Annotated in this window: 54 protein-coding genes and 1 pseudogene; 27 read left to right on the forward strand and 28 right to left on the reverse strand. The window is 48.9% G+C overall.

Annotated features, from left to right (window positions below; genetic code table 11):
* Positions 1–173 precede the first annotated feature (173 nt).
* The 3 genes from HUN05_00575 to HUN05_00585 form a co-directional block, all read right to left on the reverse strand.
* On the reverse strand, positions 174–1,028 hold the full coding sequence (locus HUN05_00575; protein WDP83848.1) for an AAA family ATPase: 855 nt from the start codon (positions 1,026–1,028) through the stop codon (positions 174–176).
* 258 nt (positions 1,029–1,286) lie between these two features.
* Entirely contained in the window at positions 1,287–2,498 is a 1,212-nt protein-coding gene (locus HUN05_00580) for an IS256 family transposase (protein WDP83849.1), read from the reverse strand.
* A 188-nt stretch (positions 2,499–2,686) separates the two neighbouring features.
* Positions 2,687–3,805, reverse strand: a complete 1,119-nt coding sequence (locus HUN05_00585; protein ID WDP83850.1) for an ISAs1 family transposase — start codon at positions 3,803–3,805, stop codon at positions 2,687–2,689.
* 526 nt (positions 3,806–4,331) lie between these two features.
* On the opposite strand from HUN05_00585, the gene HUN05_00590 reads away from it, so the two are divergent.
* From HUN05_00590 to HUN05_00600, 3 genes are read left to right on the forward strand one after another with little or no spacing between them, the layout of a single operon-like run.
* Positions 4,332–5,399 carry an alpha/beta hydrolase gene (locus tag HUN05_00590; GenBank protein ID WDP83851.1) on the forward strand — a complete coding sequence of 356 codons (1,068 nt, stop codon included), beginning with the start codon at positions 4,332–4,334 and terminating at the stop codon, positions 5,397–5,399.
* Between the two features lie 45 nt (positions 5,400–5,444).
* The gene (locus HUN05_00595; GenBank protein WDP83852.1) at positions 5,445–6,224 is read left to right on the forward strand and encodes a hypothetical protein; all 780 of its coding nucleotides are present in this window, start codon (positions 5,445–5,447) and stop codon (positions 6,222–6,224) included.
* A complete protein-coding gene (locus tag HUN05_00600) occupies positions 6,221–6,757 on the forward strand; it encodes a hypothetical protein (GenBank protein WDP83853.1) in 537 nt (178 codons plus the stop codon). The genes HUN05_00595 and HUN05_00600 overlap by 4 nt, the downstream gene beginning before the upstream one ends.
* On the opposite strand, the gene sixA is transcribed toward HUN05_00600, so the two are convergent.
* Positions 6,705–7,220 (reverse strand): phosphohistidine phosphatase SixA, encoded by a 516-nt coding sequence (sixA, locus tag HUN05_00605; GenBank protein WDP83854.1) that lies wholly within the window; start codon positions 7,218–7,220, stop codon positions 6,705–6,707. The genes HUN05_00600 and sixA overlap by 53 nt on opposite strands.
* Before the next feature lie 189 nt (positions 7,221–7,409).
* On the opposite strand from sixA, the gene tsaA reads away from it, so the two are divergent.
* Together tsaA and HUN05_00615 are read left to right on the forward strand one after the other, a co-directional pair.
* Entirely contained in the window at positions 7,410–7,892 is a 483-nt protein-coding gene (gene tsaA / locus HUN05_00610; protein ID WDP87854.1) for a tRNA (N6-threonylcarbamoyladenosine(37)-N6)-methyltransferase TrmO, read from the forward strand.
* Positions 7,889–9,082 carry a sulfate permease gene (locus HUN05_00615; protein ID WDP83855.1) on the forward strand — a complete coding sequence of 398 codons (1,194 nt, stop codon included), beginning with the start codon at positions 7,889–7,891 and terminating at the stop codon, positions 9,080–9,082. The genes tsaA and HUN05_00615 overlap by 4 nt, the downstream gene beginning before the upstream one ends.
* A gap of 55 nt (positions 9,083–9,137) precedes the next feature.
* Here the strand turns inward: HUN05_00615 and HUN05_00620 are convergent, their stop codons facing one another.
* Together HUN05_00620 and HUN05_00625 are read right to left on the reverse strand one after the other, a co-directional pair.
* Positions 9,138–9,560, reverse strand: coding sequence for a chemotaxis protein (locus tag HUN05_00620; protein WDP83856.1), 423 nt, complete (start codon positions 9,558–9,560; stop codon positions 9,138–9,140).
* A gap of 21 nt (positions 9,561–9,581) precedes the next feature.
* Positions 9,582–10,859 carry a methyl-accepting chemotaxis protein gene (locus tag HUN05_00625; protein WDP83857.1) on the reverse strand — a complete coding sequence of 426 codons (1,278 nt, stop codon included), beginning with the start codon at positions 10,857–10,859 and terminating at the stop codon, positions 9,582–9,584.
* 296 nt (positions 10,860–11,155) lie between these two features.
* On the opposite strand from HUN05_00625, the gene HUN05_00630 reads away from it, so the two are divergent.
* Together HUN05_00630 and HUN05_00635 are read left to right on the forward strand one after the other, a co-directional pair.
* Entirely contained in the window at positions 11,156–11,938 is a 783-nt protein-coding gene (locus HUN05_00630; GenBank protein WDP83858.1) for an FAD binding domain-containing protein, read from the forward strand.
* Positions 11,929–12,177 carry a 2Fe-2S iron-sulfur cluster binding domain-containing protein gene (locus tag HUN05_00635; protein ID WDP83859.1) on the forward strand — a complete coding sequence of 83 codons (249 nt, stop codon included), beginning with the start codon at positions 11,929–11,931 and terminating at the stop codon, positions 12,175–12,177. The genes HUN05_00630 and HUN05_00635 overlap by 10 nt, the downstream gene beginning before the upstream one ends.
* A gap of 105 nt (positions 12,178–12,282) precedes the next feature.
* Here the strand turns inward: HUN05_00635 and HUN05_00640 are convergent, their stop codons facing one another.
* Positions 12,283–13,494, reverse strand: coding sequence for an IS256 family transposase (locus HUN05_00640; GenBank protein ID WDP83860.1), 1,212 nt, complete (start codon positions 13,492–13,494; stop codon positions 12,283–12,285).
* Positions 13,495–13,513: 19 nt separating this feature from the next.
* Here HUN05_00640 and HUN05_00645 point away from each other — a divergent pair, with 19 nt between their 5' ends.
* Genes HUN05_00645 through HUN05_00660 form a run of 4 tightly spaced genes read left to right on the forward strand, consistent with a single transcriptional unit; the run spans position 13,514 to position 17,631 of the window.
* Positions 13,514–13,870, forward strand: coding sequence for a hypothetical protein (locus HUN05_00645; GenBank protein WDP87855.1), 357 nt, complete (start codon positions 13,514–13,516; stop codon positions 13,868–13,870).
* Positions 13,867–16,176 (forward strand): molybdopterin-dependent oxidoreductase, encoded by a 2,310-nt coding sequence (locus tag HUN05_00650; protein WDP83861.1) that lies wholly within the window; start codon positions 13,867–13,869, stop codon positions 16,174–16,176. Before HUN05_00645 ends, HUN05_00650 begins: the two co-directional genes overlap by 4 nt.
* Positions 16,173–16,991 (forward strand): EF2563 family selenium-dependent molybdenum hydroxylase system protein, encoded by an 819-nt coding sequence (locus HUN05_00655; protein ID WDP87856.1) that lies wholly within the window; start codon positions 16,173–16,175, stop codon positions 16,989–16,991. The genes HUN05_00650 and HUN05_00655 overlap by 4 nt, the downstream gene beginning before the upstream one ends.
* Complete coding sequence (locus HUN05_00660) at positions 16,969–17,631, forward strand: nucleotidyltransferase family protein (protein ID WDP83862.1); 663 nt, start codon at positions 16,969–16,971, stop codon at positions 17,629–17,631. Before HUN05_00655 ends, HUN05_00660 begins: the two co-directional genes overlap by 23 nt.
* Before the next feature lie 2 nt (positions 17,632–17,633).
* On the opposite strand, the gene HUN05_00665 is transcribed toward HUN05_00660, so the two are convergent.
* The 7 genes from HUN05_00665 to HUN05_00695 all read right to left on the reverse strand — a co-directional run bounded on the left by HUN05_00665 (position 17,634) and on the right by HUN05_00695 (position 23,926).
* Positions 17,634–18,464, reverse strand: coding sequence for an RnfABCDGE type electron transport complex subunit B (locus HUN05_00665; GenBank protein ID WDP87857.1), 831 nt, complete (start codon positions 18,462–18,464; stop codon positions 17,634–17,636).
* Positions 18,464–19,246: an RnfA-Nqr electron transport subunit gene (locus HUN05_00670; GenBank protein WDP83863.1), complete on the reverse strand. Its 783-nt coding sequence runs from the start codon at positions 19,244–19,246 to the stop codon at positions 18,464–18,466. The genes HUN05_00665 and HUN05_00670 overlap by 1 nt, the downstream gene beginning before the upstream one ends.
* A 63-nt stretch (positions 19,247–19,309) precedes the next feature.
* Complete coding sequence (gene rsxE / locus HUN05_00675; protein ID WDP83864.1) at positions 19,310–19,933, reverse strand: electron transport complex subunit RsxE; 624 nt, start codon at positions 19,931–19,933, stop codon at positions 19,310–19,312.
* Positions 19,933–20,586: an FMN-binding protein gene (locus HUN05_00680; GenBank protein WDP83865.1), complete on the reverse strand. Its 654-nt coding sequence runs from the start codon at positions 20,584–20,586 to the stop codon at positions 19,933–19,935. The genes rsxE and HUN05_00680 overlap by 1 nt, the downstream gene beginning before the upstream one ends.
* 1 nt (position 20,587) lies before the next feature.
* Complete coding sequence (locus HUN05_00685; GenBank protein ID WDP87858.1) at positions 20,588–21,553, reverse strand: RnfABCDGE type electron transport complex subunit D; 966 nt, start codon at positions 21,551–21,553, stop codon at positions 20,588–20,590.
* Positions 21,554–21,618: 65 nt separating this feature from the next.
* Positions 21,619–22,983 carry an electron transport complex subunit RsxC gene (gene rsxC / locus HUN05_00690; protein ID WDP83866.1) on the reverse strand — a complete coding sequence of 455 codons (1,365 nt, stop codon included), beginning with the start codon at positions 22,981–22,983 and terminating at the stop codon, positions 21,619–21,621.
* Between the two features lie 46 nt (positions 22,984–23,029).
* The gene (locus HUN05_00695; protein WDP83867.1) at positions 23,030–23,926 is read right to left on the reverse strand and encodes a universal stress protein; all 897 of its coding nucleotides are present in this window, start codon (positions 23,924–23,926) and stop codon (positions 23,030–23,032) included.
* 232 nt (positions 23,927–24,158) lie between these two features.
* On the opposite strand from HUN05_00695, the gene HUN05_00700 reads away from it, so the two are divergent.
* Positions 24,159–24,590: an FprA family A-type flavoprotein gene (locus HUN05_00700; GenBank protein WDP83868.1), complete on the forward strand. Its 432-nt coding sequence runs from the start codon at positions 24,159–24,161 to the stop codon at positions 24,588–24,590.
* An 18-nt stretch (positions 24,591–24,608) separates the two neighbouring features.
* On the opposite strand, the gene HUN05_00705 is transcribed toward HUN05_00700, so the two are convergent.
* The gene (locus HUN05_00705) at positions 24,609–25,409 is read right to left on the reverse strand and encodes an aldehyde dehydrogenase family protein (protein WDP83869.1); all 801 of its coding nucleotides are present in this window, start codon (positions 25,407–25,409) and stop codon (positions 24,609–24,611) included.
* Positions 25,406–25,699: a hypothetical protein gene (locus tag HUN05_00710; protein WDP83870.1), complete on the reverse strand. Its 294-nt coding sequence runs from the start codon at positions 25,697–25,699 to the stop codon at positions 25,406–25,408. The genes HUN05_00705 and HUN05_00710 overlap by 4 nt, the downstream gene beginning before the upstream one ends.
* A gap of 302 nt (positions 25,700–26,001) precedes the next feature.
* Between HUN05_00710 and yqeC the strand changes: the two genes are divergently transcribed.
* The 3 genes from yqeC to HUN05_00725 all read left to right on the forward strand — a co-directional run bounded on the left by yqeC (position 26,002) and on the right by HUN05_00725 (position 28,856).
* Entirely contained in the window at positions 26,002–26,796 is a 795-nt protein-coding gene (gene yqeC, locus HUN05_00715) for a putative selenium-dependent hydroxylase accessory protein YqeC (protein ID WDP83871.1), read from the forward strand.
* A gap of 134 nt (positions 26,797–26,930) precedes the next feature.
* Positions 26,931–27,467: a CBS domain-containing protein gene (locus HUN05_00720; GenBank protein ID WDP83872.1), complete on the forward strand. Its 537-nt coding sequence runs from the start codon at positions 26,931–26,933 to the stop codon at positions 27,465–27,467.
* 399 nt (positions 27,468–27,866) lie between these two features.
* On the forward strand, positions 27,867–28,856 hold the full coding sequence (locus HUN05_00725; protein ID WDP83873.1) for an extracellular solute-binding protein: 990 nt from the start codon (positions 27,867–27,869) through the stop codon (positions 28,854–28,856).
* 114 nt (positions 28,857–28,970) lie between these two features.
* On the opposite strand, the gene HUN05_00730 is transcribed toward HUN05_00725, so the two are convergent.
* Together HUN05_00730 and HUN05_00735 are read right to left on the reverse strand one after the other, a co-directional pair.
* Entirely contained in the window at positions 28,971–30,131 is a 1,161-nt protein-coding gene (locus HUN05_00730; GenBank protein ID WDP83874.1) for a hypothetical protein, read from the reverse strand.
* A 56-nt stretch (positions 30,132–30,187) separates the two neighbouring features.
* Positions 30,188–30,370, reverse strand: coding sequence for a hypothetical protein (locus tag HUN05_00735; protein ID WDP83875.1), 183 nt, complete (start codon positions 30,368–30,370; stop codon positions 30,188–30,190).
* Between the two features lie 7 nt (positions 30,371–30,377).
* On the opposite strand from HUN05_00735, the gene HUN05_00740 reads away from it, so the two are divergent.
* From HUN05_00740 to HUN05_00755, 4 genes are read left to right on the forward strand one after another with little or no spacing between them, the layout of a single operon-like run.
* Positions 30,378–31,556 carry an ABC transporter ATP-binding protein gene (locus tag HUN05_00740; protein ID WDP87859.1) on the forward strand — a complete coding sequence of 393 codons (1,179 nt, stop codon included), beginning with the start codon at positions 30,378–30,380 and terminating at the stop codon, positions 31,554–31,556.
* On the forward strand, positions 31,553–32,410 hold the full coding sequence (locus HUN05_00745) for an ABC transporter permease (protein WDP83876.1): 858 nt from the start codon (positions 31,553–31,555) through the stop codon (positions 32,408–32,410). Before HUN05_00740 ends, HUN05_00745 begins: the two co-directional genes overlap by 4 nt.
* Entirely contained in the window at positions 32,407–33,258 is an 852-nt protein-coding gene (locus tag HUN05_00750; protein ID WDP83877.1) for an ABC transporter permease, read from the forward strand. Before HUN05_00745 ends, HUN05_00750 begins: the two co-directional genes overlap by 4 nt.
* Positions 33,259–33,288: 30 nt before the next feature.
* Positions 33,289–33,564, forward strand: coding sequence for a hypothetical protein (locus HUN05_00755; GenBank protein WDP83878.1), 276 nt, complete (start codon positions 33,289–33,291; stop codon positions 33,562–33,564).
* 11 nt (positions 33,565–33,575) lie between these two features.
* Here HUN05_00755 and HUN05_00760 read toward each other — a convergent pair whose 3' ends face one another.
* Positions 33,576–33,791: a hypothetical protein gene (locus tag HUN05_00760; protein WDP83879.1), complete on the reverse strand. Its 216-nt coding sequence runs from the start codon at positions 33,789–33,791 to the stop codon at positions 33,576–33,578.
* Between the two features lie 104 nt (positions 33,792–33,895).
* Here HUN05_00760 and HUN05_00765 point away from each other — a divergent pair, with 104 nt between their 5' ends.
* From HUN05_00765 to HUN05_00780, 4 genes are all read left to right on the forward strand, one after another.
* Entirely contained in the window at positions 33,896–34,078 is a 183-nt protein-coding gene (locus HUN05_00765; GenBank protein WDP83880.1) for a hypothetical protein, read from the forward strand.
* 56 nt (positions 34,079–34,134) lie between these two features.
* Positions 34,135–35,295 (forward strand): hypothetical protein, encoded by a 1,161-nt coding sequence (locus tag HUN05_00770; GenBank protein WDP83881.1) that lies wholly within the window; start codon positions 34,135–34,137, stop codon positions 35,293–35,295.
* Between the two features lie 215 nt (positions 35,296–35,510).
* Positions 35,511–36,722, forward strand: a complete 1,212-nt coding sequence (locus tag HUN05_00775; GenBank protein ID WDP83882.1) for an IS256 family transposase — start codon at positions 35,511–35,513, stop codon at positions 36,720–36,722.
* Between the two features lie 177 nt (positions 36,723–36,899).
* The gene (locus HUN05_00780; GenBank protein WDP83883.1) at positions 36,900–37,607 is read left to right on the forward strand and encodes an ISAs1 family transposase; all 708 of its coding nucleotides are present in this window, start codon (positions 36,900–36,902) and stop codon (positions 37,605–37,607) included.
* Positions 37,608–37,832: 225 nt separating this feature from the next.
* Here HUN05_00780 and HUN05_00785 read toward each other — a convergent pair whose 3' ends face one another.
* Complete coding sequence (locus HUN05_00785; GenBank protein ID WDP83884.1) at positions 37,833–39,044, reverse strand: IS256 family transposase; 1,212 nt, start codon at positions 39,042–39,044, stop codon at positions 37,833–37,835.
* Positions 39,045–39,317: 273 nt separating this feature from the next.
* On the opposite strand from HUN05_00785, the gene HUN05_00790 reads away from it, so the two are divergent.
* Entirely contained in the window at positions 39,318–41,615 is a 2,298-nt protein-coding gene (locus HUN05_00790; GenBank protein WDP83885.1) for a response regulator, read from the forward strand.
* A 159-nt stretch (positions 41,616–41,774) separates the two neighbouring features.
* Here the strand turns inward: HUN05_00790 and HUN05_00795 are convergent, their stop codons facing one another.
* From HUN05_00795 to HUN05_00805, 3 genes and pseudogenes are all read right to left on the reverse strand, one after another.
* A complete protein-coding gene (locus HUN05_00795; protein WDP83886.1) occupies positions 41,775–42,938 on the reverse strand; it encodes an iron-containing alcohol dehydrogenase in 1,164 nt (387 codons plus the stop codon).
* Positions 42,939–42,980: 42 nt separating this feature from the next.
* A pseudogene (locus HUN05_00800) lies at positions 42,981–44,350 on the reverse strand (glutamine synthetase).
* 129 nt (positions 44,351–44,479) lie between these two features.
* A complete protein-coding gene (locus HUN05_00805; protein WDP83887.1) occupies positions 44,480–45,271 on the reverse strand; it encodes an IclR family transcriptional regulator in 792 nt (263 codons plus the stop codon).
* 343 nt (positions 45,272–45,614) lie between these two features.
* Between HUN05_00805 and HUN05_00810 the strand changes: the two genes are divergently transcribed.
* Positions 45,615–47,342 carry an ABC transporter ATP-binding protein gene (locus HUN05_00810; protein WDP83888.1) on the forward strand — a complete coding sequence of 576 codons (1,728 nt, stop codon included), beginning with the start codon at positions 45,615–45,617 and terminating at the stop codon, positions 47,340–47,342.
* Positions 47,343–47,352: 10 nt separating this feature from the next.
* A complete protein-coding gene (locus HUN05_00815; protein ID WDP87860.1) occupies positions 47,353–49,128 on the forward strand; it encodes an ABC transporter ATP-binding protein in 1,776 nt (591 codons plus the stop codon).
* A gap of 760 nt (positions 49,129–49,888) precedes the next feature.
* Here the strand turns inward: HUN05_00815 and HUN05_00820 are convergent.
* The 5 genes from HUN05_00820 to HUN05_00840 all read right to left on the reverse strand — a co-directional run bounded on the left by HUN05_00820 (position 49,889) and on the right by HUN05_00840 (position 57,344).
* Positions 49,889–51,100 carry an IS256 family transposase gene (locus HUN05_00820; GenBank protein ID WDP83889.1) on the reverse strand — a complete coding sequence of 404 codons (1,212 nt, stop codon included), beginning with the start codon at positions 51,098–51,100 and terminating at the stop codon, positions 49,889–49,891.
* Positions 51,101–51,128: 28 nt separating this feature from the next.
* Positions 51,129–51,557: an MFS transporter gene (locus HUN05_00825; protein ID WDP83890.1), complete on the reverse strand. Its 429-nt coding sequence runs from the start codon at positions 51,555–51,557 to the stop codon at positions 51,129–51,131.
* A 57-nt stretch (positions 51,558–51,614) separates the two neighbouring features.
* Positions 51,615–52,832 (reverse strand): glutamyl-tRNA amidotransferase, encoded by a 1,218-nt coding sequence (locus tag HUN05_00830; protein ID WDP83891.1) that lies wholly within the window; start codon positions 52,830–52,832, stop codon positions 51,615–51,617.
* Positions 52,833–53,052: 220 nt separating this feature from the next.
* Positions 53,053–56,919 carry an autotransporter domain-containing protein gene (locus HUN05_00835; protein WDP83892.1) on the reverse strand — a complete coding sequence of 1,289 codons (3,867 nt, stop codon included), beginning with the start codon at positions 56,917–56,919 and terminating at the stop codon, positions 53,053–53,055.
* A gap of 233 nt (positions 56,920–57,152) precedes the next feature.
* A complete protein-coding gene (locus HUN05_00840) occupies positions 57,153–57,344 on the reverse strand; it encodes a hypothetical protein (protein WDP83893.1) in 192 nt (63 codons plus the stop codon).
* Between the two features lie 93 nt (positions 57,345–57,437).
* On the opposite strand from HUN05_00840, the gene HUN05_00845 reads away from it, so the two are divergent.
* Positions 57,438–57,620 (forward strand): hypothetical protein, encoded by a 183-nt coding sequence (locus HUN05_00845; protein ID WDP83894.1) that lies wholly within the window; start codon positions 57,438–57,440, stop codon positions 57,618–57,620.
* Positions 57,621–57,671: the final 51 nt, after the last annotated feature.

Raw genomic sequence — 57,671 nt, forward strand, 5'->3', positions numbered from 1 at the left:
ATAAACTGGCTGAATCATTTAATAAGCAGACACTAAAAATCAAAGGCCCTGCAATGGATTAAATCTTATCTTTAAAAAAACCCACCCCTGTGCCCAACCCGTTCAAACCCCGGGCCAAGGCATTGTTCGCACCCCCTTACAAGGCTGTAACGGCAAACAAAAGGGGAAGGGTTTCAAACACCTGCCCCAAACGGTTTCTCCCGGATCACATTCCGGGCAATTCGGGCCATGTCATTGGGCGTTCGGGTATGGGCATATGAGGTAATAAAATTTTTTCGAAGCTGGATGGCGTCCTGAATGGTCTCATCGTGGCGAATTTTGCCCAAAAATTTAAACCGCAAATGAAAATGCCGTTTGCATACCCTTTCAATTTTACGGCCCAAATCCGGATCATCCTTTTGCCTGACCTGGTTAAATACCAGCTTAAAACAAAAGGCGTTGAGTTTTTCTTTCAGCAGGCGGCCAATTCCAGGATCCTGCCTTGTCACCTCGTCAATAAGGTTAAAAGAGGTGTCAAGGCCGCTGCCGGACAAGTCTAAGTGGCGGGCCACCGGAGCAAAGGCCTCCTCTTTCAAGATTTTTTTCACCAGCCTGAAATAGACCGCTTTGATAAACTTAAAGGTATTTTCAATGGCCGTGGGTTCGGATGTGGCCACGCATATGCCCTGGCCTGAGACCAGAAAAAAATCCAGGGTATTAAAATTGGTGCCCGCCCCAAGGTCCAGGAGAACATAGTCGTAGTCAAGGCTGGAAATGGCCCTGATAATCTTAAGCTTCTGGGCCGTGTAAAGATTGGCCGCCTCGGTTGAACAATGCTGGGAGCTGATAATGGAAAGATTTGCAATTCCCGAAGGAACTGCCGCCTGGTCAAGGGACGCCACCTGTTTGTCCAGATAAAGATCAAGGCCATGGTCAGGATCCTGGCCTTCCATGAAGGTATGCAGGTTGGAAGATCCCAGATCCAGGTCCATGAGCAGAACCCGGTTGCCCTGGCGGGCCAGCAATGTCCCCAGGTTCACCGTGATCATGCTTTTCCCGATGCCGCCTTTTCCTCCGCCCACAGGATAAACTTGTGTATTTTTAATCGTTCTTTCCTTTAGTGATTTGGATAATTCGGGAATGTTCAGAATTCTGTGTCACGGTTTCGGTTCCCGGATCTGCCTCAGCGCCAGCGGAAGTAAAAGTCAGGTCCGAGAATGGGCCTTCAATCAGCCACGTCGGAGGAGTTGACTTTTGCTGGAGTGAAGTTCCTGGAACCATCTTTTCCATCTGTAAATAAATCCCTATCAAATTCCCAGCTCTTTATCCAGCCGGCCTTCAAAGAAAATTGCCAACTGGGAAATTGTCAGTGACCAATTTTGAATCGGCATTGTCCATTTTTTACTGGCGTTCTGGATCCCCATGTAAAGCAGCTTTAACAGGCTGTCCTGGTTCGGGAATGATCCCTTTGTTTTGGTCAGTTTTCGAAACTGTCGATGCACAGCCTCAATGGTATTTGTGGTGTATATTATCCGTCGAATCTCTTCTGGATATTTAAAGAAATGACTGAGGCGTTCCCAGTTGTTCCGCCAGGATTTTATCACAATCGGGTATTTGTCATTCCATTTATTTTCCAAGATATCCAGTTCTTCTTCGGCCAGATCCTTATTGACCGCTTTATAAACACGTTTTAGATTTGCCATAAATTCTTTTTTATTTTTGGAACCAACGTATTTCAATGAATTTCGGATCTGGTGGACTACGCAGAGTTGAACTTCTGTGTCCGGGAATATGGTCTCAATGGCCTCGGGTAAACCTTTTAGACCATCAACACAGGCAATCAGGATATCTTTTACCCCTCGGTTTGAAAGGTCTGTTAACACCTGCAGCCAGAAGTTCGCACCCTCATTCTCGGATATGTACAGCCCAAGAATCTCTTTGCGGCCCTCGATATTCACCCCAAGAATTGTGTAAACGGCTTTGCTGCCGACCTTTCCGTTTTCTCGTACTTTATAATGTATGGCATCAAGCCATACGATTGGGTACACATTTTCCAACGGCCTGGCCTGCCATTCTTTGACGGTATGGATGATTTTATCGGTAATGGTGCTCAGAGTGGCATTTGAAATCTCAAGTCCATAGATTTCCTGTAAATGGGAAGCCATATCATTATAACTCATGCCCAGGCCGTAAAGGGCTATTATCTTTCTTTCAATTTCATCGCTGAGCGTTGTCTGATGTTTTTTGACGATCTGTGGAGAGAAGGTTCCGGCCCTGTCACGCGGGGTTTTTAGCTCAAATTTACCATCCAGGGATTTAATGGTCTTTTTGCTTTTTCCATTACGGCGGTTGGCAGAAACTTCCTGTCCGAGATGGGACTCCAACTCTCCTTCAAGAGCAGCTTCAGCAAGATTTTTGATTAATGATGTAAGGACGCCGCCCTTACCTGTGAAGGGTTTACCTTCCTGGATGCCTTTAAGGGCTTTTTGAAAATCAAATTCGGTGTTTTCTTCGGTCATGTCAGTTCTCCTTATTTAGCTGAGTATATCAGCTTTCATTCAACTGACACAGAATTTTGAACGCCCTCGATAATTCAAGCTCTTGATTATATCTCAAATATAAATTTATGTGTCAACCACCCTCCCATGGGACAGGGCTCACGCATGTAAATATTGTAAAGTGCCTATAGTTTTGATTGGTTCAAGTATCATCCAAACATAACTTCCTCCAGATATTTGATATCCATAGCAGCATTCAACCTTTTGGTTTTTACACTCCCTTTAAATGTCTTATTGTTCCGTAATAAATTTAATGCAATGTGCCGAATCGCTGCAAAATTATCAGGAGAGTTCCCCTTTCTGACTCTGCTTTCGTCTTCACGGAACGCAATATCCAATACCCAATGCACTGAATTTTCAATTCCCCAATGCCTCCTGACAGCATTACCAAAAATATTGGGGTCGCTATCCAGGCTCGATATATAATATCGCTTTTCATGACTGATCTGGCCGTCCATTTCCCGGGTGGATTCAATCATTCCAATACTTTTCAAACCTTTCCAACTTTTTTTATCTTCAAACCAATCAATATCAGAGGTTATCACAGCCCTGCGCGTTTCGACTCGACCGTGCCCTCCGTCAACACTGGTCTGTTCATTAAACTGGTACCCCTGATTTTTCATTTCTTCCATTTTATTGAAAAAAAGTACCGCTTCATCATGCAAGGTTTTATGATTTTCTTTCAGGGCAAGGACATAGTCACACCCTTTGTTTATTATGGTTTCAGCGATTTTCTTTTGAGTGCCCATGGCATCAATGGTTATAATGCAGCCCGAGATATCTAAAAGTTTTAAAAGATTTGGAATGGCCGTAATTTCATTTGATTTTTCTTCGGTTTTTAATTGCCCTAAAACCACTTTATTAGACGAAGCCCACGAACTGATCATATGAATGGCTTTCTTATCATTGGAGGTATCGTGTGAACGCCTTAGAGTTTTGCCGTCGATTGCAATGACTTGACCTTTGGTCATCTTTGCAACCGACTGAACCCAGTGCATAAAACTGCTCTGAAATTCATTCGGGTTCATCCTTTCAAAAATTCTGCCAAAGGTGTCATGGGAGGGTATCCCATGGGGAAGGCTTAGAAATTTTGACAACCACCTTTTTCTCTTTTTGCCAAAGTTTTCAATTTGCTCATAAGTGTCTGCGCCAGCAACTACCGCACAAATTGCGATGATGACGACATCAATTAAATTATGAAGCTTATTGTGGTGTCTGGGGTCCTGAATATTGTCAAAAAAAGTTTCAAGAGATTTTTTTTCGTTCATTGGCAACTCCTTGTGTTTATTGCCATATATATCGTATCTGTGCAGCGATGTCTAGGAAAATTTTGTTCGATGCTCATATACTATAGCAAGCCAGGAGAGCCAGGCTGGGATAGGGTGAAGGGGGTGGAGTGGCGTAAATGAGCGGCCCGCCAGGACGGCATAGGTCCGATCATTTCCGCTTCTTAAGCGGTCAGGACGACCGCTTAAGATTTAACGGAATCCCCCTCACCTATTCCTGCCGGGTAAGGACGAATCTTAATAAAAGTTACATGCGATGACCCTGATGTCCCAAATCCACCGCCTCATTTTATATTTGCTTGAATATGGGGATCTTCCGTGCTTTCCTGGCCACCAGCAAGATACCGGGTCATACTCTCCAGTGAGAAGCAAACAAAGATAACCCAAAAGAAGGTGCTGTATGGTGAATCAAGGCTGTCAGTTTTAGCCCCATGACCCTTCTTTTAATATAAAACCTCAGGGTCTTGGGTTCATCAGCCAAAGGCAAAGTGGACAATTCACAGCTTATATGCTACCGCTTAACCATGGAAACACCCGTGCCAGGATCAAACAATCATCAACCAGATTGAGTGTCAGCAGCACAAGGAGGAACCAAAGGCGGCAAATAAAACATCTATTAAAATTTTTGGGCGAATTATTCCTGGTGACCGGGACAGCACTGGGCATTTTTTTCTTTGCAAACCAGGTTCCGGACCGGTCGGTCAAAGCGCTCAAAGACCGCTGGGCACAGCCCCCGTCCCAATTTATCGACATTGGAGGCATGCAGGTGCATCTGAGGGATGAAGGGCGAAAAGAAAATTTAGTGCCCATAGTGCTTTTACACGGCACAAGCGCCTCTCTTCATACCTGGGAGGGCTGGGTTCAAGCCCTTAAGAAAGAACATCGGGTCATTCGTTTTGATATGCCGGCCTTTGGCCTCACAGGCCCCTCACCTGAAAATCAATACACAATCCAAGATTATGCTGCCGTGGTAATTGCCGTACTTGACCGGCTCCGGGTCAACACCTGCGTGCTGGCCGGCAACTCTTTGGGCGGCTATGCAGCCTGGGTTACGGCATTGTTATATCCGGACCGTATTCAACGTCTGGTGCTGGTTGATGCCAGCGGTTATCCCTACAAATCAAACTCCGTTCCCCTCGATTTCATCATTGCCCGCACCCCTGTATTGAACCGGCTGGCAAAAAACCTTTTGCCCCGGAAACTGGTGGAGACCAGTCTGAAGAATGTATATGCCAATCCCTTGCTGGTGACTCAGGATCTGGTTGACCGGTATTTTGATCTCACCACCCGGGCAGGCAATCGACAGGCGTTGGCCCAGCGGTTTTCTCAAACCCAGCCGGGCAGTCTGGCCGGTCGCATACCTGAACTCAAGCAGCCCACCCTGATTCTCTGGGGCGTTCAAGACCGGCTGATCCCAATCGCCATGGGAGAACGGTTTCACAGGGAAATTGCAGACAGCAAATTTATAAGCTTTGACCACCTTGGTCATGTCCCCCAGGAGGAAGACCCACAGGCCACGGTGGCTGCGCTCAAACAATTTTTGGCCGAAACCAAAGTCTTTAATGCCCAAAAATAGGAGATCCCCCATCATTCTGAATATCAAATCAAACTCTGATAAAATATGAAAATCGCCGTCCCAAGCACCGAACCGAGCCTGGAAGGCTACCTGGCCAACAAGCTGGGAACCGCCCCTTACCTGCTGATCATTGAAACCTTGGACATGTCCTTTGAGGTCATGGATGCCCCCACCCGGTCATCCGGTTCAGGCGCAAGCGTACGGGCCGTTTCCATGGTCATGGACAAAGGCGCCCAAGTCATTCTGGTCGGCCATATTTCTCCATTTATCATTAATGGATTTGCAGACCAGGGCATTAAAATCGTCTCCCAGGTCTCAGGCCGGGTGGACAAGGCCGTGAAACAATATATGGAAACCCAGGACAGGCCGCACCCGGATAGTTTGCCTGAAACACCCTCATCCCAAGATCAATGGATGTCAGCTCTGGGGATGGGGTTGCGCCAGTTTAAATCCTTTTTGCCTTTGGTCACAGGCGTGGTGCTTATCCTGGGCCTGTTCCAGGGATTTATTCCTGAGCAGCGGCTCATCTCCCTGTTCTCCGGAACAATCTTCAAGGATTCATTCCAAGGGGCCTGCATGGGAAGTCTTTTGGCCGGGAACCCGGTCAACAGCTATGTTATCGGTAAAAGCCTTTTAAATCTGGGGGTGGGGATCGCAGGAATCACGGCCTTGATGCTGGCCTGGGTCAATGTCGGTCTGATCCAGATGCCGGCAGAGGCCAAGGCATTGGGCACAGGATTTACCCTGGTCCGAAATATTGCCGAATTCATCATGGCCGTACTCCTCTCCGTTGTAATCGCCGTGTTTCCGGGAGGGGGAATATGAGTCAAAAACCAGGATTAACGATTCAAAAGGCCGTGACCATGATAAAGCCCTGGCTCTTTCCTCTGGGGGTTGCCTGCCTCTATGCCGCAGGATTTTTGCTGGCCCCGGAAAACACTGAAAAAGCCCTGGGCAAAAGCGGCACCATATTCAGGCAGCTTGGTTTTCCCCTGTGTCTCTGTCTTGTCATGATGGTGGTGCTCAACCGATTTTTATCCCCTAAAACCATCACCCGATTACTCGGCAAAGGATCTGGCATCAAAGGCCTGGTCATATCCTCATTGGCGGGTATTTTATCCATGAGTCCTGTCTATGCATGGTATCCCATGCTCAAAACCATGAAAGATAAAGGTGCTGCCAACTTTCACCTTGCCAATTTCATCGGCAGCCGTTCAGTCAAACCGGTGCTCCTGCCGGTGCTGGTGGGGTACTTAGGATGGCGCTTTGCCGGACTCTTTGTTCTGGCCTGCCTTGCCGGATCATTCATGACAGCCGGCCTGGTGAGCCTGGTCTGTTCAGAATCGTCTTATAGGTGATATTGGGATTCAAGGTCCACTTGATCGACCAGTCCCAGTCATCTTCTCTTTGATCTGCCGCATCCAAACAGACAATGCCTGAATTTTGAAACTGATATACCCGGAGGGTCTCATCCCCTGCGGTCAGAAAAGAGACCAGACGGTCCATAAAGGGCAAATGCCCCACCACCATCCAGTTGGCTTTGGGGTCCAAACTTGCTGCAAAGGCCCTGACATCATCCAGGGGATTGATGCCGGAAAGACGGGTCACGGGCGAATCCAGACCCAAAGCCCTGTGAAAAATCCGGGCGGTCTGCTCTGCCCTTTTTTTACCTGAATGAAACACCCGGGCCACAGGGATATGATATCCCTTGGCCACGGAGGCCATTGTAAGACTTTTTTCAATTCCAAGTTCGGACAGGCCCTTTTCAGGGTCTGTTTCTTTGGTGTTGCTCATGCCGTGCTGAACAAGAAATAAGGCCATGACATCCTCTCTTTTTAACGATTACCCCGGGGGTATACCCACCATATCACCCGGACAAACCCTTGGGCAAGACAAAACCCCGGCCCCGGACAAGGCCTTTTTTATAGACTTTAGCTTTGGCTTCATTTATATCTGAGATTAAAGAGGTATAAACATTCTGACAAAGGAAACCTTAAGAAATTGGAACCCATGATACATTTTTCACCCATCGGCAAAATTGAAACGCCCTTTACCCAGCCTTCAGAGATGCCGATCCAGCCCAGCGGCGCAAAGGGGATACAAGGAAGGATCCATATTGATCAGGACTATGAACAGGGCCTTGACGATTTAGACGGGTTCTCCCATATTATCCTGCTCTATCATTTTCACAGGTCCAAGGGATTTGACCTCATGGTCACCCCTTTTCTGGACAATACCCAGAGAGGACTATTTTCCACAAGAGCGCCCCGGCGGCCCAATGCCATCGGGCTTTCCATTGTCCGCCTGATCTCTCGAAAGAAAAATATCCTGGAGATCAAAGACATTGATGTTCTGGATCAGACCCCCTTGATTGATATCAAACCCTATGTCCCGAAATTTGACACCAAAGAGGTGACATCCTGCGGATGGCTGGAAAAAGCCCAAGACAATGCCGCCACCCTTAAATCCGACAATCGGTTTGTCAGGCCATGAATTCAAAATACCAATTCAACCGGAATGAATTTGCAGGATCCATGGGGGATCTGGGCACCATTTTGCCCCTGGCCCTGGGCATGGTGATGGTGAACAGGCTGAGCCCCACAGGGGTCTTCTTTTCCCTGGGACTTTTTTATCTGCTTGCCGGGATCTATTACGGAATTACCGTGCCCGTGGAACCCATGAAGCTGATCGGGGCCTATGCCGTGGCCACCTCCATGACCATCCACCAGATCCAGGCCTCTTCTCTGCTCATGGCGGCAAGCCTGATGCTCATCGGCCTCACAGGCACCATGGACCGGTTCGGCCGGTATATCCCCACATCCGTGATCCGGGGCATCCAGCTGTCCACAGGCATGCTCCTCATGACCAAGGGAATTAAAATGATGGCCGGGGACTCTAGTATCCAGGCCATGAAAAACATGGCTGAGCCTTATCTGAAAATCCAGGCATTAGGGCCTGTGCCCATCGGCCTTGTCATCGGTGCGGCAGGCGTACTGACCACCCTGGTCTTTTTAAACAATAAAAAATTGCCCGCAGGCCTGATTGTCATTGTCCTGGGCATGGTGACAGGGCTGTTGCTGGGCACAGGACAAGGGCTTGACCAGCTAAAACCCGGACTATATTTTCCCGCACTCATCCCCTATGGGTTTCCCCAGGGCATGGATTTTTCCTATGCCATTTTTGCCGTGGTTCTGCCCCAGATGCCCATGACCCTTGGCAATGCCGTCATTGCCCAGGCCGACCTGTCCAAAACCTATTTTGGCAAGGCTGCCCGGAAAATGACCTATGCAGCCCTGTGTATTTCCATGGCCCTGGGCAATATCTTAAGCTTTGGATTCGGAGGCATGCCCATGTGCCACGGCGCCGGAGGGCTGGCCGCCCATTACAGGTTCGGCGCCAGGACCGCCGGATCCAACCTGATCATCGGTTTTATCATGATGGGGCTGGTGCTGGTGCTGGGCACGGGATTTTTGTCCATCCTCTTTCTCATTCCCATGGCCATTCTCGGGGTATTGCTCATCTTTGCCGGCAGCCAGCTGGCCATCACCATCATTGATATGACCACCCGGAACGATTTCTTTGTGGCCGTATCCATCCTGGCCATTACCCTGGCATCCAACCTGGCCATTGGTGCGGTAATCGGCCTGGCACTGGCCTATGCACTCAAACGGATAAAAATCTGATCTATCCACCCCACAAGTGATTTGCCGGATTTCCCCTTTCTACCGGGAGGGGGGATCAGACCTTGAACCGTGACATGCGCTGACCCAAAGTATCTGCCAGATCTGTCAGGTTAAAGGCACTTTGCTTGATCTGGCTGGACGCGGTGTTCATATCTTCAGAAGAAAGGTGAACCTCCTGAATGGACTGGGTAATCTCCCGGGCAGCAGAAGAGCCTTGGCTGACCTGCTGATTGGCCTCTGAGATCCCCTGGGATACATTGGCAGTATTCTGGGCAATCTCCTGGGTGGCAATGGACTGCTCCTCAATGGCCGAGGCAATGGTATAGACAATCTCGCTCACCTGGGTGACAATGGTGGAAATATCCTGGATCACATCCACAGACCCGGATGCTGTCTCCTGAATTTCATCCACCTGGGCCTGGATGTCCAGGGTGGCATCAGAAGTCTGCTTGGACAACTCCTTGATTTCATTGGCCACAACGGCAAATCCCTTGCCGGCCTACCCGGCTCTGGCCGCTTCAATGGTGGCATTTAACGAGAGAAGGTCGGTCTGGGAAGAAATATCCCGAATGGCCTCTGTGACCTGACCGATGGACAGGGCCGCCTTGTCCAGCCGGGTCATTTGATCGGCAGCATCCCTGGACTGGGACACGGCATTTTGGGCAATGGTCTTGGCGGTCTCCGTGTTTTTGGCAATCTCATTAATGGTGGCGGTCATCTCTTCCACAGCCGTGACCACAGAATTGGTATTCTGGGCAGAGGTTTCCATGCTATCAGAGACCGAAGCCATGTTGATACTCATCTCTTCTGCGGCAGCCGCAACAATATTGGATTTTTCCGCATTTGAAGAAGCATTTTCCGACATCTGATCTGAAAATGAAGACAGATCCCCGACAGAAGAGTTCAAGGTGTCTATCCCTTTTTTAATCTCCAGCACCATCTCCTTAAGGCGGCCCCCCATCTGATTCATGGCCTTGACCATTGTTCCCAGTTCATCCGTATTTTTAATTTCCAGGGTATTGAGAAAATCACCATCTGCAATATCGTTAACATGAGTTACGGTCTGGGCCAGAGGCTTTGTAATGGACCGGGTAATAATAATGGCAATACCGATGATCAACCCCACCATGACCCCGCCGATGATGAGAAAAATCCGCTTAATGGTAGCGGAAAGATGATCTGCCACATCTTTCATGGCCCCGTGAAAGGTCTCGAGCAAGGCCGGCAGATCTCCCACGATGCTATCAATCTCACTGAGCTGTTTGGCTTTTTGACCGGAATCTGTGGTGCCGGCGTAGTCTTTTACCAGTCCCTCCCATCGGGTACTCATCCCATGGGCCTTTTCAGCCACGTCCACCATATTGACCAGCAGAGGATGTCCCATCAGGGTGTTGATAAGGTTGGCCGCAGCCTCCTGACCCTCGTTGGCATCTACCCCTGTGTTGCGGAACTCGACCACAGCCTCTGAGGCCGACATGCCCTGGTCCATGAGCCTGTAAATCGCACCAATGGTCCCGTCTGTGCGGGTAACCCTGGCCATGGCCTTGTTAAACCCGTCCAGGTGATGATCTTTTTTTGTGGCTTTAAATTTTTCAAACTCAAACTTGGCCGTTCCCATTAAGACTTCATAGTCATAGGCAGATTTAACAATATTCCCGATCTGGGCAATTTTTCCAAAAAATGAAAAACTGACCATCATGAGAATGGCGCTTGAAAGAATGGATAAAATAATAATCAATGAAATTTTCTTTCCCACGGAATCTATCAACACCTTCATTATGACCTCCTTAAAGAATGACCTGAAACATCCCCGCTTACCTACACACCCAATCACAGAACCCCGAAACGCATAAAACACTTACTGAATCAGGGATTGTTTCTGGAAAACTGAAATATCACATATCACGTATAAACACGGTTCACAAGAAAAACCAATACACATTTAATTTGAATCACCAGGTTCGGCCGGTATCCCTTTTTAAATTCCAGCGGTTGCACCTGCCGGCCATGGCCGCCCAGGCCCAAATGTGATATAGTGACCCCCATGTTTACCCGGGGGAAAAGAAAAAACCTGTGTTTGAATTAAACGAATTTTGCAGGGTGGATCACCTGGAACAGGCAGACACCCTGCTGCACCAGGATAGAAAAAACGTCATCCTGGGCGGCCTACTCTGGATGCGAATGGGCACCCGCAAGTACCATATTGGAATTGATCTGTCAGGCCTGGGCCTGGACCAGATTACTGACCAGGGAAAAGAAATTGAAATCGGGGCCATGACCAGTCTGCGCCAGGTGGAAATTTCTGCCCTTCTGGAAAATAATTTTGGACCGGTCTTAAGGCAGGCCATGGCCCACATTGTGGGAACCCAGTTCAGGACCCTTGCAAGTGTCGGGGGATCGGTCTTTTCCCGGTTTGGATTTTCAGATCTCATCACCGCCCTTCTGGTTCTGGACACAAAGGTCCACACTTACAGGGGGGGCATCATTCCTCTGGCAAACTTTTTAGACCATTTTCCTGGCCGGGATATCCTGGTCAAATTATCCATTCCCAAACAAAAGATCGACACCACCTATCAAAGCCTTCGCAAGAGTGCCACGGACTTTCCCATCCTGGCCGCAGCGTTAAGCCGCTGCAACGGCCAGTGGAAAATTGCCATGGGCGCCCGGCCTTTTCGGGCAGCTCTGGCCGTGAAAGCGGCACAACTGCTCTCCCAAAATCCAACCCAGATGGATGAGGCCTGCACCGCCCTGGTCGCCGAAACACGATTTGGCAGCGATTTGCAGGGCAGCAAGGCCTATCGGGAGCATATGGCCTGCACATTAGTCAAACGGGGGGTAAAGATCATATGCAGTTAAAAATCCGGCTTCAATGTACCATCAACGCAGAGGCCTATGACATGGACATCGCCCCTGACACCCTGCTCATTGACCTGTTAAGATCCCTTGGATTTTCAAGCCTAAAACAAGGATGCGACACGGCCAACTGCGGGCTGTGCACCGTATGGATGAACAAGGTGCCTGTGCTTGCCGGGAATGTTCAGAATTCTGTGTCACGGTTTCGGTTCCCGGATCTGCCTCAGCGCCAGCGGAAGTAAAAGTCAGGTCCGAGAATGGGCCTTCAATCAGCCACGTCGGAGGAGTTGACTTTTGCTGGAGTGGAGTTCCTGGAACCATCTTTTCCATCTGTAAATAAATCCCTATCAAATTCCCAGCTCTTTATCCAGCCGGCCTTCAAAGAAAATTGCCAACTGGGAAATTGTCAGTGACCAATTTTGAATCGGCATTGTCCATTTTTTACTGGCGTTCTGGATCCCCATGTAAAGCAGCTTTAACAGGCTGTCCTGGTTCGGGAATGATCCCTTTGTTTTGGTCAGTTTTCGAAACTGTCGATGCACAGCCTCAATGGTATTTGTGGTGTATATTATCCGTCGAATCTCTTCTGGATATTTAAAGAAATGACTGAGGCGTTCCCAGTTGTTCCGCCAGGATTTTATCACAATCGGGTATTTGTCATTCCATTTATTTTCCAAGATATCCAGTTCTTCTTCGGCCAGATCCTTATTGACCGCTTTATAAACACGTTTTAGATCTGCCATAAATTCCTTTTTATTTTTGGAACCAACGTATTTCAATGAATTTCGGATCTGGTGGACTACGCAGAGTTGAACTTCTGTGTCCGGGAATATGGTCTCAATGGCCTCGGGAAAACCTTTTAGACCATCAACACAGGCAATCAGGATATCTTTTACCCCTCGGTTTGAAAGGTCTGTTAACACCTGCAGCCAGAAGTTCGCACCCTCATTCTCGGATATGTACAGCCCAAGAACCTCTTTGCGGCCCTCGATATTCACCCCAAGAATTGTGTAAACGGCTTTGCTGCTGACCTTTCCGTTTTCTCGTACTTTATAATGTATGGCATCAAGCCATACGATTGGGTACACATTTTCCAACGGCCTGGCCTGCCATTCTTTGACGGTATGGATGATTTTATCGGTAATGGTGCTCAGAGTGGCATTTGAAATCTCAAGTCCATAGATTTCCTGTAAATGGGAAGCCATATCATTATAACTCATGCCCAGGCCGTAAAGGGCTATTATCTTTCTTTCAATTTCATCGCTGAGCGTTGTCTGATGTTTTTTGACGATCTGTGGAGAGAAGGTTCCGGCCCTGTCACGCGGGGTTTTTAGCTCAAATTTACCATCCAGGGATTTAATGGTCTTTTTGCTTTTTCCATTACGGCGGTTGGCAGAAACTTCCTGCCCGAGATGGGACTCCAACTCTCCTTCAAGAGCAGCTTCAACAAGATTTTTGATTAATGATGTAAGGACGCCGCCCTTACCTGTGAAGGGTTTACCTTCCTGGATGCCTTTAAGGGCTTTTTGAAAATCAAATTCGGTGTTTTCTTCGGTCATGTCAGTTCTCCTTATTTAGCTGAGTATATCAGCTTTCATTCAACTGACACAGAATTTTGAACGCCCTTTGCTTGCCTGTTCCGTTCTTGCAGCCCGGGCCCAGGGCCAGACCGTCACCACCATAGAAGGGGTGCAAAAAGAGGCTGCAGCCTTTGCCCGGTTCATGGCCGCCCAGGGCGCGGATCAGTGCGGATTCTGCAGCCCGAGCCTGGTCATGAATATCCTGGCCATGGAAAAAGAGCTGGACCATCCCACGGAAAGTCAAATCAAGCATTATTTGGCCGGCAACCTCTGCCGCTGCACCGGCTATGCCAGCCAGATGAGGGCCATCAATGCCTATCTTGAGGCCAGATCCGGCAGAGGGAAAAACCAATGAAATATATCAGCAAACCCATTCCCAAACTCGATGCCATGGCCCTGGTCACGGGAAAACCCGTGTATACCGATGATATCGCCCCCAAAGACTGTTTGATTGTCAAAGTGCTCAGAAGTCCCCATGCCTTTGCACGGATCACAAAAATCCAGGTAAACAAGGCCAAACAACTGCCCGGGGTGGTTTGCGTACTCACCCACCATGATGTGCCGCACAAGCGATTTACCATGGCAGGCCAGTCCTTTCCCGAGCCCAGCCCCTACGACCGCCTGATCCTGGACTGCCTGGTCAGGTATGTGGGAGATCCCGTGGCCATTGTGGCGGCCAAAACTGAAAAAGCGGCAGACCGCGCCCTAGATGCCATACGGGTGGATTATGAAAAATTTGACCCGGTGCTGGACCCGGAAACCGCCATGGACCACCCCAGCATCATCCACCCTGAAGACAACTACCATGTCAACTTTGACATCGGCAATGAGGTGAGCCGGAACCTGTGCAGTTCAGGACAATTTTCCCACGGGGATATTGAGGCCGGATTTGAACGATCCGAGGTGGTGGTGGATGAGGTCTATAAAACAAAGGCCAACAATCAGGCCATGATGGAAACCTTTCGCACCTTCACACAGATGGACCATTCAGGCCGGCTGGTCATTGTGGCCTCCACCCAGGTGCCTTTCCATGTCAGGGCCATTGCCGCCAGAGCCCTGTGTATCCCCAAACAAAAGATCCGGGTGATCAAGCCCAGGGTCGGGGGCGGGTTCGGGGCCAAGCAAACCCTGGTCTCTGAGTTGTTTCCGGCGCTGGTCACCCTGAAAACCGGCCAGCCCGCCAAGATGGTGTTTACCCGCAAGGAAACCTTTACAGGGTCCACCTCCCGCCATGCCATGAAAATCAGGGTGCGCATCGGGGCGGACAGATCCGGCAATATCCTGGCCATCCACATGGACACCCTGTCCAATACCGGGGCCTATGGCGAACACGGCCCCACCACGGTGGGATTGTCCGCCCATAAGACCATGCCGCTGTACAACAAGGCCCAGGCCCTTAAATTCACCTATCAGGTGGTCTATACCAACACCATGTCAGCCGGGGCCTTCAGAGGATACGGGGCCACCCAGGGGACCTTTGCCATGGAATCGGCCATGGATGAACTGGCCAAAAAGCTGTCCATGGATCCTCTGGACCTGAGAATGAAAAACCTGGTGGCCCAAGGTGAGGTCATGCCCGGATATTACGGGGAAAAATTAGAGGCCTGCACCCTGGACCAATGCATTGCCCTGGGCAAAAAAATGATCGGATGGAACGATAATTTCCCCTGCAAAAAAATTTCAGATACCCGGGTCTGCGCCCTTGGGGCGGCCATTACCATGCAGGGATCCGGCATCGCCGATATTGATACGGCTTCCGTGGAAATCAGGCTCCAGGATAAAGGATTTTACACCCTCATGATCGGGGCTGCTGACATGGGCACGGGGTGCGATACCATTCTGGCCCAGATGGCCGCACAAACCCTGGGGTGTGACCTTTCCCAAATTGTGGTCTCCCAGGTGGACACGGACCATTCCCCCTATGACACAGGATCCTATGCCTCGGCCACCACCTTTTTGACGGGCATGGCCGCAGTCAATGCCGCCAAAAAAATGATCCGGAAAATCAAGGCGGCAGCAGGAAAAAAACTGGATATGGACCCAAAACACCTGGCATTTAACGGCAGACTGATCTTTGAGGCAGAACCGGACGGCACCAAAATTTCAAACGGAGAAACCATACCCCTGGAAACCCTTGCCTCACAACTGGCCGTGGGTGCAGGCACCTGTCTTTCTGCCACAGCCACAAGGTCCAGTTCTGTCTCCCCGCCCCCTTTTATGGCAGGGTTTGCCAAAATCGAGCTGGACCTTGAAACAGGCGAAGTTTTTGTGACCGATTATGTGGGGGTGGTGGACTGCGGCACCCCCATCAACATCAATCTTGCCAGGGTCCAGACCGAGGGCGGGATTGTCCAGGGCATTGGCATGGCCCTGTTTGAGGATATCACTTACAATGGTTCAGGAAAGATGATGAACCCAAGTTTCATGCAGTATAAAATCCCCTCCCGCCTGGACCTGGGAAATATCCAGGTGGCATTTAAAAGCTCCCACGAGCCCCAGGGTCCTTTTGGGGCCAAATCCATAGGCGAGGTGGTGATCAACACCCCGGCCCCGGCCATTGCCAACGCCATTGCCAACGCCATTGCCAACGCCTCGGGTCTGAGACTCAGACAACTTCCCATCACGGCAGAAGATGTGTTCATGGGGATCCATGGCCGATAAAAGAGTTACAAAGATATCGGGCCCAGGGGATTGGGGTCAAAGGCGAGGGAGACCTGGCCACGGGCATTTGTCACAGGTTATTCAAATCCGGATTCAAACAGATATTTATCATAGAAACCCATGCTCCCACCGTTCTGAGACGAAACACAGCCTTTGCCTCGGCTATGTTTGAAAACAAGTCCCAGGTGGAAAAGATTGCCGGGGTCAAAATCCAAGACGCGTCTCAAATCAAACACATCTGGCACCAGGGTCAAATCCCCGTGCTTGCCGATCCCGAATGGAAGGCTGTGAACCAAATCTCACCCCATGTGCTGGTGGACGCCATACTGGCCAAAAAAAACCTGGGCACCTCTATTTTGGATGCAGACCTGGTCATTGGTCTTGGACCCGGCTTTTCTGCCGGCCGGGATGTTCATCTGGTCATTGAAACCCAGCGGGGTCACGATCTTGGACGGATCATCACCCAAGGCTGCGCCCTGGCCAATACATCCGAGCCTGAAGCGGTGATGGGCATCAGTTCTCACCGGCTCATCCGGGCCCCGGGCCCGGGCAAATTTATCTCCACGGCCAATATCGGGGCATGGGTGGTTCAGGGCCAGGAGGTCGGCCATGTGGACGGCAAGCCTGTCCTCACAAAAATTTCAGGGGTGATCCGGGAACTTGTCCATGACGGGACAACGGTTGTTTTGGGCAAAAAAATCGGTGATGTGGATCCCAGGGGAAAGATCCGACACTGCCATACGATTTCAGACAAGGCCAGGTCCCTTGGCGGCTCGGTTTTAGAGGCAATCCTTGAACAATTCAACCCGAGATAATCCCGGGCCTGCCGGCATCATCCTGGCTGCGGGAATGGGACGGCGAATGGGTAAAACCAAACAATTGCTCCTTTTCCAGGGCAAGCCTGTTTTGGTTCATGTCCTTGAACAAGGTATCGCCGCAGGGCTTGATCCCCTCATCCTGGTGCTGGGGCACAGGGCAAAAGAGATTCAAAACCAACTTCCTGATCTGCCCGTGGATCTGGTGATCAACACGCACTATCAATCGGGCATGGCCTCGTCCATTGTTGCAGGCCTTGAAAGGCTTGAAAGGCTTGAAAAAATCCAGAATCCCCCTGGACCGGGCGCGCTCTTTGTTTTGGGGGATCAGCCCCTGGTCAGGGCCCCGACCATGAAAACCATCATTTGCACCGCCTTAAAACGACCTGAACAAATCGTTGTGCCTGTTTTCAAAGGAAAACAAGGTAACCCGGTGTGGTTTGACCCATGTTTTTTTAAGGATCTGAAAAAACTGACCGGGGATACCGGGGGAAAAGCCTTGTTCAAACAATTTCCAGAAGCCATGACCCGGGTGGAGGTGGACTCGCAAGCCGTCTGTCTGGACTTGGATACAAAAGAGGACTATCTTAGTCTTGGCCATACGTTTGAAACCTGCCGGAGAAAAGCAAATCATTCTTAACTTTAAAGATTGCCCGGGCCCTCTTTTTCTCCCGTAAAATGAATACATTGGGTGGGACATTTTTCAATTGCTTTTAGGGCCTGGTCATAAAGCGCCCCTGTATAGGCCCCGTAATCAGATTTTGACAAATTTTGGGTGATGGTAAAGATATCAGATTCCTTGGCACAGAGGCGGCACCCCACACAGGCGGTTTTACACATGGCCTTGGCATCCTTGGCCTTGTCCTGGTTGGCGCAGGCCACCACAGGAATTTGATCGGCCTTAAACCCGGTAATACTAATAATCGTTCTGGGGCAGACCTTGGCACAGGCCCCGCAGCCCACGCATTTTTCATAGTCCACCACGGCCAGGCCGTCCTCTATATGCAAGGCATCATAATTACAGGCCCTGACACAGTCTCCAAATCCCAGGCAGCCGAATGTACACCCCTGAACTCCTGCCACCAGGTGGGCAGCTGCGCATCTTTTTTCCCCCCGGTAAAGGCTTGACCCCAATTTATCACTGGAGTGGGCCCCGCAGTGAACCACTGCAAACATGGGAATCATTTCACCCACCTCCACCCCCATGATATCGGCAATGCTCATGGCGCAGGCCTCACCGCCCACCGTACATTTGTTCACAGGATCATTGTCCGCCACAATGGCAACGGCATAGTCGGAACACCCCAGATACCCGCATCCCCCGCAGTTGACTCCGGGAAGGACCGCCAGCACGGATTCGATCTTGGGATCCACCTCAACCTTGAATTTCTTGTTGGCCCATCCCAGGATATAGGAGAGGATCACGCCCATGATCAACATGGTGCCGGCAGCAATGGCCAGGGTGGTTGCGATCATGGCACCCTCACTTGATTAAAATGGGCGGCAACACGGGGATGAGATTCTTCTTGAACCCAAGTTGAAACCTGTACTTCCTGGACTGGCATAATGGCCTCTCTGAGCCCTGAATCCACCCCGGTAAATCCCATAAAGGCAATGGCCAGAATTCCCCCGATAACCAGGGTAATGGCCGCATCCTTAAAGGGTTCGGGAATATCGCACAACTCCAGTTCTTCCCTGATGCCCGACATGATCACAATGGCAATGGTAAACCCCACCCCTCCGAAAAAGGCCAGGGCAATGGCCCGGCCAAGATCCCAGGCATCTTCAGGGTTTTCCACCCCCACCACATGACTCATGATGGTCAGACAGGCGAACAAGATGGCACAATTGGTGGTGATCAGGGGTAAAAACACCCCAAAGGACCGATAGAGCATGGGGAAAAATTTTCTCACATACATCTCCACAAACTGGACCGAAGAGGCAATGGAAAAAATATAAACAATATAGCTGAGCACGGTAAGATCAATCCGGGCCGCAGCCTCTTGTGAGAGGAAAAACCCGGCAACAAAGGAAGAGACCGGCGCTCCCGGGATGAGCACCATGGTGGTGATGGACCAGGAAATAAAGGCGGCAATGGAGATGACAAAGGTGACGGCCAGTCCCATGCCCAACGCCATTTCCACCTTTCTGGACACCCCCACAAAAGGACAGATGCCCACAAAATAATAAAGCACAAAATTATTGATCAACGCCGCGGTCAGGGCAATGAGCATGATATCAAAAACATAGGTCATGAGATCTGCCCCCCTTTGCCCGTGATCCGGGACAATTGAGCCCCTTTTGAAGAAAAGAGTATTTTAATCATTGGCAGACCTCCTTGATTTGACCATGCCCAGCCAGTTGACAAAGCCAAGGAGCAGACCCAGGGTGAGAAAGGCACCTGGAGGCAATACCATGATGACCCAGTCCGGCCAGGCCTCGGGCAGCACCCTGATCCCGAAAAACATGCCCGTGCCCAAAATTTCCCGGACAGCGGCAATGGAGGAAAGGGCAAGTCCGAACCCAAGGGCCTGGCCAAGGGCATCGGATGCCGCCGTAAACACGGACTGCTTGGAGGCGCAGACTTCGCACCTGCAGATGATCAGACAATTGACAATGATCAAAGGGATATAAGGGCCCAAGGTTTTGCTCATCTGGAAAAGATAGGCCGCCAAAAACCGGTCTGCAATGGTCACAAAGGTGGCAATGGTCAGGGTAAAGACCACAATACGAAGGTGGGGTTTTAACAGATTCCGGATGAGACTGATCACCACATTGGCGCACAAGAGCACAAAGCCCACGGAGCAGGCCATGGTGATGGCAGGTTTCATACCGTTGGTCACGGCCAGGGTGGGACATAGCCCCAAAAGCTGGCGGTATACGGGATTTTCAGGCAGAATCCCCTGGACAAACCGCTCAAAGGCGGTGGGCATATCAGCCATTATTGCGTCTCCTCAATCTTTCTCATCTCTTTTTTTAGGGGCAAAACCAATTGGGACTTGATATCTGCAATGGTGTGATTCACAATCCCGGTCACGCTTCTGGAAGAAATGGTTGCCCCTGAGATGGCATCAATTTCATGGGCTTTACCTGTTTTGCCCTTGACCACCACAAGGTTCTGGGCAGATGTCTGGGCAAGAAACTGATCCCGCCACAGCTTTTCAATGATCTTGTTGCCAAGGCCCGGGGTCTCTTTCTGGTCTAAAATAAAGAGCCCGGTGATGGTATTGCCTCCCGGATCCAGCCCCACCAGCAGCTCAATTTTATCGGCATACCCCTGGCCTGCGGCCTTGGCCACATGCCCGGCCAATGCACCGTCTTTAAAAAAGGCATCATAGACCGTATAAAATTTGGTGATCCCGTTCTTCTTAATCTCAACCTTCCTTGCGTTAATGGAAAGGGGATAGTCAATTTTTGAGGCCCCATCCTCCCCCAGAACAAGAGAGGGAATCTTTTCCATGGTCTCCTTGATCTTGTTGGCCTCGATCACGGGGCCTAACTTTGCCTGGATCCCGGCCAGGGCCGTGCCAAAGACCGTGGCAAACACCAGCACCAGCCATGCCTGGGCAAGATTGCTCTCTTTAAATGAACTCATATCAGGCTTCTCCCATGGGCTGGGGATTGGTCCAGCGGTTGATCAAAGGGGTGACGGCGTTCATCATGAGCACGGCAAACATCACGCCTTCGGGGTATCCTGAAAAAAACCGGATCACCATGATTAAAAATCCTGTGCCGATCCCGAACACCCACTTCCCCTTTGAGGTCAGCGGAGAGGTCACAGGATCCGTGGCAATAAAAAACGCGCCGAACATCAGGGCGCCGCCAAACAAATGGTGAATCAAAAGACGACCGGAATGGGAGCCTGCAATATCCCCGATTCCGGCAAGGACCAAAACCGTTGCTAAAATGCCCAAAGGGATCTGCCAGGATGCGGCTCGCCTTAAAACAAGGAACAGTCCTCCTGCAAGGCAGGCCGCCGTGCTGGTCTCTCCGATGGACCCGTTGGTCATGCCCCAGAAAAGATCAGGCACAGGGGTGGCAAGATGGTTGAATTTCAATGCACTCAAAGGGGTAGCCCCTGAAACCCCGTCCACAAGGCCGGTCAAATTTTCATAGGAACCTGCCCCCATGAGCTGAGCAAAGGCGATCATCACAAAGGCCCGTCCTACCATGGCCGGATTAAAGATATTCATGCCCAGGCCGCCGAAAATAATTTTGCCGATCCCCATGGCAACGGCCGAGGCAATCACCCCCACAAACCAGGGGGCTGATCCGGGCAAAGACAGGGCCAGGATGATCCCTGTCACCACTGCAGAGCAGTCCTTGAGCGTGCCCGAGCGTTGCCGCATCTTCACAAAAAGCCACTCAAACGCAAGGCAGGACACAAGGCAGATACACATTTGTTTTACCGCATAAAGCCTGAACAGATAGACCGCGACAATCACCATGGGCAGCAGCCCCAGGATGACATCCATCATCATCTTTCGGGTATCCCCCTTTGTATCCCGTATATGGGGAGAGGGGGCCACATGGATGGCGGGGGCGGCTTCATTTTCAATCATACCTGCCTCTTCTTGGGCATCTGATGTTTTAATGGGTTCTGACACGCATTAATTCCTTATTTTAACTATTTGGCGCCCGAGGCAACCAGTTTTTTCCCGGTCCGGATGAGCTGAACCAGATTAATCTTTGCAGGGCAGACATAGGTGCAGCAGCCGCATTCAAAACAGGCCTGGATATGATATTGCCTTGCAATGGAGGGGTTATTGTACCTTGCGGCCAGGGCAAGCCGTGTGGGCACCAGGTTCATGGGACAGGCATCCACACACCGTCCGCACCGGACACAGGCCGTCTCTTTTTCATTGGAGATCTCGTCATGGCTTAAGACCGTGATCCCCGAAGTCCCTTTGGTCACCGGGGTAGAAAAATTTGAAAAGGAAAATCCCATCATGGGACCGCCGGCCACCACCCTTGCCGCATCCTGTGTCAGGCCGCCGCAATAATCAATGACCTCGCCCATGGAAATACCAATGGGAACAAATAAATTTTTAGGATGTTTGATCCCCCGGCCCGACACTGAGATCACCCTGTGGGTCAGGGGGGATTCTTTGATCACGCCCCTGGCCACCGTGGCCATGGTGCCCACGTTGCTCATGGCAACCCCCACATCCGACGGCAGACCGCCCAGAGGAATTTCAAGGCCGATCACCGCTTTGATCAGCTGTTTTTCACTGCCCTGGGGATACTTGGTCTTGAGTACGGCAATTTTAATGACGGTCTGTTCCGTGGCCTCTTTAAGCTTTTTAACCGCATCGGGCTTGTTGTCTTCCACACAGATGACAATTTCCCTTGCAGACACGGCCCTCCCCGTTAACAGGGCGCCGGCCACGATGGCCCTCGGGGCCTCTTTCATGAGCCTGTAATCACAGGTGAGATAGGGTTCGCACTCGCACCCGTTGATCATGAGGGTATCGATCATCCTTGTATCATTGGGGGTCACCTTTACATGGGTGGGAAAAGCAGCACCGCCCAGCCCCACAATTCCCGAGTCATGAATGATCTTGACAATGGTAAAGGGGTCATAAATGGAAATACAGTCCCTGGGCCAGTCCTTGGATTTCATGTCCGCCCATATCTTATGGGGGGAGACCTGCTCTCCCTGGGTCTGGACGGACATGGCAGGAAGATGTCTGCCGTTGGGCAGGGTCACCATGATGGACTTTTTAATTTTCCCGGCCACAGGAGAATGAAGGGAGGCTGAAACAAAAGCCTCTCCCTTGCCGATCATCTCCCCGTACCTGACCATCTGCCCGGCTTTGACCACTGGTTTGCAGGGTACGCCTAAATGCTGAAGCAATGGCAGGGTCAAGGTATCTGGGGTTTCCATCACTTCAACCTTTGATTCTGCACTAAGGGACTTATTATCCGGCGGATGAACCCCGTGCCTGAAACTGCCTGTCCCTGGAAACCCTTTTAAACTCAACAACCCCATAACCCTTTTATCCTAAATTTTGTATGAATCCGTAAACGTCAAAAAACTATTGAACAATCCAGACCACATGATTGTCTGCATTTCGAAAAATTTTATTGCCCACCCGGTTGAACATCAGCCGTTTTAAGGGGGTCAGCCCCCGCCGGCCGACAACAATGGTGCCGTAATTACCGTATCTTGCCTTGTTAAGAATGCAATGGGTGGGATTTTTCTCATTTTGCATAATTTCAAAGGAAATCTGGTCACTGGAAAACCCGGCTTCCAGAAAATAATCCATGGACAGGTCAAACATCCGGGTTTCAGGTTTTTTTCCGCATCTTCCGATCAGCCTTTTCCTGTGCTGGGAATGACATAACAGCAGCTTGGATTCCCCGGTGGAAATCAGCTCGCTCATGGATTTAACCGCCTTGATGATTTCCCTTGTTCCGTCAAAGGCCACCAGAATATTTTTATGATCTGGATTTTTTCCCACAACAATTAGGGGGATGCTTTTTATTTTTCCCAAAAGCTTCATGGGCAGGGTATCCACAAGGAAATCCTTGATTCTGGAATGCCCCCTGCGCCCGATAACCAAAGCATCGTACCCCTGGTGGGACTCTTCCACAATATCCTGGACCATGCCCTGGCTTTTGATATGGATCTTGGTATGGACAGCCTCCTTGGGAAAACCTGAATCAGACAAAATCTGTTCTGCCTTTTCCATGGCAAGTTTGACTGTTTTTTTCCCCTGGGCCATGGAGGCCCGGATCTCCGGGGTCTGGAATCTGAAGTCATGCTCCCTTTCCATCCGCCAGAACGAACGGGGTATCTTGCTTTCCACATAAAAAATAACCACCTCGGCCCTGTCATGGGGAAAAACCTCTCCAATGTATCTCACCGAATCCAGGGCAAGGTCTGACCCGTCATATGCAAGCAGGATCTTCTTTTTTTTCAACTCTGTCATGAATGCATCTTCCTGTTTGGCCATGGCCTTTTAGTTCATCCAAATCATCCATTGCCCCAAGGTATTCAAATCTTTAGAGAATAATACCCGGCAAGGACAACACCTATCAAGTTCTCAATTATTTTTCAACGTCATTAATTAGCTTATGCTAAAAAAAATATTTAATTAATTGATTTTATCAGAGAAAACAATAAAAATCTGATAAAATTTCATAAAATATTAAGGAGGCCAAATGGGCAAGGTATTAATTGTATACGCGTCAAGGGCAAATGAAACAAAGGGAATCGCAGAATTGATTGCCGAAGGAATCCGCCTTTCAGGGCACGAGCCTGTTCTGAAACCGGCCTCAACGATCAAGACAGGAGAGGATCTCAAGGGATATGACGGGTATGCCTTAGGCTCGCCCACCTATCACGGAGAGATGATGACCTCCATGAAGCAGATCCTGTTTATGGCAGAACAGGCAGAGCTGGCAGGCAAACCCGGCGGTGCATTCGGTGCCTATGGGTGGACCGGGGAAGCCAACCTGAGGATATTTGATACCATGGCCCATATCCACAAGATGAAAATGGTGTCAGGTCCTTTAATGCTCAAGGCAAGCTGGGTTGAAGGGGGCATAGAATCCGCCCAGGAATATGGAAAAACCATTGCCGGGATGATCTGAACACCGTGCCTCTTTTTTTCAGGACAACCACTTGAACTTTTTAACGGCCGTGTAGATTCTTCGGATACCTGCCCCGTAGGGAGGCGTCAGGGCCAGGGGACGGGGACGCGCATTAATATATTCAATGACCTGGTCCATGGATGTATACCCCATCACAGGCAGCAGGGGCCCGAATATCTCCTCTTTCATGATTCTCATATCCTGGGTCACGGATCTGACAATGGTGGGAGAAATCTTTTTTAAAGGTTCATCTGTTTGAGGTCCGGGCAAAAGGTTGATGATATCGGCATTCTTGGCCCTGGCATCCTCCAGGGTGTCCACAAGGCGGCCATAGGCTCTCCGGTCAATAATATTGGTATAATCCCGGGTTTTCATAGTTGGATACCGCTTGGACACCACCTTTTTGGCGGTCTCGATAAACGCATCGATCTTGTCTTGGGGCACAAAAAGATAATCCGGGGCAATACAGGTCTGGCCGGAATTAATCAGCTTGCCGTACATGATCCGTTCCACGGCAGTCTTGATATCAAAATCCTCGGCCAAAATGGTGGGGGACTTGCCTCCCAGTTCCAGGGTCACCGGGGTCAGATGGGTTGAAGCGCCTTCCATAATGGTTTTTCCCACCTGGGGAGAGCCTGTAAAAATCAAATGGTCATAGGCAAGACAGGAAAACTCTTTCCCGGGTGTCCCGGGCAGGATGGCAATTTTTTCCATGGAAATTTTTTCAGAAAATTTTCTGGCCAACAGCCGGCAGAGATTCTGGGAATTGGCCGCCTGCTTGACCATGACCCGGTTTCCTGCGGCAATGGCAGCAGTCATGGGGCTGATGGCCAGAAACAGGGGATAATTCCATGGGTAACAATCCCCACCACCCCTTTTGACTGGGGAATGACCCTGTTTTTTCCCCCAAAAAAAACCATGGAGACATGACGCTTCTGGACTGACATCCATTTTTTCAAATGCTTGGCAGTATGGCGCAGCCCCATAAGGCTGGGGGTGATTTCCAAAATCTGGGTTTCCTGAACAGATCTGTTTCCAAAATCAGCACAAATGGCCTCACAGATCTGTTCATCGTTTTCCAGGAGAATGGTTTCAATGGTTTTGAGCAAATGGATGCGCTCCCCATAGGATAGAAGCGGCTGTTTCAGGCAGGCAACACGCTGCCGGTCAAATACCTCCCGTGCATCTCAACTGTACTTGGTTCTGTCATGATTTAAGTCCTTGTATGTGAAAACCCCATCTTTTTGATCTTTGACCCAATGGTTTATTAGCATTAAATAATAAAAATTACAGCTTTTTTTCTTCCCTCCCGGATTCAGGTTAAAATTTTTTTTCCATTGTTTTCCTGAACATGATATCCTTTTATTAAAAATCGCATCCTAAAAAACACCAAAGAAACAAAGGAGAGGTGATGACCCTTTATAATGCCCTGAACCTGAATCTGCCCCAGGTGATATCCGTTGTGGGCGCAGGAGGCAAAACCTCGTTTATCTTTACCCTGGCAAAAGCGGCGGCCAGCCAAAATGCCTCGGTTCTGGTCACCACCACCACAGCCATGTTCAACCCCGGCATGTTTGAAACCGACTGCCCCTCTTGTAAAAGATCCCAGCCCTTTGACAGGCTTTTTATCGGTTCGGGATCAGACCTGCTGGCCCAGGCAGCAGAGCCCGGCAAGATCCTGGTGGCCGGGGCCGACCAAAAACAGAAAGGTAAAAAACTTGCGGGATATTCATCCCCGGACCTGGCCCCGTTGGCTGCGGCCCGTTCCTTTGACCTGGTCCTCATCGAGGGGGACGGGGCAAGGATGAGGCCAATCAAGGCACCGGCCCCCCACGAACCTGTAATCCTGGAATCTACAGATATGGTGGTCGGATGCATCGGCCTGGACTGCATCAACCGGCCTTTGGACGATCCTTTTGTCCACCGCCCCGAACGCCTTGCCGAGTTATCCGGTCAGTCCGTTGGAGAAAAAATCACAGAACACACCCTTTTTTCCCTGGTCCGGTCCAGGTTTGGCCTGTTCAAATCGACCTCAAAAAATATGAAAAAAATTCTGGTTTTAAACAAGGCCGACACCGTGGAATCCCAAGACCAGGCAGTGGCAATGGGAAAACAGATCGTCAAAGGCGATATGGTCAACACCTGCCTTATGACCTGTTTGTCAGATTCAGATGATCCGTTAAAACATAGGATACCCGATCAATAAAAAAAGGTTTTGTCAATGGACCCTTGATTGATTTGCCCGTCATTGACAGGGTAAAACCGCTTCTTATCTTTTATGTTCAGCAGTTATTGTACGTTTTCATTATATCCGTCAAACCACTAACCCAAGGAGGCCGTATGAAAGAGATCAAAATCAAAGATGTGATGATTCCTTTGTCAAACTATGTGACCATCAAAGAGGAAAATACCCTCTATGATGTGTTTCAGATTCTTGAAAAAAACAGGACCTCCTCCCATGCCCACAGGGATGCGATTGTGATCGATGAAACCGGTGCGTTTAAAGGAAAAGTCACCATGATTGACATTTTCAAAGCCCTTGAACCCAACTATACCAAATTGTTTAAAAACTATAAGGACGGCACCCTGACCAAAGAGTATGTCCTCAATGCGGTCAAGGACTTAGGCCTCTGGGTCGAGCCCATGAAAACCCTTTGTGAAAGGGGCATGGACATCCGGGTCTCCGAGGTCATGCATGTGCCCAAGTCCTCTGAGTTCATCCAGGAAGAAGACTCGGTTGAAACCGCCCTCCATGAATATGTCATGGGGGTCCACCAGCCCCTGATGGTCAAAAATAATGAAAAGGTGACCGGGGTGCTCAGATTCGGAGACCTGTTTGAAATCATCAGGAAAAGGATGCTGGCCTGTCCGATTTAACCCCCTTTGGGCCATTTGCCCACCGGATATTTTAAGTTAGAATAAACACCCTAAATTTTAATCCACATTCCCACCCCAGGCCAAGGCCAGGGGGTGGGGATTTACCGCCCGGCCCAGGACGCAGGATCCGGGCGTTTAAAAAGACCGTCCTCATCAAATTTTAATCCATAATTTTCTTTACTCTGTTCAAAAAAAATGAAACTATAAAATCCTATGCTTGCTAAGGACGGCATCCCCCTGTGCTGCCGCAGGGACCCGCCCATTAATTTAAACTTAAATTAAATACAACGTCGTGCACTTAAAGCCTTAAGGAGAACAATCGTGAAAAAATTAATGATGGTATTATTGGCCATGGTTCTGGGATGCTGTTTTCTTTCAGCCTCGGTATGAGCATCAACATTGGAAATTTTAACCTGGAAAGGATATGCGCCAAAGGTTTTGGTTGAAAAATTTGAAGCACAGACAGGGATCAAGGTCAAGGTCACCTATACCAATAACGAAGAGATGATTGCCAAGCTTCGGGCCACTCGGGGCGCAGGATTTGACCTGGCACAGCCCAGTCAGGACAGGATTTCTTCTGTCCAGGAAAAATACAAAATCTACCAGGCCATGGACATGTCCAAAATCAACCAGGACCAGATCATCACCTCCATGCTGGATGCCGTGAAAAAAAACACCAAGGTCAAGGGTAAATCCCATGCCGTTCCCTTTTGCTGGGGCACCTCAGGTCTTGTGGTCAACAAAAAAATGGCCCCCAAGGCCATGGATTATTCAGACCTGATCAACCCTTTGTATTCAGGCCGGGTCAGCTACCGCCTCAAACGCCCCACCCTGATTGCCATGGCCTTTGCCATGCAGGACGATCCCTTTGCCAAATACAATGATACACCGGCCTATAAAGCCCTCATGGACAAGGTGGGACAGGCATTGATCGACAACAAAAACATGGTAAAAAATTATTGGGCCAATGGGGATGCCCTGCTCCAGTCCATGCGCTCCAATGAGGTCTATGTGGCCATGGCCTGGGACAATGGGGGGTGGAAACTCCACGAGGAAAACCCGGACATTGATTTTGTCGCACCCCAAAGCGGAGCTCTAGGCTGGATCGACACCTTTGCCATCCCGGCCAAGGCCAAAAATGTGGACGGCGCCTACAAATGGATCAATTTCATGCTCAACCCTGAAAACGCCGCGGTTTTCACCAACCTGGAAAAATACGGCACAGCCTCAAGGGGCGCCATCAAACTCACCGATGAAAAGGTCAGAAACAACTTTGAAAGAAGTTTTTCAGATGCTGCCATCAACAATATTAAATGGTATCCCCCGGTTCCGGCCAAGCTTGAATCCATTGAGGGGATGGTATTGGACAAGGTAAAAGCTGCCAAATAACCCCAGAATTCAACACTGCTGTCCGGCATTGAAATTTCACTGCCGGACAGCGCCCCCATATAAATGCAGGACCCCGTATGCAAATCGATCTTGGGCGCATTCCCATTTTCCCGGTTATACCGCTGGCACTGGATTGTGCATGTTTGCCATCTGCTTCAGGCAGTTCCAACGCCCTGCTTTATAAAATGATCGCAGCATAATCATTTTTTCTGCATTCTCCCGATACCAAAAGATGCATGGACCTTTAAGACGTAAATTCACGACTCTCCGAATCGAACTTTCAATAGCACCGCTGCCAATAGGTAAGTTCAACGCTTTTACAGTTGAGAAATTAAGCCTCAGTTCATTGCGCACAAAATAATCCCGTTCCGTCTTGATAGCCTTACTGTTTCTGCCTCTACAAAGCTTCTGGACGGCCTGTACCACCTCAATCGCCTTTCCCTTCAGCAGAAGACCTCGCTGCTTCAATACCCAGCGTTTGCGTTCCTTGGATGACCAGGTCTTCCTTAAGCCTGCTACTGTACCCAGATGCTCAACTGCATGGTAGAAATCGAGAAGTTCATACACACGCTCAGGAGCCAAACCCAATGCTTTTAGCAGTCCGGGGATTCGATTCCAAATCCAATGTGCCCCATCTGCAACAAACAGTATTTTGTCTGAGTTCTGAATATGAAGGGAGTTCAAATAACCCTTTAACAAGTGGAATACACCATCCGGTCCATTGAAACAGCCATCAATAAATGGTGAAAAGCTTTTTTCTTGTTTTCCATGGGCGTCCACTACATAAATGATCAAAAGCTTGGGTTCTCGCCATGCCCCACGAAATCGGGTTCTATCCTTTTGGGTTTTTGGTCCCCTTTTCTTCTCTCTGAGCCGAGTGCGGCCACCATCAGTGCTGATAACGACTCGCCGCCCTTCAAGTAAATCTCCATCATTTAATGGGATTCGGCCCGCTTGTTGTTCGGCTCGAGCCCGCTCTGCGTACCGATAGGTCAGTTTGCGGATGACCTTTATACCCAACGTCATCCCACGGTCACAAAGCACTTGACGGACTTCTTCAAAAGAACTTAATAAGGCTGACCAAGAACTCACCATAGAAGCCAAAGCAGGCGAGCAGCGATCATGGATTCCAAGAAGGATTAAACCAGCGTATGCACCTTTATATCTTTTTCCTTTTCGGCGGTCACAGGACCTTCGATAGTATCGAACATGAATATCAACCGAACTATCTGTACAAAGCTGAATCCAAACGGTCTCAAGCCCTTCGCTTTTCATCCGTCCCGGCCAATTGGACATCAATTCTTTTTCTTGGTCGACCTGTTCAGAGGAATCTACTGAGGCCTGGATCTTTTTTTTAAAAAAAAGGCGCTTATCCGATTTGTATACTCAAGGATTTCCTGCTCCATCTGTTCTAATTCGTTAGCGTTACGAACCAAGCGATTTGGATCTTCTTCCAGTTCTTTGAGGCATGCAAGGACTTCATCAACAGTATTACAATCTTCAGCTTTCTTCATTAGCACAATCCATTTATGTTCATTTCAGCGTAACAGAGGATATCATTCTTTTTGCTCTAAAAGACAGGCCTTTTTAAAACCGGGAAAATGGGAATGCGCCCTCGATCTTTGTGTTCAAAATGTTGTTAAAAAGTTCAACGAATTCACTGCCGTGGACCAGGTCTCATTTGAGGTGGAAAATGGAAAATTCTTTTCCATCCTCGGCCCTTCGGGCTGCGGAAAAACCACGCTGCTGAGAATGATCTCCGGTTTTTTTGAACCCAGTTCCGGCACCATTGCCATCAACGGCAAAAACATGGCCGGCATTCCCCCCAATCTGCGGCCGGTCAACCTGATCTTCCAGAACCTGGCCCTCTTCCCCATGATGGATGTGGGGGATAATATTGGATTCGGCCTTGAACGGCAAAAAGAAAAAAAAGCCGTCATCCGAAAAAAAACAGCAGCCATCCTTGAACGGGTGGGGCTGCCCGGGTTTGAACGAAAACGGGTGGACCAGCTCTCCGGCGGCCAGAAACAGCGGGTGGCCATTGCCAGAAGCCTGGTCATGGAGCCTGCGGTTCTCCTGCTGGACGAACCCCTGGGCGCCCTGGACCTGAAACTCAGAGAACAGATGAAAATCGAGCTGAAAACCCTCCAGACCCAGGTGGGCACCACCTTTGTCTATATCACCCATGACCAGTCAGAAGCCCTGGTCATGTCCGACCATGTGGCCGTGATGAACCAGGGAAGATTTGAGCAGGTAGACACCCCGAAAAATCTTTATATCAGCCCGCGCACCCCGTTTGTGGCCAAATTTGTGGGGGAGAACAACCAGTGGGAGGCAAAGATTTGTGCCGTCAACGGGCAAATGGCCACCATCGCTACCCCCGAAGGTCATGAATTCAAAATCCCCGTGGCAGGCAACCTTAGCTCAAGGGATCAAATCGATCTGTTTTTAAGGCCCGAGGCCATTGTTCTGCAGCCCCCGTCCGGCCTGACCGGGTTGAACCGGTTCAAGGTCAAGGTCTCCTCCGTACTCTTTGACGGGGCAAATTCAAGGCTGCTGGCCTGCCTGCCCGAGTCTGACCGAAAAATCCAGGTCTCTTTGCCCCAAACCCGGCAGTTTGATCACATCAGGGCCAGAGACACCATTACCGCGGGCTGGGACCCAGAGTCGGCCATGGTCTTTCCTGTGGAGGCAAAATGAAAAAAAGCATCCGCTGGGGGCTTGTGATCTTTATCACCCCCGTGCTTCTCTGGCTGTTTTTACTCATCGTCCTGCCCCAGGTGGATATGTTCATCATGGCCATCCGGGGGGAAAACGAACTGAGGGAAGTGGGATTCACCCTGTCCAACTTCGGGCTGTTTTTCAGTGAACCCATTTATTGGCAAACCTTTGCAAGGACAGCGGTTTTTGCCGTGATGGTCACGGCCTTAACCTTTATCATCACCATGCCCGTGGCCTTTTTCATCACCAAGGTGGTCTCAACCCGGTTCCAGGGATTTTTATCCCTGCTCATTCTCATGCCCTTTTGGGTGAGTGAACTGGTCCGGGTATACGGGTGGATGATCCTTTTAAGGGAAAGCGGGGTGATCAACCATTTTCTGGTAGGACTTGGAATATTGGACCGGCCCGTGGAATTTTTATACAATGACATCACCATGGTCATGGGCCTGGTTTACACCTCCATGCTCTTCATGCTGGTACCCCTGCTTTCGGTGCTGGACAGCCTGGACAACTCTCTTATCGAAGCGGCCTATGACCTGGGAGCCAATGTCTGGACCGTGTTCACACGGATCATCATCCCCCATTGCATGCCCGGCATTGTCTCGGGCTCCATTGTGGTGTTCATGCTCACTCTGGGCAATTACCTCACCCCCAACCTCATGGGGGGAAAAAACAGCCTCTGGTTTACCGAACAGATTTACAACCAGTTTATTGCCTCGTTTAACTGGAACCAGGGATCGGCATTTGGCTTTTTGCTGCTCATCCTTTCATCGGCCATTATCTGGGCAGGGCTCAAGCTGACCGGCCAGCGTCTTGGAAAGGTGGTCCAATGATCAGAAATGTTCCCCAGACCCGCACCTATTTTTTCGGGTTCAGGCTTTACATGGTGGTCTACTTTATTTTCCTCTTTGCCCCTTTGGCGGTCACCTGTGTCCTGGCCTTTAACGATTCCATGTTTCCCTCCCTGCCCTGGAAGGGATTTTCCCTGGAATGGTTTTTCGGCCACACCTTGGAGCGGACCGGTATTTTCCATGATCAGATCAATCTGACCTCCATCTGGGTCAGTTTCAAAACCGCGTTCTTCGTCTCGATCCTGTCCACAATCGTGGGCACCATGGCCGCGTTTTTATTTGAGCAGGAAGACTTTCCCTTTAAGGGGGCGCTTTTTTTTCTCATGATCGCTCCCCTGGTCATTCCCGGAGTGATCCTGGGTATTTCCATTTTATTGTTCTCCAACACCCTGGGCCTGTTCTTTGAAACCCAGTTCAACCTGGATTTTGGATTATTCCGACCGGGATTCTGGCTGGTGGTGCTGGGCCAGTTTTCTTTTATCACCACCATTGTCACCCTGGTGATTTCAGCACGGCTTAAAAAATTTGACCCCACCATAGAAGAGGCGGCCATGAACCTTGGGGCCACAAGGTTTGAAACCATTTTTCATATTACCTTAAAATTCTTAAGGCCGGCCATCATCGGTGCCTTGGCAGTCTCTTTTCTCATATCCTTTGAAAATTTCAACACCACCTTGTTTTTGGTGGGATCAGAGGCCACCTTGCCCATTAACCTTTATCTCCAGGTCAGGGACGGCAGCACACCCGTGATCAATGCCATCTCGTTTCTCATAATTTTCGGCACCTCAATCCTGGCCCTGGTCAACCTGTACTTCACGAAAAAAGAATAAAAACCCATGGGCGTCTAAGGAGGGTAAATTATGGACCCGAAGATTCAAAACATCATAGATTCAGTCCTGGACAAGATTATGGATTCCCAGTCCGGCATGAGTGTTTTATCCCTGGGCCTGGTCCAGAAGGTCCGTTACAATGAAACAGAAAAAAAGCTGATTGTTTTTCTCAACCCCATGGGCAAATCCAAAACCTGCTGCTCGGCCCTGAACATGACCATACTGGCAGATCTTGAAAAAAAAATGGAATCAGACTTTGCCAGGGCCTTTCCCGGATTTGCCATCAGCTTTGCCAATGCCCAATAGAACTGACTGGCCTATTGCTTTACCAGCCTCAACACATGGGTGGTTTGCAATTTTTCCCACATGGCGTGGATAATGGCCATAGCCGGATCATCATCTTCCCTGCCGGTATTTTCCAGCGTTTTAATGCATTCGTTCAATAACAGCTCATTGCCGCTCCACAACCGAAAATCCCGGGTAATTTGAAGCCCGACAACCTGATTGACCCAATATAACTCCTGGGCTGTCATGGAGGGCGCATTCCCATTTTCCCGGTTTTAAAAAGGCCTGTCTTTTAGAGCAAAAAGAATGATATCCTCTGTTACGCTGAAATGAACATAAATGGATTGTGCTAATGAAGAAAGCTGAAGATTGTAATACTGTTGATGAAGTCCTTGCATGCCTCAAAGAACTGGAAGAAGATCCAAATCGCTTGGTTCGTAACGCTAACGAATTAGAACAGATGGAGCAGGAAATCCTTGAGTATACAAATCGGATAAGCGCCTTTTTTTTAAAAAAAAGATCCAGGCCTCAGTAGATTCCTCTGAACAGGTCGACCAAGAAAAAGAATTGATGTCCAATTGGCCGGGACGGATGAAAAGCGAAGGGCTTGAGACCGTTTGGATTCAGCTTTGTACAGATAGTTCGGTTGATATTCATGTTCGATACTATCGAAGGTCCTGTGACCGCCGAAAAGGAAAAAGATATAAAGGTGCATACGCTGGCTTAATCCTTCTTGGAATCCATGATCGCTGCTCGCCTGCTTTGGCTTCTATGGTGAGTTCTTGGTCAGCCTTATTAAGTTCTTTTGAAGAAGTCCGTCAAGTGCTTTGTGACCGTGGGATGACGTTGGGTATAAAGGTCATCCGTAAACTGACCTATCGGTACGCAGAGCGGGCTCGAGCCGAACAACAAGCGGGCCGAATCCCATTAAATGATAGAGATTTACTTGAAGGGCGGCGAGTCGTTATCAGCACTGATGGTGGCCGCACTCGGCTCAGAGAGAAGAAAAGGGGACCAAAAACCCAAAAGGATAGAACCCGATTTCGTGGGGCATGGCGAGAACCCAAGCTTTTGATCATTTATGTAGTGGACGCCCATGGAAAACAAGAAAAAAGCTTTTCACCATTTATTGATGGCTGTTTCAATGGACCGGATGGTGTATTCCACTTGTTAAAGGGTTATTTGAACTCCCTTCATATTCAGAACTCAGACAAAATACTGTTTGTTGCAGATGGGGCACATTGGATTTGGAATCGAATCCCCGGACTGCTAAAAGCATTGGGTTTGGCTCCTGAGCGTGTGTATGAACTTCTCGATTTCTACCATGCAGTTGAGCATCTGGGTACAGTAGCAGGCTTAAGGAAGACCTGGTCATCCAAGGAACGCAAACGCTGGGTATCGAAGCAGCGAGGTCTTCTGCTGAAGGGAAAGGCGATTGAGGTGGTACAGGCCGTCCAGAAGCTTTGTAGAGGCAGAAACAGTAAGGCTATCAAGACGGAACGGGATTATTTTGTGCGCAATGAACTGAGGCTTAATTTCTCAACTGTAAAAGCGTTGAACTTACCTATTGGCAGCGGTGCTATTGAAAGTTCGATTCGGAGAGTCGTGAATTTACGTCTTAAAGGTCCATGCATCTTTTGGTATCGGGAGAATGCAGAAAAAATGATTATGCTGCGATCATTTTATAAAGCAGGGCGTTGGAACTGCCTGAAGCAGATGGCAAACATGCACAATCCAGTGCCAGCGGTATAACCGGGAAAATGGGAATGCGCCCGTTGCAAAGATGACCAAAGGTCAAGTCATTGCAATCGACGGCAAAACTCTAAGGCGTTCACACGATACCTCCAATGATAAGAAAGCCATTCATATGATCAGTTCGTGGGCTTCGTCTAATAAAGTGAGGGCGTTCAAAATTCTGTGTCAGTTGAATCAAAGCTGATATACTCAGCTAAATAAGGAGAACTGACATGACCGAAGACAACACCGAATTTGATTTTCAAAAAGCTCTTAAAGGTATTCAGGAAGGTAAACCCTTCACAGGTAAGGGCGGCGTCCTTACATCATTAATCAAAAATCTTGCGGAAGCTGCTCTTGAAGGAGAGTTGGAGTCCCATCTCGGACAGGAAATTTCTGCCAACCGCCGTAATGGAAAAAGCAGAAAGACCATTAAGTCCCTGGATGGTAAATTTGAGCTAAAAACCCCGCGTGATCGGAACGGAACCTTCTCTCCACAAATCGTCAAAAAACACCAAACAACGCTCAGCGATGAAATTGAAAGAAAGATAATAGCCCTTTACGGCCTGGGCATGAGCTATAATGACATGGCTGCCCATTTACAGGAAATCTATGGACTTGAGATTTCAAATGCCACCCTTAGCGCTATTACCGATAAAATTATTCATACCGTTAAAGAATGGCAGGCCAGGCCGTTGGAAAATGTGTACCCAATCGTATGGCTTGATGCCATACATTATAAAGTACGAGAAAACGGAAAGGTCGGCAGCAAAGCCGTTTACACAATTCTTGGGGTGAATATCGAGGGCCGCAAAGAGGTTCTTGGGCTGTACATATCCGAGAATGAGGGTGCGAACTTCTGGCTGCAGGTGTTAACAGACCTTTCAAACCGAGGGGTAAAAGATATCCTGATTGCCTGTGTTGATGGTCTGAAAGGTTTTCCCGAGGCCATTGAGACCATATTCCCGGACACAGAAGTTCAACTCTGCGTAGTCCACCAGATCCGAAATTCATTGAAATACGTTGGTTCCAAAAATAAAAAGGAATTTATGGCAGATCTAAAACGTGTTTATAAAGCGGTTAATAAGGATCTGGCCGAAGAAGAACTGGATATCTTGGAAAATAAATGGAATGACAAATACCCGATTGTGATAAAATCCTGGCGGAACAACTGGGAACCCCTCAGTCATTTCTTTAAATATCCAGAAGAGATTCGACGGATAATATACACCACAAATACCATTGAGGCTGTGCATCGACAGTTTCGAAAACTGACCAAAACAAAGGGATCATTCCCGAACCAGGACAGCCTGTTAAAGCTGCTTTACATGGGGATCCAGAACGCCAGTAAGAAATGGACAATGCCGGTTCAAAACTGGTCACTGACAATTTCCCAGTTGGCAATTTTCTTTGAAGGCCGGCTGGATAAAGAGCTGGGAATTTGATAGGGATTTATTTACAGATGGAAAAGATGGTTCCAGGAACTCCGCTCCAGCAAAAGCCAACTCCTCCGACGTGGCAGATTGAAGGCCCATTCTCGGACCTGGCTTTTACTTCCGCTGGCGCCGAGACAGATCCGGGAACCGAAACCGTGACACAGAATTCTGAACATTCCCAATAAAGTGGTTTTAGGGCAATTAAAAACCGAAGAAAAATCAAATGAAATTACGGCCATTCCAAATCTTTTAAAACTTTTAGATATCTCGGGCTGCATTATAACCATTGATGCCATGGGCACTCAAAAGAAAATCGCTGAAACCATAATAAACAAAGGGTGTGACTATGTCCTTGCCCTGAAAGAAAATCATAAAACCTTGCATGATGAAGCGGTACTTTTTTTCAATAAAATGGAAGAAATGAAAAATCAGGGGTACCAGTTTAATGAACAGACCAGTGTTGACGGAGGGCACGGTCGAGTCGAAACGCGCAGGGCTGTGATAACCTCTGATATTGATTGGTTTGAAGATAAAAAAAGTTGGAAAGGTTTGAAAAGTATTGGAATGATTGAATCCACCCGGGAAATGGACGGCCAGATCAGTCATGAAAAGCGATATTATATATCGAGCCTGGATAGCGACCCCAATATTTTTGGTAATGCTGTCAGGAGGCATTGGGGAATTGAAAATTCAGTGCATTGGGTATTGGATATTGCGTTCCGTGAAGACGAAAGCAGAGTCAGAAAGGGGAACTCTCCTGAGAATTTTGCAGCGATTCGGCACATTGCATTAAATTTATTACGGAACAATAAGACATTTAAAGGGAGTGTAAAAACCAAAAGGTTGAATGCTGCTATGGATATCAAATATCTGGAGGAAGTTATGTTTGGATGATACTTGAACCAATCAAAACTATAGGCACTTTACAATATTTACATGCGTGAGCCCGGGAATGTTCAGAATTCTGTGTCACGGTTTCGGTTCCTGGATCTGCCTCAGCGCCAGCGGAAGTAAAAGTCAGGTCCGAGAATGGGCCTTCAATCAGCCACGTCGGAGGAGTTGACTTTTGCTGGAGTGGAGTTCCTGGAACCATCTTTTCCATCTGTAAATAAATCCCTATCAAATTCCCAGCTCTTTATCCAGCCGGCCTTCAAAGAAAATTGCCAACTGGGAAATTGTCAGTGACCAATTTTGAATCGGCATTGTCCATTTCTTACTGGCGTTCTGGATCCCCATGTAAAGCAGCTTTAACAGGCTGTCCTGGTTCGGGAATGATCCCTTTGTTTTGGTCAGTTTTCGAAACTGTCGATGCACAGCCTCAATGGTATTTGTGGTGTATATTATCCGTCGAATCTCTTCTGGATATTTAAAGAAATGACTGAGGGGTTCCCAGTTGTTCCGCCAGGATTTTATCACAATCGGGTATTTGTCATTCCATTTATTTTCCAAGATATCCAGTTCTTCTTCGGCCAGATCCTTATTGACCGCTTTATAAACACGTTTTAGATCTGCCATAAATTCCTTTTTATTTTTGGAACCAACGTATTTCAATGAATTTCGGATCTGGTGGACTACGCAGAGTTGAACTTCTGTGTCCGGGAATATGGTCTCAATGGCCTCGGGAAAACCTTTTAGACCATCAACACAGGCAATCAGGATATCTTTTACCCCTCGGTTTGAAAGGTCTGTTAACACCTGCAGCCAGAAGTTCGCACCCTCATTCTCGGATATGTACAGCCCAAGAACCTCTTTGCGGCCCTCGATATTCACCCCAAGAATTGTGTAAACGGCTTTGCTGCCGACCTTTCCGTTTTCTCGTACTTTATAATGTATGGCATCAAGCCATACGATTGGGTACACATTTTCCAACGGCCTGGCCTGCCATTCTTTGACGGTATGGATGATTTTATCGGTAATGGTGCTCAGAGTGGCATTTGAAATCTCAAGTCCATAGATTTCCTGTAAATGGGAAGCCATATCATTATAACTCATGCCCAGGCCGTAAAGGGCTATTATCTTTCTTTCAATTTCATCGCTGAGCGTTGTCTGATGTTTTTTGACGATCTGTGGAGAGAAGGTTCCGGCCCTGTCACGCGGGGTTTTTAGCTCAAATTTACCATCCAGGGATTTAATGGTCTTTTTGCTTTTTCCATTACGGCGGTTGGCAGAAACTTCCTGCCCGAGATGGGACTCCAACTCTCCTTCAAGAGCAGCTTCAGCAAGATTTTTGATTAATGATGTAAGGACGCCGCCCTTACCTGTGAAGGGTTTACCTTCCTGGATGCCTTTAAGGGCTTTTTGAAAATCAAATTCGGTGTTTTCTTCGGTCATGTCAGTTCTCCTTATTTAGCTGAGTATATCAGCTTTCATTCAACTGACACAGAATTTTGAACGCCCTTGTGAGCCCTGCAACCGGATTTGAGCGGCCTTGACTCAACCCATTCTATTTCATATACTTAATTTTCATTCATCCTTTTGTTCTGACATTTTCAATAATCTTACACTTTATTAGCAAACAAGGGGATTTTACCCAAAACAATTCATCCGGGCCACCGAAGCTAAGTATTAAATCCGTCACCTGACATTCAGGAATCAGGAGGCATTATGTTTGAAAACTATCCCGTCCAATTCCAGGTCAAACAAATTGCCGCATCCATAGGGGCAAAAATTAAAACCTGCCACCATACCCTGGAAGAATTAAGGCGGCTGAGCCTTATTCTCTTTACCCACACCAGGGCAGAGGATAAAGATATCCAGGACTGGTTTGAGTCTGAAAATTTCGGCATTGATGAACACGGCTTCTGGACCTCCCTGTCGCAACTCAAAGAGTTTAGAACAGGCCGGGCCCCTTCCCATGCCATCTCCTATTCCTGGCATCCGGACCAGGTTCAAAACCCTGACGCCTGTTTCCGAATGTACTGCCTGCGTCATATGGGGGTCCATCTCAAAGAGATCCTCACCCGGCTGCCCCATGCCGCCTGGATCTATTACCAGGATGTGACCAATACCTCTGTCCAATTTCCCTACATTGACCAGATCACCGCCATCACCCCTGATTTTGACTGGTCCGCCTACCATACCTATCAATCCGTGATACCGGAGAACAACCCGGAAAAAACCATTCAATGGACCTGTCCGAGCATGGATTATGCCGGAGAAGGGGTGATCATATCCGTGTCCATCCCGATTTTTTTGCCAAATCAATTCATCGGGCTCTGGAGCATTGACCTGCCCATGAAAACCCTTTACCAGGAGGCCCTCTTTGACATCTATGCCAAAGACCAGATTAATTTCATTGTCGATGCCAAGGGCGCTTTGGTGGCCCACCCCATGGCCAAGGCCGGAATCAGCAAAGAAAAAGGCAGTGTATACAAAAGCCATATCCATGACCTTGGCAAGGGGTTTGCCCGTGTGGATCCACAATCCCTGATGGATCAGGAATCAGGCCACTTCATGCTCTCCAGCCGGGAAAAAAATGATCTGGCCGTCTGGTTCCAGGCCATTCCAGGCATTCAATGGCTGCTTTTTGCCACCCTGCCCCGGCAGTCCATGGAAGATGCCGTCAACCTGCGCATTCGCCATGCCCTGGACCGGGTAAAGTCAGAAGATCTCTCCTACCGGATCAAGGATGGTTCAGATATTGACCAGGCAAGGCTGGTGGCAGACGGATTCAACCAGATGGTCTCTGCCCTGGAACTTCAGGAGCAAAACAGGAAACAGGCCCTAAAGGAAAAGAAAAAACTGGAAAAACAGCTCCACCATTCCCAGGGGATGGAAGCCATGGGCACCCTTGCCAGCGGAATTGCCCATGATTTTAACAATATACTCTTTCCCATTTTAGGGTATTCGGAATTGCTGTTCAACGATCTTCCCAAAGAGAGCCGTGAATTTCAAATGGTGGAGCATATCTACCAGGCGGCCCAAAGGGCCAGAGAACTGATCCGGCAAATCCTGACCTTCAGCCGCCAGGCGGAAATCAAAAACCAGGTCGTACACCTTGGAAGCCTTTTCAAAGAGGCATTGACCCTGCTCAGGGCATCCATTCCCAACAATGTTGAAATTCACAAGCATATCCGCCCGGACTGCCCCCCGGTATTCGGAGACCCCACCAAACTCCACCAGATCGTGATGAACCTGTGCACCAACGCCTTTCATGCCGTGGAAAAAAAAGGGGGAAAATTTGAAGTCACCATGGAGGCTGTGGACATCTCACAGGAATCCATTCCGGGTCTTGGGCACCTGGCAGAGGGAAAATATGTCAGGCTCACGGTATCGGACAACGGCCACGGCATGGATGAAAAGACCATGACCCATATTTTTGATCCTTATTTTTCCACCAAGGCCGAAAAAAAAGGCACCGGGCTCGGGCCTGCCGTGATCTACGGCATTGTCCATAAACTCAAAGGAGAAATCACGGTATACAGTGAAAAGGACAAGGGCTCCACCTTTCATGTATACCTGCCCGGGGCAGACCGCCTCGACCCGGCAGAAAAAAAGCCGACCCCTGCCATGAAAGGCGGAACCGAAAAAATTCTTCTGGTCGATGATGAAATCGGAATTGCAAAGATGGAAAAACAATCCCTGGAAAGATACGGATACCGGGTCACGGCCTTTACAGACAGCCAAAAAGCCCTGGACGCCTTTTTAAATGACCCCCAGGGGTTTGACCTGATCATCACCGATATGACCATGCCGAAAATCACAGGGGATATTCTTTCAGACCGGATCAAAACCCTTCGAAAGGATATGCCTATCATCCTGTGCACCGGATTCAGTGAAAAAATATCCTCTACCAATTATCAGGACACAAAAATTGATAGGTTCTTTATGAAGCCCATTTCAATCAACGATATCAACAGGGCCATCAGGGAGCTTGTGGACGGCCCTGATCCAACCGACTGAAAAGCCGGTTTTCACCTGTTTGGGGCAGGATCATTTCGGGATGATTCAATTTGCTTACCTATAACCTAAAAAAATTTGCAATCCCCGGGTCAGGTCAGCCGATACTCCCGAACCCTGCGGCTGTTGAACAGGCTGATATCCCAAGGCGGCACATTGGGCTTAAAAAGCCGTTTTGTACAGGGTCATCAGGTCCTCCCGGGTACAGGGCCTGGGGTTGGTCCGGTGACATCCGTCCAAAAATGCCTTGTCAGCCAATTCTTCCAATTGGTCCTCTTTGACCCCGACCTCGGAAAGGCGTTCGGGAATCCCGATTCTCCGGTTCAGACCGGCCACGGCCTCAATGGCCTTCTCAGCAGCCTGGTCCTTTGTCATATCAAAGGTATTGATCCCAAAGGCCCCGGCAACCCTGGCGTATTCATCCAGGCAGACTGCCTTGTTGTACTTCATCACCGGAACAATGCAGATGGCATTGGCCAGGCCGTGGGGCAGGTGGGAAACCGCAGACAGGGCGTGGGACAGGGAATGGGCCGCCCCAAGATCCTTCATAAAGGCCACCGCACCCATCATGGCAGCCAGCTGCATATAGCCCCGGGCCTCGACATTGGCCGGCGCTTTGACCGCCGTTTCAAGGTATTGGGCAATATACTCGATGCCCTTGAGGGCAATGGCATCGCACATGGGATGAAGATCCTTGACAGCGAGGGCTTCAACACAATGGGTAAAGGCGTCCATGCCGGTACCGGCTGTCAAACCAGGGGGCAGCCCCAGGGTGAGTTCGGGATCCAGCAGGGCCACACAAGGCCTGAGCAGCGGGCTGCAGACCAGAAATTTACGATTTTCCCTGACCGAGGTGATCACGGAACAGGATCCCACTTCAGAACCGGTTCCTGCGGTTGTGGGCACGGCAATACAGGGAGCTAAAGGCCCCTTGATCTTCTGGTTGCCGCCTGTGGCAATGTCATAATCATTGACCCTGCCCCCGTGGGCCGCCAGCACCTGGACCACCTTGGCGGCATCCAAAGCAGAGCCGCCTCCCAGGCCCACAAGCCCGTCACAGCCTTGGGCCTTGAACACGGCCACGGCCTTGTCAATGTCCGAATCCAGTGGATTGGGGTTGACCCCGGAAAAAACCGAATAGCTCATGCCCGCAGCCGTAAGAATTGATTCCACCCTGGGAAACACCTGGGTTTTAAGCATGCCCGGATCTGTGACCACCAAAGGATTTTCAAACCCTGAATCGTTTATATATTCTGGCAGGTTATCAATGGCGCCGGCCCCGAAATAAATGGTGTTGGGAAACGAAAACTGTGAAATTTTACTCATTTTTTCTTCCTGTATAATTGAATGGTAAACATGAATAAGGAACTAGATGATCTCAAAGTAGCGCTCCAGTTCCCAGTCTGTCACATGGCGTTGAAATTTCTTGCTCTCCCAGAGACGGGTGGCGGCATAATGATCCACAAACACATCCCCGAACAGGTCCCGGACAGCATCCGAAGCCTTGAGCCTCTGGGCCGCATCTGCCAGGGTGGGGGAAAATTGTAATTCTTCGGAAAATTGCCTGTCATAGGCATTGCCCTTTACAGGCGCCCCGGGTTCAATCTTGTTCTCAATCCCCCAGAGGCCCGAGCCTAAAGCTGCAGCCCCGGCAATATAGGGGTTGATATCAGCGGCCGTGACCCTGTATTCCACACGCTGGGAGGTCTTGGATCCGGGAATGGCCCTGATGGCGCAGGTCCTGTTGTCAATGCCCCAGGAGGCGTCCGTGAGGCCCAGAACCCGGGCACCATCCGTGAAAAACTGTTGATGGTGGGAGATGCCATAGAGAGCAGCTCGGGCATCAGGGCCTGCTGTCCCCCGATAAAATACCTCATGGTATCAGAGATGGTGTCGGGCTTGCGAGGATCATAGAACAGGGAATTGCCGTCCATGTCGGTCAAGGAAAGATGAAGATGACCGCTCTGGCCTGGATAATCCCCTGACCACTTGGCCATAAAGGTTGCCAGCCAATTCCATTTTTTGGCCAGAACCTTGATATAGGTTTTAAACAAGGCGCCCCGGTCAGCCGCTTCAACAATGTCCGCATAATAAATGGCCGCCTCGATCACGCCCGGACCTGTTTCCGTGTGCAGCCCTTCCAAGGGGAAATCCATGGTTTTGCAAAGATCAAGCAATTCTTCATAAAACTCATGGAACTCTGAATTTCGAAGCATGGAATATCCGAAAAACCCAGGGGAAAGATTTTTCATATCCCGATACCCTTTTTCCCGGATGGTATCCGCGGTTTCATTGAACATGAAAAATTCAAATTCGCAGGCCATGCTGGCCTTGAATCCTATATTTTCAGCCCGTTGGGCCACCCGTTTCAACGTGCCCCTGGGGCAGACCTGCTCAACCTGGCCTCCAAACTCGCCAATAAAGAGCAGGGTATTTTTTTCAAGGGGAAGTTCCCTGCAGGATTCAGGCACAATATTCACCGGCGCATCTGCATAGCCGGAATGCCAGCCGGTAATGGTCACCCCTTCGCCGTAGAGCTGATCATTGGCGTCCCAGCCCATGACAACATCACAGAACTCAAATCCGTGTTCCAAAACATGAAGGAATTTTGAGGCCTTCATGTACTTTCCCCTGAAAATACCGTCAATGTCAAAAACCCCGACCTTAACATAGTCAATCTCCCGTGCAAGAACCAGATCCCGGGCCTGTTCAGCGGTTTGAATCTTTAAAGTAGTCATTGCCCCCCTGTAAGGAAAATTCAGTTGATATTATACTCAAAGGTATTGCCGACACCAGGCCCACCCGAAAGCGATCCCTGGCCGGATGATCAGCCGTCCCTGAACCCGGGGACGGCCGAAGCCCTCCGCTTATCCGTAAATCGACTCCGGATATCCCAATTGCCTTGATATGGACTGGGCGGTTTTTTTGACCTCTCCATGTATACGGTCCTGATGTGTCTCAAAATAATCGGTTTTTCCCAAAATGGAAAAAGAGGCGACCACCTCTTTTCTATGGTTGTATATGGGGCCGCCAACGGCGGAGAGGCCTGTTTTTTCCTCCTGGCGGTTAAAGCTGATCCCCTCCTGCCTGACCTGGTCAAGTTCCCGGATAAATTCGGCCTTGTCCTTGATGGTAAATTCAGTGGGGCTGACAAAGGCATAATCATTGAGGATCTCTTCTCTGACCCCGGGGTCTGCAAAAACCAGAAGGATCTTGCCGTTGGCGGTATTGTGAAAGGGAACCACCGCGCCCACATCCGGATAGGAGATCACCACCGGGTCCGGATCTGCCTTGTACACCACCACGGCCTTTTCCGCCATGAACATGCAGACCGTCACCGATTTTGAAAATTTATAGCAGAGCCGTTCCGTCCACACGCTCACCGTGGACAAAACATCTGACTGCCGGGCATATTGGATGCCCAGGCGAAAAAACGCAGGGCCCAGGCGGTATTTAAACGTTTCAGGATTCTGCTCGAGCATCTGATGGTGGGCCAAGGTGTTGACCAGGCTGTAAATGGTGGGTTTGGGCAGGCCCAAAAGCCTTGCAAAATCCTTAATACCCAGTTCCTGGACATCTTCGAAAAACAAAAGCAGGGCCCTGGCAGACCGGTCAACAGACTGGATAATCCTGCCGTTCTTTTTGTTGTGTATCGTCATTTTAACCCATGATTCGGCATTCTTGGAATACCTGTTCTCCTCTTTGCTATGAATAACCGGCATGGCCGGAACATGATAAAGGCGTCCGGCCACAACATAAAAATACAACTTTAATAATTTAGGATCTTTTGGCCGCAGTTTTATTTAACGCCGACCCAAATTAAATACCATATCCCTTGCGGCCTTGCCAGGGGATATGATTTTTTCCCCGTCCTAAAAAAAATTACACACCGGTTAGATATCCTGCCCGGAATCAGGGACACAGACATTGAATTTCACCAAACAATGTCTTATGGTATGATCCCATTGGCATAGTTCACAATCCATTTTTCAGGAGCTAGGTTTGAAACTCATCCTCCCCTATTTTAGGAAAAATGCTTATAAAATCCTGATCGGCATCCTCTGCATGATCCTTGTGGACCTTGCCCAGCTTGTGGTGCCCCAGATCATCAAACAAAGCGTGGACACCCTGGCCATGGCCAGGATTGATCAAGGGATACTTCTGGAACAATGCCTTACCATCGCAGGGTTAGGTCTTTTCATGGCCCTTCTCAGGTATGTATGGCGCATCCTGCTCATGGGCGCGGCCCGGGATCTTGAACGGGGCATCAGGGATGATCTGTATGACCATGTGCTCTCTTTGGACATGGGATATTATAACAAGACCCGGCCCGGGGATATCATGGCCCATGCCACCTCTGACATCAACCATGTGCGCATGGCATTCGGATTCGGGCTGATTGTGATGGTGGACACCCTTCTTCTGGGAGGGGCATGCATTTCCATCATGTTCTGGACCAGCCCCAAACTGGCCGCATTGACCCTGATTCCCATGCCCTTTCTGGTATTGGCCACCAAAATCCTGGGCAATAAAATGCATCTGTTTCACAGAACCGCCCAGGAAGCCTTTTCGATTCTCACGGAACAGATCAGGGAAGGGTTCTTTGGTATCCGGGTCATCAAGATCTTTAATTTTGAGCCAATCATCCAGGACAAGGTCAATGCGGCCTCGGAATCATACTTTAGAAAAAATTTAAAACGGGCCTTTATCAATGCCCTTCTCCGCCCCATGCTCGGTCTTTTTTTCAATATCTCCACCATCATCATCATCTTTTACGGCGGGTTCCTGGTCATCAACAAACTCTTGACCCCGGGCGAACTTGTGGCCTTTTTGCAATACCTGGGAATCCTGGCCTGGCCTGTGATTGCCATTGGGTGGATGACCAACCTTTTCCAGCGGGGCATGGCCTCCATGAAACGGATCCAGGCCCTTTTAGATGCCCGGCCTGACATTGACATCCCACAGTCCCCCGGACGTATAGAAAAGGGAAAAGGAAACATAATGATTTCCGGGGTCAATTTTTCCTATGATCAACCCCTTTTGGTGCTCAAAAATATTCACATGGATATCTCTCCTGGGATGCGCATCGGGATTACCGGGCCTCCGGGATCGGGAAAAACCAGCCTGATCCAGCTGATTCCCAGGCTCTATGACCCGGACCAGGGCAAGATCTTTCTGGACGGAGTCAACCTGAAAGACCTGGACCCTGAAAATTTAAGGGCGCAGATTGCCCTCATGCCCCAGGAGCCCTTTCTCTTTTCGGGCACCATCAAGGAAAATATTCTCATGGGCCGGGATATTAACCGGGCAACACTTGAAAAAATCATCCGGGTCTGCGGCCTTAAAACCACCATTGAACAGATGCCGGACCAGATCAATACCCTTGTGGGCGAGCGGGGGGTGACCCTGTCCGGAGGCCAGAAACAGCGGGTGGCCCTGGCCAGGACCCTGGTTGAGCCCAAGCCTGTCATCCTTTTGGATGACCCGGTCAGCCAGGTGGACACCCAGACCGCCCAGGGTCTTATATCCGGAATCTATCAGATGAATACCGAGGCCACCATGATCCTGGTCTCCCACAGGCTCTCTGCCCTGGCCGGGTGCCATAAAATTTATATCATGGACAAGGGAAAAATCATGGATCAGGGCAGCCATGAGGCCCTGAAACAATCCAATGCCTTTTACCGGGAATCCTTCAGGGTCCAGCAATTTGAGGAGAATGCCCATGTCTGATACCCAGGGGATGTTTGCCTCAAAAGAAAAAAAGATCCGCCTGGCCGACCTGGCCCTGGTCAAAGGACTGACACCCTATGTCAGGCCCTATGCCTGGATGCTGGCATTGACCACCCTGATGGTCTTTTTAGTCACAGGGTTTGAACTATTGCTGCCCTTGCTCACCCAAAAGGCGGTTGACGGATTTATCCTGCCCGTGCAAGGCACGGGAACCCAGGTTTTCGGATTTGAAATCACCCAATTTTCCTCTTTTGGTCTTTTGTTCGCAGGGGTTATTGTTTCAGGATTTATCCTTGATTTTTGCCAGACCCTGTTCATGGAATATACCGGACAAAAAATCATCCTCAACCTCAGGTGCCGCCTCTTTGCCCATATGACCGGGCTGCCTGTGGCCTATTATGACCAGAACAGTTCAGGACGTCTTGTGGCCCGGGTGGCCGGGGATATTGAAAACATGAACGAGATGTTCACCAGTATCCTGGTCTTTATCTTCAAAGATCTCATCCTCATGGCCGGCATATTCGGGGTGCTCTTTTTCATCAATGAACAACTCACCTTGTACCTGAGTTTGATCATCCCCGTCATTGTTCTCAGCATTGGATATTTTTCCCGTATCTTAAGAAAAGTGTTCAGAAACATCCGCCAGAAAATCTCTGAGATCAATCACCGGTTCTCAGAAGCGATTGCCGGAATCAAAATCATCCAGACCACCACGGCAAGCGACCGATTTGCCAAGGCATTTTACGCCCTTAACCAGGCCCATTTTACGGCAGCCATGTCCCAAATCAAAATCTTTGCCGTATTCATGCCCTTTATTGGATTTTTAGGCATATTGTCCACAGCCCTTATCATCTGGACCGGCAGTTTTTCAGTGGCCAGCCAGGCCATGACCTTAGGTGAACTTGTGGCCTTTCTCACCTATATGAAACTGTTTTTCAGACCCTTGAGGGAATTGTCTGAAAAGTTTAACTTGCTTCAAAATGCTCTGGCCTCGGCTGAGCGGATCATCACCGTTCTCAATACCCCCAGGGCTGAACAGGAAAATGCCAGGGTTCGGCTGAACCAAATTTCCCGGCTTGAGTTTAAGGATATTAATTTTTCATATGAAAACAACAGGCCTGTGCTCCAGGATTTAAATTTCAGCCTTGAAAAAGGGAAATCCCTGGGCATCGTGGGCAGGACCGGGTCCGGAAAAAGCTCCATCATCAATCTGATCACAGGATTTTACACCCCCCAAAAGGGAAACATCCTCATCAACACCATTGACCATCGCACCATGGATATCAGGGAGATTCGAAATTGCACCGCCCTGGTCATGCAGGATCCGATTCTCTTTTCAGGCACAGTCCTGGAAAATATAAAAGGATCAAGCCGTTCAGACCATACAGGCCTTGAGTCCGCCCTTAAAAAGGCCAACTGCGGTTTTTTACATGAAAAATTCTCAGGTCTTGACACCCTGTTGGGAGAAGGGGGAAGGCCATTGTCTTCGGGTGAAAAACAATTGGTCTGCATTGCCCGGGCCTTTGCCTTTGACCCGGATCTCATCATCTTTGACGAGGCCACCTCGTACATGGACTCTCAATCTGAAATCCAGGTCCATGACGCCATGAAAAAGCTGATGGCAGGCAGGCTGTCCATCATCATTGCCCACAGGCTCTCCACGGTGAGAGACTGTGACCATATTCTGGTGCTCAAACAGGGCCAAATTGTTGAGCAGGGCAGCCATGCCGATCTTGCCGCCCAAAAGGGGGAATATGCCATGCTCCTGAAAAAAGAACAGATTTAAAAAATTTACCAGAGGCGGCAACAATCATGAAAATCCCGCCCAACCGGGCAAATTAATTTACAAACCTCAAGTATGCCGCCGCCCGTTCCAGATATTAAAACCGGACATGCCGACACCCGGTTTTCTCTTCTGTTGAATTCAGGGCAGAACGAAGATCGTCAACAGCATGAATCCGCAGATGAACATGAGAAAATAAACAAGGTGTCGAATATCGGCAAGGGATCGGCCCGGTTTGAGAAACAAATTTTGAAGCAATGGGGTGGTTAATAAAAGAATACAAATTGCCAAGACAAAAACAAGGGCGGATGTGACGCCCAATCCAAGGGGGGAGCCCTGTTGTCCCTGTTTAAAAAACCCGATAAAATCGGCAATAAAAAGCAGGTTCCAAATCACCACCATGAAAATGGCAGCAGAGGGTTTTATGGGAAACCCGCCGTTTTTTTGAGATTGGATAATCTCATGTTCACTTGTTTTTAAAATTTGGTCCGTGTTTGAGCAAAACCCTGTTTTTTCAATCCTGATTTTTAATTTTTCAGGATTTTTAAAGGTCCAGAAAATTACTTTTTGTTTATAGGTTTTTATGTGATGAGGGAATGTTCAGAATTCTGTGTCACGGTTTCGGTTCCCGGATCTGCCTCAGCGCCAGCGGAAGTAAAAGTCAGGTCCGAGAATGGGCCTTCAATCAGCCACGTCGGAGGAGTTGACTTTTGCTGGAGTGGAGTTCCTGGAACCATCTTTTCCATCTGTAAATAAATCCCTATCAAATTCCCAGCTCTTTATCCAGCCGGCCTTCAAAGAAAATTGCCAACTGGGAAATTGTCAGTGACCAATTTTGAATCGGCATTGTCCATTTTTTACTGGCGTTCTGGATCCCCATGTAAAGCAGCTTTAACAGGCTGTCCTGGTTCGGGAATGATCCCTTTGTTTTGGTCAGTTTTCGAAACTGTCGATGCACAGCCTCAATGGTATTTATGGTGTATATTATCCGTCGAATCTCTTCTGGATATTTAAAGAAATGACTGAGGCGTTCCCAGTTGTTCCGCCAGGATTTTATCACAATCGGGTATTTGTCATTCCATTTATTTTCCAAGATATCCAGTTCTTCTTCGGCCAGATCCTTATTGACCGCTTTATAAACACGTTTTAGATCTGCCATAAATTCCTTTTTATTTTTGGAACCAACGTATTTCAATGAATTTCGGATCTGGTGGACTACGCAGAGTTGAACTTCTGTGTCCGGGAATATGGTCTCAATGGCCTCGGGTAAACCTTTTAGACCATCAACACAGGCAATCAGGATATCTTTTACCCCTCGGTTTGAAAGGTCTGTTAACACCTGCAGCCAGAAGTTCGCACCCTCATTCTCGGATATGTACAGCCCAAGAACCTCTTTGCGGCCCTCGATATTCACCCCAAGAATTGTGTAAACGGCTTTGCTGTCGACCTTTCCGTTTTCTCGTACTTTATAATGTATGGCATCAAGCCATACGATTGGGTACACATTTTCCAACGGCCTGGCCTGCCATTCTTTGACGGTATGGATGATTTTATCGGTAATGGTGCTCAGAGTGGCATTTGAAATCTCAAGTCCATAGATTTCCTGTAAATGGGAAGCCATATCATTATAACTCATGCCCAGGCCGTAAAGGGCTATTATCTTTCTTTCAATTTCATCGCTGAGCGTTGTCTGATGTTTTTTGACGATCTGTGGAGAGAAGGTTCCGGCCCTGTCACGCGGGGTTTTTAGCTCAAATTTACCATCCAGGGATTTAATGGTCTTTTTGCTTTTTCCATTACGGCGGTTGGCAGAAACTTCCTGCCCGAGATGGGACTCCAACTCTCCTTCAAGAGCAGCTTCAGCAAGATTTTTGATTAATGATGTAAGGACGCCGCCCTTACCTGTGAAGGGTTTACCTTCCTGGATGCCTTTAAGGGCTTTTTGAAAATCAAATTCGGTGTTTTCTTCGGTCATGTCAGTTCTCCTTATTTAGCTGAGTATATCAGCTTTCATTCAACTGACACAGAATTTTGAACGCCCTCCTTTTTTCAGGATCCGCCCTATCCGTAACATATGCCGGAAAGGCTGTTGTATAAAAAGCGATTCCCAGACCGTGAAAAATCCGAATGTTGATAAGATAAATGAAGTTGGTGGACACAAGATACAACAGGGGGGCCGCAAAAAAGAAAAAGGCTCCCGCAAAAAGGGATATTTTTCTGCCGTAATTGTCCGTTATAAACCCTGACAGCGGTCTTGCCAGCAACACGCCAAAGGCAAATGCCCCAAGAACGGCCCCTATCCGAAGGTTGGTGTACCCGGATTGGGCCAGATGAAGCGGCAGGGTGGGCAAAAACAGAGCCTCGTTCGTAAAGAACAGAAAGGTAGAAATAAATAAAATGGTCAGATTTTTATCACTTAAAATATATTTCATACATATTCATTGGGTTCACACAACTTTTTACATCTGCTACCCCCGGTTGTTATGAGATTAAACATCACCAAGGCATTGATCATAAATGGTATTGCAAAGATCTGCCAACATCATGTCCTGGCCGTAACCTGCAACAAATGAAAGCCCCACAGGAATACCTTTCGCTTCCGGTATGGGTATTGTGATCTGTGGGGTACAAGATAAAGATGAAACCGCATTAACACCCATCGCTTTCGGGACATAATCCCCGTCAAGAAAATCAGGGGTAATTTGGTCTAAACGAGGCGATAGGTCGACGGTTGTGGGAAAGCATAATACATTACCGGCACAAAGAAATTTATTCAGGTTATTCTGAAATTTTTTTTGGGCAGACAGCATGTTTTGAATATCGTTTCTGCTTGCAGATTCAGCATAATCACAAAGGCTGAATTCAACGGCTGCGCTTAATTTGGGTCGCTTTGTTTTTACCCAGGAGCCAAAGGTATTCCAGATCTCTGTTGAGAGTAAAAAGCCGAGTTGTAAAAAAAGGGCATTAAAATCTGAATTAAAAGCTGTAATTTCAGCGAGGGTTAATGTTTGAGTCTTAAAATTACAGATGATTTTATTTTGAATTGTCCTTGAGGCCTGCTCAATTGTTTGATCAGATATTTTGAATATATCATCAATAAAACATATTGTGGGAACATCCCTATGTCTTGACATGTCTTGTGCAAGCAGAACCTGCATGACCTTTTCCAGGATTTGCCCGTTTTGTGAAATAATGCCAACCGTGTCAAAAGAGGGGGCTAAGGGTAATACCCCTGCAACCGAAATAATCCCGTGCGAGGGTCTATACCCCCAGACACCGCAATTGCTTGCAGGAACCCTTATGGACCCTCCGGTATCCGTGCCCATGGCAAAATCAACCCGCCCGCCGGCAACAGCCGATGCGGATCCGCTGGATGACCCGCCCGGGATCCTGTCCGGCGCTTTGGAATTTATGGGGGTACCATAAAATGAGTTTACACCCATTAAGCTGTAAGCCAGCTCATCTGATTTTGTTTTTCCCTTAAATATGCCCCCTTCGCATAAAAGCTGTTCTATGCAAATCGCATTTACAACAGGAGTATCATGGGTCTCAACCCAACCGGGACTGCCGTAACCTGTGGGCTGATTTTTAATATCAATATTGTCTTTTACAGCAAATGACATCCCCTTTAATATCCCGTCTGAATAGGGTAAAATTGTCTGGGTGGAAACAAACGGATCTGAACTATCAATATTCACTGAGTTCATTTTTTCTCTCTTTGATCATGGAACTTTAATCTATCATAGCACAAGTATCCGGGGTTTGTCCTGGGCAAGCATATTTTTAATTTGTCTTGTTTAATGATCTTTTTATTGATTTATCTTTTTGTTCATTATGGTTCATGCTTTCAATTACTGCTTTACACCCCAATTGTAAATTCAAACAAATAAAAACGGTCTTGACACTGGGAATCAACGAGAACAGCCATTAAAATGGGAACCGAAAATTGATTGAGCCTGTTTGATTAAAAAAATGCTTGCGGGACTCAACCCGGTACCGGGCAAGCAATTCCATCCCTCTAAAACAGGTCAGTTCATACCCCAGTCCACCCTGGTAAACCTTCTCATCCGGGCTGTTTCCTGTCACCACAAATGAGGGCCCCCCACCGGTATAGGTAGATACAAGAGAAGATCCGTCCGCCAGCAAATCATACCCCAGGCTGATCTGGCCAGTCAGTCTCTGGTTTTGGGTGATCGAATATTCAAGTCTCCCCCCAATGGAAGCCACCAGGGTATCTGCATTAACTCCCTGAACCTTAAGATTCAGAGCACCGGCTCCGGTTTCAGTATAATCGTCAACACATATATATATGTAATCCAGGCCCAGTGAGGCCCCAAGGGTCAGGTTGTCATTAATTGCATAGGTCTTTACCAATTCCGCATCCACCAGGGTGTGAAGGGAGTCATACTCGGCAAGAGCGGTTCTGCCTAGTCCGCCGAACACAATATTTCTGGACGAATCGTTTTGGTTGAATCCCAAAGCACCGACCAGGTTAAGGGTAAAATATTTTCCAAGATCACCGTTGGCATACAAGGTGGCCTGCCAGGTTTCGACATCCAACTGCTGCTGGGTAATGATAGAATCGCTCTGAACATCTGCCGTGCCATAGGAAACAGCCGCTCCCATACGCCATTCAGGATTAATTTTACCGTCTGCGCCAATGGCAAGACCATAGGCATTGGCTTTATATCCGTCTATACCATTCCACTTGTCCTGGTCTGTCCTGGCATAAAAGGGCTTTACCCAGACAAATTGGTCTTCAAACACAGGATCCCCTGCTGACATGCCGCTAAACCCACCCAGCCGGTTCTGGACCACCTGGGTGGCACCGTTGGCCGCAAGGTCAAATCCGATTTGCGGACTGGCTGAAGCAAGAACCGGAACGGTCTGGGCCACGGCCTCGGCCACTTGTTCACCGGTTTGAAGGGCGCCCATTTCATCCAAAACAGCCTGCATATCCGGGGTGACAGTGCCGCTGACAACAAGATCATCCAGCACCCCTGCGGCACCTGCGGCCACCGGATTGGAGACTTGGCTGCTGTCATTTACCGCTTGTGCACAGGTTAATTGCCGCAATACGGTCAGATCAATCATATCATTGTCAAATGTTGGAATAAACTTCCACATGGCACTATTATCTTCAACTTCAAACCGATTCTGGTCCACCACCAGGGTGTTGGCGGACAAAACTGCATTTAGAGCATCATTAACCGCCAGAGTATCATGGGCAGTCACATTGACATTGATGAGATTGTTGGCACTCAAATCGGCTGTGCCGGTAACCCTAACTTTTCCGTAACTTGATGCACTGACAGCATCTACTTGGATTTTTCCATTGCCTGCCTGGGTGTAATCTCCCAAAATGGTGGCGGTATCTCCGGCATCCACTGCCAGGGTGCCATAGTTAGAAATTTTATTGCCTGGGGTAATTGTATGGAAAAGTTTCAGGATGCCGGTGTTCCCCACAACAAAGGGGTTATTGGCAAAAACCGGACGATCAATACAAAGCGTTCCGTTGACCTGAGCATCCGTAAAAATCAAATCGCCTGCCCCTGCTCCTGAAATCATGGCTGTTTTATCCGCTGCAACATTCAGGCTTGTCAGGGTCAGGTTGGCGGCGGAATTCTGATTTAAGGTGCCGGCAAGATGGGTATTGGTAAACCGGGTGTCAGTCGTGGCCGTATAATTCAGAGTGCCGTCAATGTTTGCAAAGGCAAGGTCTGTTGCCTGCGTTCCGCCCAAGGTGGCTGAGTCCCCGGCATTGATTGTCAGAGTCTCTATACTGAACCCCGCATTGGCATTGTTAAGGGTTGAATTATTACCCAATATTGCATTTGTTGCAGTAAGGATGCCTGTACCGCCGATGAGACCGGTCTCTCCATCACCTATATTCAGTGTGGATAATCCCAGGTTAGCGGCGGAATTCTGATTTAAGGTGCCGGCAAGATGGATATTGGCAAACCGGGTGTCAGTCGTGGCCGTATAATTCAAAGAGCCGTCAATGTTTGCCAAGGCGAGGTCTGTTGCCTGTGTTCCGCCCAAGGTGGCTGAGTCCCCGGCATTGATTGTCAGAGTCTCTATACTGAACCCCGCATTGGCATTGTTAAGGATTGAATTGTTACCCAATATTGCATTTGTTGCAGCAAGGATGCCTGTACCGCCGATGAGACCGGTCTCTCCATCACCTATATTCAGGATGGATAATCCCAGGTTGGCGGCGGAATTCTGATTTAAGGTGCCGGCAAGATTGGCGGTGGTAAATGTGGTTTCAGCCGTGGCTGTAAAATTCAAAGTGCCGTCAATATCAGCCGTGGTTACTCCTGTTGTCTGTGTGCCGCCCAAGGTGCCCGTTTTACCCGTATCCACTTCAAGGGTGCTGATGCTCTGGGCTCCGCCTGTGGCCGTGTTGACCAGGCGGCCGTCGCTCAGGTTCAGGCTACCGTTGATCATCATATCGGTGCCCGTGTGGGTATGGGTGCCCGAAAGGGTATAGGTATCTTCTGCATCCACTGTAAAGGTGCCTGTGGAAATAATGTCGTGGGAAAGATTTAAATCTCCGCTGATATTTGATGTTTCAATGCTCAGATTTCCGGTTCCGGCTCCGCTGATATTGGCTGCATCACCATTGGCCACATTCAAAGTAGTCAGGGTCAGGCTGCCGGCGGAATTCTGATTTAGGGTGCCGGCAAGGTCGGCAGTGGCAAATCCGGTATCAGCCGTGGCCGTAAAATTCAAGGTGCCGTCAATGTTTGCCCTGGTTAAATCGATTGCCTCTGTTCCCCCGAGGGTGGCTGAGTCCCCGGCATTGATTGTCAAAGTGTCTATACTGAATGTGTTATTGGCATTATCAAGGGTTGAATTATTACCCAGTATTGCATTTGTTGCAGCAAGGGTGCCGGCACCGCGGATGATTCCCGTATCGCCATCACCTATATTCAGTGTGGATAATGCCAGTTCATTGGCTGAATTCTGATTCAAGGTACCGGCAAGGTTAGTGGTGAAAAATGTGGTGTCAGCCGTGGCCGTATAATCCAAAGTACCGTCAATATTGGCCGTGGTTACCCCTGTTGTCTGTGTGCCGCCCAAGGTGCCGGTCTTGCCCGCGTCCACCTCAAGGATGCTGATGGTCTGGCCCCCGCCTGCGGCAGTGTTGACCAGGCGGCCGTCGTTCAGGTTCAGGCTGCCGTTGATCATCATATCCGTGCCCGTGTGGGTATGGGTGCCCGAAAGGGTGTAGGTATCTTCGGCATCCACGGTAAACGTGCCTGTGGAAGTGATCTCGCTGTTTACATTCAGATTCCCCCTGATCAAAGAATTGCCCAGGCTAAGGTTTTGGGTTCCCTGGATGGTCCCTGTTTTACCATTGTCCACATTAAAACTGCCAATGGATTGTGTACCGCCTGAAGCATTATTGACAAAGGTGCCGTCGTTCAGATTCAGCTGGCCGTTGACCGTCATATCCGTGCCCGTGTGGGTATGGGTGCCCGAAAGGGTGTAAGTACTTCCGGATCCAATGGTGATCTTACCGCTTGTTGAAACGGTATCTGTGATATTCAAGTCGGCTGATGCCCCTGACACGCCATTCAGGAGAACGGTTCCGCCAGATCCGTCCGGCACAGCCGCGCCATCAAAGGTCTTTGCCCCTATAAAGATATTACGAAAGGCATTTTCATCCCCGTTCAATGTGGTGGTGCCTCCTACAAAATACCCATCCCAATTTCCTGCGGAAGCGGATTTAATTTTATCATCAAAGGTCAGACTAAACGCATTATCCACGGATGTGGTGTCTGCCATTTTATTTCCATCTGTGGCATACCCAAAGGTCAGAAATGCGGTGCCGCCATCATCGGAATCATTATTGTTAATATTGCCGGTTAGGGATGTCCCGTTTAATAAATGAAAAATATTGGTTTCACCTGTTCCGGAGGTTAAACCTGAGGAAAGGGCATTGCTATAATAGGAGCTATCTGTTGAAGATATTGAATTTGAGATATGGGCGGCATTGCCCGAACCGATCAAGTGAAGGCCTACGGCATCACGCCCTTGGCAAGAATGGTCCCGGACATGACAACGGTGTTATCCGTCCAACCTGAGATACCGTCGCCATAAGCACCAGACGTATCTATGTTGCCGGAAAAGGTCATTGTATTTTCATCATAGACCTTAACACCTTTTGCCTGGAAATTTGCTGTTGTTATATTGCCGGATATAGGGCGCATTCCCATTTTCCCGGTTTTAAAAAGGCCTGTCTTTTAGAGCAAAAAGAATGATATCCTCTGTTACGCTGAAATGAACATAAATGGATTGTGCTAATGAAGAAAGCTGAAGATTGTAATACTGTTGATGAAGTCCTTGCATGCCTCAAAGAACTGGAAGAAGATCCAAATCGCTTGGTTCGTAACGCTAACGAATTAGAACAGATGGAGCAGGAAATCCTTGAGTATACAAATCGGATAAGCGCCTTTTTTTTAAAAAAAAGATCCAGGCCTCAGTAGATTCCTCTGAACAGGTCGACCAAGAAAAAGAATTGATGTCCAATTGGCCGG

The organism is Desulfobacter sp. (genome assembly GCA_028768545.1).
Taxonomy (GTDB): Bacteria; Desulfobacterota; Desulfobacteria; order Desulfobacterales; family Desulfobacteraceae; genus Desulfobacter.

What these genes read in the sequence shown, in the direction of transcription:
- HUN05_00720 (WDP83872.1), top strand. Translation starts at nt 26,931, where the DNA reads ATGAAAGAGATCAAAATCAAAGATGTGATGATTCCTTTGTCAAACTAT.
- HUN05_00695 (WDP83867.1), bottom strand. Translation starts at nt 23,926, where the DNA reads ATGACAGAGTTGAAAAAAAAGAAGATCCTGCTTGCATATGACGGGTCA.
- HUN05_00760 (WDP83879.1), bottom strand. Translation starts at nt 33,791, where the DNA reads ATGACAGCCCAGGAGTTATATTGGGTCAATCAGGTTGTCGGGCTTCAA.
- HUN05_00735 (WDP83875.1), bottom strand. Translation starts at nt 30,370, where the DNA reads ATGAAGAAAGCTGAAGATTGTAATACTGTTGATGAAGTCCTTGCATGC.
- HUN05_00730 (WDP83874.1), bottom strand. Translation starts at nt 30,131, where the DNA reads ATGAAAAGCGAAGGGCTTGAGACCGTTTGGATTCAGCTTTGTACAGAT.
- HUN05_00825 (WDP83890.1), bottom strand. Translation starts at nt 51,557, where the DNA reads ATGAAATATATTTTAAGTGATAAAAATCTGACCATTTTATTTATTTCT.
- HUN05_00775 (WDP83882.1), top strand. Translation starts at nt 35,511, where the DNA reads ATGACCGAAGACAACACCGAATTTGATTTTCAAAAAGCTCTTAAAGGT.
- HUN05_00650 (WDP83861.1), top strand. Translation starts at nt 13,867, where the DNA reads ATGAAATATATCAGCAAACCCATTCCCAAACTCGATGCCATGGCCCTG.
- HUN05_00815 (WDP87860.1), top strand. Translation starts at nt 47,353, where the DNA reads ATGTTTGCCTCAAAAGAAAAAAAGATCCGCCTGGCCGACCTGGCCCTG.
- HUN05_00835 (WDP83892.1), bottom strand. Translation starts at nt 56,919, where the DNA reads ATGGCAGACACCACATCCGTGGATAATGCGTTTAGTCTGACCTTTGAT.
- HUN05_00745 (WDP83876.1), top strand. Translation starts at nt 31,553, where the DNA reads ATGAAAAAAAGCATCCGCTGGGGGCTTGTGATCTTTATCACCCCCGTG.
- HUN05_00685 (WDP87858.1), bottom strand. Translation starts at nt 21,553, where the DNA reads ATGATTGAAAATGAAGCCGCCCCCGCCATCCATGTGGCCCCCTCTCCC.
- HUN05_00585 (WDP83850.1), bottom strand. Translation starts at nt 3,805, where the DNA reads ATGAACGAAAAAAAATCTCTTGAAACTTTTTTTGACAATATTCAGGAC.
- HUN05_00830 (WDP83891.1), bottom strand. Translation starts at nt 52,832, where the DNA reads ATGAACTCAGTGAATATTGATAGTTCAGATCCGTTTGTTTCCACCCAG.
- HUN05_00705 (WDP83869.1), bottom strand. Translation starts at nt 25,409, where the DNA reads ATGACTGCTGCCATTGCCGCAGGAAACCGGGTCATGGTCAAGCAGGCG.
- HUN05_00840 (WDP83893.1), bottom strand. Translation starts at nt 57,344, where the DNA reads ATGCGCCCTATATCCGGCAATATAACAACAGCAAATTTCCAGGCAAAA.
- HUN05_00805 (WDP83887.1), bottom strand. Translation starts at nt 45,271, where the DNA reads ATGACGATACACAACAAAAAGAACGGCAGGATTATCCAGTCTGTTGAC.
- HUN05_00615 (WDP83855.1), top strand. Translation starts at nt 7,889, where the DNA reads ATGAATTCAAAATACCAATTCAACCGGAATGAATTTGCAGGATCCATG.
- HUN05_00590 (WDP83851.1), top strand. Translation starts at nt 4,332, where the DNA reads ATGCTACCGCTTAACCATGGAAACACCCGTGCCAGGATCAAACAATCA.
- HUN05_00845 (WDP83894.1), top strand. Translation starts at nt 57,438, where the DNA reads ATGAAGAAAGCTGAAGATTGTAATACTGTTGATGAAGTCCTTGCATGC.
- yqeC (WDP83871.1), top strand. Translation starts at nt 26,002, where the DNA reads ATGACCCTTTATAATGCCCTGAACCTGAATCTGCCCCAGGTGATATCC.
- HUN05_00640 (WDP83860.1), bottom strand. Translation starts at nt 13,494, where the DNA reads ATGACCGAAGAAAACACCGAATTTGATTTTCAAAAAGCCCTTAAAGGC.
- HUN05_00625 (WDP83857.1), bottom strand. Translation starts at nt 10,859, where the DNA reads ATGAAGGTGTTGATAGATTCCGTGGGAAAGAAAATTTCATTGATTATT.
- HUN05_00755 (WDP83878.1), top strand. Translation starts at nt 33,289, where the DNA reads ATGGACCCGAAGATTCAAAACATCATAGATTCAGTCCTGGACAAGATT.
- HUN05_00670 (WDP83863.1), bottom strand. Translation starts at nt 19,246, where the DNA reads ATGACCTATGTTTTTGATATCATGCTCATTGCCCTGACCGCGGCGTTG.
- HUN05_00700 (WDP83868.1), top strand. Translation starts at nt 24,159, where the DNA reads ATGGGCAAGGTATTAATTGTATACGCGTCAAGGGCAAATGAAACAAAG.
- HUN05_00785 (WDP83884.1), bottom strand. Translation starts at nt 39,044, where the DNA reads ATGACCGAAGAAAACACCGAATTTGATTTTCAAAAAGCCCTTAAAGGC.
- HUN05_00820 (WDP83889.1), bottom strand. Translation starts at nt 51,100, where the DNA reads ATGACCGAAGAAAACACCGAATTTGATTTTCAAAAAGCCCTTAAAGGC.
- HUN05_00580 (WDP83849.1), bottom strand. Translation starts at nt 2,498, where the DNA reads ATGACCGAAGAAAACACCGAATTTGATTTTCAAAAAGCCCTTAAAGGC.
- HUN05_00635 (WDP83859.1), top strand. Translation starts at nt 11,929, where the DNA reads ATGCAGTTAAAAATCCGGCTTCAATGTACCATCAACGCAGAGGCCTAT.
- sixA (WDP83854.1), bottom strand. Translation starts at nt 7,220, where the DNA reads ATGGCCTTATTTCTTGTTCAGCACGGCATGAGCAACACCAAAGAAACA.
- HUN05_00680 (WDP83865.1), bottom strand. Translation starts at nt 20,586, where the DNA reads ATGAGTTCATTTAAAGAGAGCAATCTTGCCCAGGCATGGCTGGTGCTG.
- HUN05_00795 (WDP83886.1), bottom strand. Translation starts at nt 42,938, where the DNA reads ATGAGTAAAATTTCACAGTTTTCGTTTCCCAACACCATTTATTTCGGG.
- HUN05_00790 (WDP83885.1), top strand. Translation starts at nt 39,318, where the DNA reads ATGTTTGAAAACTATCCCGTCCAATTCCAGGTCAAACAAATTGCCGCA.
- rsxE (WDP83864.1), bottom strand. Translation starts at nt 19,933, where the DNA reads ATGGCTGATATGCCCACCGCCTTTGAGCGGTTTGTCCAGGGGATTCTG.
- HUN05_00765 (WDP83880.1), top strand. Translation starts at nt 33,896, where the DNA reads ATGAAGAAAGCTGAAGATTGTAATACTGTTGATGAAGTCCTTGCATGC.
- rsxC (WDP83866.1), bottom strand. Translation starts at nt 22,983, where the DNA reads ATGGGGTTGTTGAGTTTAAAAGGGTTTCCAGGGACAGGCAGTTTCAGG.
- HUN05_00595 (WDP83852.1), top strand. Translation starts at nt 5,445, where the DNA reads ATGAAAATCGCCGTCCCAAGCACCGAACCGAGCCTGGAAGGCTACCTG.
- tsaA (WDP87854.1), top strand. Translation starts at nt 7,410, where the DNA reads ATGATACATTTTTCACCCATCGGCAAAATTGAAACGCCCTTTACCCAG.
- HUN05_00770 (WDP83881.1), top strand. Translation starts at nt 34,135, where the DNA reads ATGAAAAGCGAAGGGCTTGAGACCGTTTGGATTCAGCTTTGTACAGAT.
- HUN05_00575 (WDP83848.1), bottom strand. Translation starts at nt 1,028, where the DNA reads ATGATCACGGTGAACCTGGGGACATTGCTGGCCCGCCAGGGCAACCGG.
- HUN05_00600 (WDP83853.1), top strand. Translation starts at nt 6,221, where the DNA reads ATGAGTCAAAAACCAGGATTAACGATTCAAAAGGCCGTGACCATGATA.
- HUN05_00750 (WDP83877.1), top strand. Translation starts at nt 32,407, where the DNA reads ATGATCAGAAATGTTCCCCAGACCCGCACCTATTTTTTCGGGTTCAGG.